Origin of the sequence: Nonomuraea sp. ZG12, from assembly GCF_052068115.1 — a bacterium.
Lineage (GTDB): Bacteria > Actinomycetota > Actinomycetes > Streptosporangiales > Streptosporangiaceae > Nonomuraea.
The window spans coordinates 56,859-111,847 of record NZ_JBQHCW010000008.1 but is presented as its reverse complement, the minus strand read 5'-3'; the positions used below and the strand labels follow the sequence as shown (position 1 = coordinate 111,847).

At 71.3% G+C, this 54,989-nt stretch carries 54 protein-coding genes (2 of these 54 cut by a window edge); 12 read left to right on the top strand and 42 right to left on the bottom strand.

All coding sequences use genetic code 11. The features are described from left to right. From ACTMTF_RS23240 to ACTMTF_RS23220, 5 genes are all read right to left on the bottom strand, one after another. Positions 1-98, bottom strand: the beginning of a protein-coding gene (locus tag ACTMTF_RS23240; RefSeq protein ID WP_441112571.1) for an Atu4866 domain-containing protein. It extends 310 nt beyond the left edge of the window; only the first 98 of its 408 coding nucleotides appear in the window; the start codon lies at positions 96-98; its stop codon lies off the left edge, out of view. A 75-nt stretch (positions 99-173) separates the two neighbouring features. Then, entirely contained in the window at positions 174-917 is a 744-nt protein-coding gene (locus ACTMTF_RS23235; protein ID WP_441112570.1) for a hypothetical protein, read from the bottom strand. A gap of 83 nt (positions 918-1,000) precedes the next feature. After that, entirely contained in the window at positions 1,001-1,822 is an 822-nt protein-coding gene (locus tag ACTMTF_RS23230; protein WP_441112569.1) for an SAM-dependent methyltransferase, read from the bottom strand. 75 nt (positions 1,823-1,897) lie between these two features. Then, positions 1,898-3,007 carry a pyridoxal phosphate-dependent aminotransferase gene (locus ACTMTF_RS23225; RefSeq protein WP_397013311.1) on the bottom strand — a complete coding sequence of 370 codons (1,110 nt, stop codon included), beginning with the start codon at positions 3,005-3,007 and terminating at the stop codon, positions 1,898-1,900. Between the two features lie 102 nt (positions 3,008-3,109). Continuing rightward, the gene (locus ACTMTF_RS23220) at positions 3,110-4,153 is read right to left on the bottom strand and encodes a LacI family DNA-binding transcriptional regulator (protein ID WP_441112568.1); all 1,044 of its coding nucleotides are present in this window, start codon (positions 4,151-4,153) and stop codon (positions 3,110-3,112) included. Positions 4,154-4,250: 97 nt separating this feature from the next. Between ACTMTF_RS23220 and ACTMTF_RS23215 the strand changes: the two genes are divergently transcribed. Next, entirely contained in the window at positions 4,251-5,858 is a 1,608-nt protein-coding gene (locus tag ACTMTF_RS23215) for an OmpA family protein (protein WP_441112567.1), read from the top strand. Here the strand turns inward: ACTMTF_RS23215 and ACTMTF_RS23210 are convergent. The 6 genes from ACTMTF_RS23210 to ACTMTF_RS23185 all read right to left on the bottom strand — a co-directional run bounded on the left by ACTMTF_RS23210 (position 5,851) and on the right by ACTMTF_RS23185 (position 12,066). Beyond that, entirely contained in the window at positions 5,851-6,645 is a 795-nt protein-coding gene (locus ACTMTF_RS23210) for an ABC transporter permease (protein ID WP_397013315.1), read from the bottom strand. The two genes, ACTMTF_RS23215 and ACTMTF_RS23210, sit on opposite strands and share 8 nt — an antisense overlap. After that, on the bottom strand, positions 6,642-7,526 hold the full coding sequence (locus ACTMTF_RS23205) for an ABC transporter ATP-binding protein (RefSeq protein WP_441112566.1): 885 nt from the start codon (positions 7,524-7,526) through the stop codon (positions 6,642-6,644). Before ACTMTF_RS23205 ends, ACTMTF_RS23210 begins: the two co-directional genes overlap by 4 nt. After that, on the bottom strand, positions 7,523-7,879 hold the full coding sequence (locus tag ACTMTF_RS23200; RefSeq protein ID WP_441112565.1) for a hypothetical protein: 357 nt from the start codon (positions 7,877-7,879) through the stop codon (positions 7,523-7,525). Before ACTMTF_RS23200 ends, ACTMTF_RS23205 begins: the two co-directional genes overlap by 4 nt. A 198-nt stretch (positions 7,880-8,077) precedes the next feature. Further along, positions 8,078-8,581: a hypothetical protein gene (locus ACTMTF_RS23195; protein ID WP_441112564.1), complete on the bottom strand. Its 504-nt coding sequence runs from the start codon at positions 8,579-8,581 to the stop codon at positions 8,078-8,080. Between the two features lie 159 nt (positions 8,582-8,740). Beyond that, positions 8,741-10,138, bottom strand: coding sequence for a hypothetical protein (locus ACTMTF_RS23190; protein WP_441112563.1), 1,398 nt, complete (start codon positions 10,136-10,138; stop codon positions 8,741-8,743). An 86-nt stretch (positions 10,139-10,224) separates the two neighbouring features. After that, a complete protein-coding gene (locus ACTMTF_RS23185; protein WP_441112562.1) occupies positions 10,225-12,066 on the bottom strand; it encodes an AMP-dependent synthetase/ligase in 1,842 nt (613 codons plus the stop codon). A gap of 137 nt (positions 12,067-12,203) precedes the next feature. Between ACTMTF_RS23185 and ACTMTF_RS23180 the strand changes: the two genes are divergently transcribed. Together ACTMTF_RS23180 and ACTMTF_RS23175 are read left to right on the top strand one after the other, a co-directional pair. Then, positions 12,204-13,694: a peptide MFS transporter gene (locus tag ACTMTF_RS23180; protein WP_441112561.1), complete on the top strand. Its 1,491-nt coding sequence runs from the start codon at positions 12,204-12,206 to the stop codon at positions 13,692-13,694. Between the two features lie 11 nt (positions 13,695-13,705). Then, positions 13,706-14,314, top strand: coding sequence for a trimeric intracellular cation channel family protein (locus tag ACTMTF_RS23175; RefSeq protein WP_441112560.1), 609 nt, complete (start codon positions 13,706-13,708; stop codon positions 14,312-14,314). Positions 14,315-14,412: 98 nt separating this feature from the next. Here the strand turns inward: ACTMTF_RS23175 and yczR are convergent, their stop codons facing one another. Further along, positions 14,413-15,843: a MocR-like transcription factor YczR gene (gene yczR, locus ACTMTF_RS23170; protein ID WP_441112559.1), complete on the bottom strand. Its 1,431-nt coding sequence runs from the start codon at positions 15,841-15,843 to the stop codon at positions 14,413-14,415. Positions 15,844-15,905: 62 nt separating this feature from the next. Between yczR and ACTMTF_RS23165 the strand changes: the two genes are divergently transcribed. Both ACTMTF_RS23165 and ACTMTF_RS23160 read left to right on the top strand, forming a co-directional pair. Then, the gene (locus ACTMTF_RS23165) at positions 15,906-16,508 is read left to right on the top strand and encodes a membrane protein YczE (RefSeq protein WP_397013330.1); all 603 of its coding nucleotides are present in this window, start codon (positions 15,906-15,908) and stop codon (positions 16,506-16,508) included. A 125-nt stretch (positions 16,509-16,633) separates the two neighbouring features. Continuing rightward, positions 16,634-18,421 carry a glycoside hydrolase family 15 protein gene (locus ACTMTF_RS23160; RefSeq protein WP_441112558.1) on the top strand — a complete coding sequence of 596 codons (1,788 nt, stop codon included), beginning with the start codon at positions 16,634-16,636 and terminating at the stop codon, positions 18,419-18,421. Here ACTMTF_RS23160 and ACTMTF_RS23155 read toward each other — a convergent pair. Next, positions 18,393-19,259, bottom strand: coding sequence for a hypothetical protein (locus ACTMTF_RS23155; protein ID WP_441112557.1), 867 nt, complete (start codon positions 19,257-19,259; stop codon positions 18,393-18,395). The two genes, ACTMTF_RS23160 and ACTMTF_RS23155, sit on opposite strands and share 29 nt — an antisense overlap. 41 nt (positions 19,260-19,300) lie before the next feature. Further along, positions 19,301-20,194: a S66 peptidase family protein gene (locus tag ACTMTF_RS23150; RefSeq protein WP_441112556.1), complete on the bottom strand. Its 894-nt coding sequence runs from the start codon at positions 20,192-20,194 to the stop codon at positions 19,301-19,303. A 154-nt stretch (positions 20,195-20,348) separates the two neighbouring features. Between ACTMTF_RS23150 and ACTMTF_RS23145 the strand changes: the two genes are divergently transcribed. After that, a complete protein-coding gene (locus tag ACTMTF_RS23145) occupies positions 20,349-21,233 on the top strand; it encodes a sulfotransferase (RefSeq protein ID WP_397013335.1) in 885 nt (294 codons plus the stop codon). On the opposite strand, the gene ACTMTF_RS23140 is transcribed toward ACTMTF_RS23145, so the two are convergent. The 6 genes from ACTMTF_RS23140 to ACTMTF_RS23115 form a co-directional block, all read right to left on the bottom strand. Continuing rightward, positions 21,205-23,094, bottom strand: coding sequence for an ABC transporter ATP-binding protein (locus ACTMTF_RS23140; protein WP_441112555.1), 1,890 nt, complete (start codon positions 23,092-23,094; stop codon positions 21,205-21,207). The genes ACTMTF_RS23145 and ACTMTF_RS23140 overlap by 29 nt on opposite strands. A gap of 80 nt (positions 23,095-23,174) precedes the next feature. Beyond that, positions 23,175-24,008, bottom strand: a complete 834-nt coding sequence (locus ACTMTF_RS23135; RefSeq protein ID WP_441112554.1) for an enoyl-CoA hydratase/isomerase family protein — start codon at positions 24,006-24,008, stop codon at positions 23,175-23,177. Positions 24,009-24,125: 117 nt separating this feature from the next. After that, on the bottom strand, positions 24,126-24,341 hold the full coding sequence (locus ACTMTF_RS23130; RefSeq protein ID WP_020547488.1) for a helix-turn-helix domain-containing protein: 216 nt from the start codon (positions 24,339-24,341) through the stop codon (positions 24,126-24,128). 113 nt (positions 24,342-24,454) lie between these two features. Beyond that, the gene (locus ACTMTF_RS23125) at positions 24,455-26,053 is read right to left on the bottom strand and encodes an ABC-F family ATP-binding cassette domain-containing protein (protein ID WP_397013339.1); all 1,599 of its coding nucleotides are present in this window, start codon (positions 26,051-26,053) and stop codon (positions 24,455-24,457) included. Positions 26,054-26,305: 252 nt separating this feature from the next. Continuing rightward, entirely contained in the window at positions 26,306-27,325 is a 1,020-nt protein-coding gene (locus tag ACTMTF_RS23120) for a LacI family DNA-binding transcriptional regulator (protein ID WP_441112553.1), read from the bottom strand. Positions 27,326-27,438: 113 nt separating this feature from the next. Further along, positions 27,439-28,092, bottom strand: coding sequence for an acVLRF1 family peptidyl-tRNA hydrolase (locus tag ACTMTF_RS23115; protein ID WP_441112552.1), 654 nt, complete (start codon positions 28,090-28,092; stop codon positions 27,439-27,441). Between the two features lie 119 nt (positions 28,093-28,211). On the opposite strand from ACTMTF_RS23115, the gene ACTMTF_RS23110 reads away from it, so the two are divergent. Continuing rightward, entirely contained in the window at positions 28,212-29,237 is a 1,026-nt protein-coding gene (locus ACTMTF_RS23110; RefSeq protein WP_441112551.1) for an EAL domain-containing protein, read from the top strand. A 64-nt stretch (positions 29,238-29,301) separates the two neighbouring features. Continuing rightward, a complete protein-coding gene (locus tag ACTMTF_RS23105; protein ID WP_441112550.1) occupies positions 29,302-30,597 on the top strand; it encodes an aminotransferase class V-fold PLP-dependent enzyme in 1,296 nt (431 codons plus the stop codon). A gap of 97 nt (positions 30,598-30,694) precedes the next feature. On the opposite strand, the gene hisG is transcribed toward ACTMTF_RS23105, so the two are convergent. From hisG to ACTMTF_RS23045, 12 genes are all read right to left on the bottom strand, one after another. Beyond that, entirely contained in the window at positions 30,695-31,540 is an 846-nt protein-coding gene (gene hisG, locus ACTMTF_RS23100; RefSeq protein WP_397013347.1) for an ATP phosphoribosyltransferase, read from the bottom strand. Between the two features lie 59 nt (positions 31,541-31,599). Continuing rightward, positions 31,600-31,863, bottom strand: coding sequence for a phosphoribosyl-ATP diphosphatase (locus tag ACTMTF_RS23095; RefSeq protein ID WP_397013349.1), 264 nt, complete (start codon positions 31,861-31,863; stop codon positions 31,600-31,602). 228 nt (positions 31,864-32,091) lie between these two features. Continuing rightward, complete coding sequence (locus tag ACTMTF_RS23090) at positions 32,092-33,729, bottom strand: DEAD/DEAH box helicase (RefSeq protein ID WP_441112549.1); 1,638 nt, start codon at positions 33,727-33,729, stop codon at positions 32,092-32,094. 317 nt (positions 33,730-34,046) lie between these two features. Then, positions 34,047-34,406 carry a metal-sulfur cluster assembly factor gene (locus ACTMTF_RS23085; RefSeq protein ID WP_441112548.1) on the bottom strand — a complete coding sequence of 120 codons (360 nt, stop codon included), beginning with the start codon at positions 34,404-34,406 and terminating at the stop codon, positions 34,047-34,049. Then, positions 34,403-34,843, bottom strand: a complete 441-nt coding sequence (gene sufU / locus ACTMTF_RS23080; RefSeq protein WP_441112547.1) for a Fe-S cluster assembly sulfur transfer protein SufU — start codon at positions 34,841-34,843, stop codon at positions 34,403-34,405. The genes ACTMTF_RS23085 and sufU overlap by 4 nt, the downstream gene beginning before the upstream one ends. A gap of 2 nt (positions 34,844-34,845) precedes the next feature. Next, positions 34,846-36,108, bottom strand: coding sequence for a cysteine desulfurase (locus tag ACTMTF_RS23075; RefSeq protein WP_441112546.1), 1,263 nt, complete (start codon positions 36,106-36,108; stop codon positions 34,846-34,848). Then, entirely contained in the window at positions 36,105-36,851 is a 747-nt protein-coding gene (gene sufC / locus ACTMTF_RS23070; protein WP_441112545.1) for a Fe-S cluster assembly ATPase SufC, read from the bottom strand. Before sufC ends, ACTMTF_RS23075 begins: the two co-directional genes overlap by 4 nt. Positions 36,852-36,856: 5 nt before the next feature. Beyond that, on the bottom strand, positions 36,857-37,177 hold the full coding sequence (locus ACTMTF_RS23065) for a non-heme iron oxygenase ferredoxin subunit (protein ID WP_397013361.1): 321 nt from the start codon (positions 37,175-37,177) through the stop codon (positions 36,857-36,859). Next, positions 37,174-38,298, bottom strand: a complete 1,125-nt coding sequence (sufD, locus tag ACTMTF_RS23060; protein ID WP_441112544.1) for a Fe-S cluster assembly protein SufD — start codon at positions 38,296-38,298, stop codon at positions 37,174-37,176. Before sufD ends, ACTMTF_RS23065 begins: the two co-directional genes overlap by 4 nt. Continuing rightward, the gene (gene sufB / locus ACTMTF_RS23055) at positions 38,298-39,710 is read right to left on the bottom strand and encodes a Fe-S cluster assembly protein SufB (protein WP_441112543.1); all 1,413 of its coding nucleotides are present in this window, start codon (positions 39,708-39,710) and stop codon (positions 38,298-38,300) included. The genes sufD and sufB overlap by 1 nt, the downstream gene beginning before the upstream one ends. Next, on the bottom strand, positions 39,707-40,414 hold the full coding sequence (locus ACTMTF_RS23050; RefSeq protein ID WP_441112542.1) for a helix-turn-helix transcriptional regulator: 708 nt from the start codon (positions 40,412-40,414) through the stop codon (positions 39,707-39,709). The genes sufB and ACTMTF_RS23050 overlap by 4 nt, the downstream gene beginning before the upstream one ends. Positions 40,415-40,594: 180 nt before the next feature. After that, positions 40,595-41,812: a multidrug effflux MFS transporter gene (locus ACTMTF_RS23045; protein ID WP_441112541.1), complete on the bottom strand. Its 1,218-nt coding sequence runs from the start codon at positions 41,810-41,812 to the stop codon at positions 40,595-40,597. A 171-nt stretch (positions 41,813-41,983) separates the two neighbouring features. Here ACTMTF_RS23045 and ACTMTF_RS23040 point away from each other — a divergent pair, with 171 nt between their 5' ends. Together ACTMTF_RS23040 and ACTMTF_RS23035 are read left to right on the top strand one after the other, a co-directional pair. Further along, positions 41,984-42,916 carry an ABC transporter ATP-binding protein gene (locus ACTMTF_RS23040; protein WP_441112540.1) on the top strand — a complete coding sequence of 311 codons (933 nt, stop codon included), beginning with the start codon at positions 41,984-41,986 and terminating at the stop codon, positions 42,914-42,916. Next, complete coding sequence (locus tag ACTMTF_RS23035) at positions 42,913-43,683, top strand: ABC transporter permease (protein WP_441112539.1); 771 nt, start codon at positions 42,913-42,915, stop codon at positions 43,681-43,683. The genes ACTMTF_RS23040 and ACTMTF_RS23035 overlap by 4 nt, the downstream gene beginning before the upstream one ends. Here ACTMTF_RS23035 and ACTMTF_RS23030 read toward each other — a convergent pair. Beyond that, positions 43,645-44,841: an MFS transporter gene (locus ACTMTF_RS23030; protein ID WP_441112538.1), complete on the bottom strand. Its 1,197-nt coding sequence runs from the start codon at positions 44,839-44,841 to the stop codon at positions 43,645-43,647. The two genes, ACTMTF_RS23035 and ACTMTF_RS23030, sit on opposite strands and share 39 nt — an antisense overlap. A 113-nt stretch (positions 44,842-44,954) precedes the next feature. Between ACTMTF_RS23030 and ACTMTF_RS23025 the strand changes: the two genes are divergently transcribed. After that, the gene (locus ACTMTF_RS23025) at positions 44,955-45,875 is read left to right on the top strand and encodes an EamA family transporter (protein WP_441112537.1); all 921 of its coding nucleotides are present in this window, start codon (positions 44,955-44,957) and stop codon (positions 45,873-45,875) included. Positions 45,876-45,882: 7 nt separating this feature from the next. Here the strand turns inward: ACTMTF_RS23025 and ACTMTF_RS23020 are convergent, their stop codons facing one another. Genes ACTMTF_RS23020 through ACTMTF_RS22985 form a run of 8 tightly spaced genes read right to left on the bottom strand, consistent with a single transcriptional unit; the run spans position 45,883 to position 53,271 of the window. Further along, a complete protein-coding gene (locus tag ACTMTF_RS23020) occupies positions 45,883-46,554 on the bottom strand; it encodes a GntR family transcriptional regulator (RefSeq protein ID WP_397013379.1) in 672 nt (223 codons plus the stop codon). Positions 46,555-46,569: 15 nt separating this feature from the next. After that, positions 46,570-47,523 carry an ornithine cyclodeaminase family protein gene (locus ACTMTF_RS23015; RefSeq protein WP_441112536.1) on the bottom strand — a complete coding sequence of 318 codons (954 nt, stop codon included), beginning with the start codon at positions 47,521-47,523 and terminating at the stop codon, positions 46,570-46,572. Continuing rightward, on the bottom strand, positions 47,520-48,494 hold the full coding sequence (locus ACTMTF_RS23010; RefSeq protein WP_441112535.1) for a proline racemase family protein: 975 nt from the start codon (positions 48,492-48,494) through the stop codon (positions 47,520-47,522). The genes ACTMTF_RS23015 and ACTMTF_RS23010 overlap by 4 nt, the downstream gene beginning before the upstream one ends. Further along, positions 48,491-49,492, bottom strand: coding sequence for a proline racemase family protein (locus ACTMTF_RS23005; RefSeq protein ID WP_441112534.1), 1,002 nt, complete (start codon positions 49,490-49,492; stop codon positions 48,491-48,493). The genes ACTMTF_RS23010 and ACTMTF_RS23005 overlap by 4 nt, the downstream gene beginning before the upstream one ends. Further along, complete coding sequence (locus tag ACTMTF_RS23000) at positions 49,489-50,382, bottom strand: dihydrodipicolinate synthase family protein (protein ID WP_397013386.1); 894 nt, start codon at positions 50,380-50,382, stop codon at positions 49,489-49,491. The genes ACTMTF_RS23005 and ACTMTF_RS23000 overlap by 4 nt, the downstream gene beginning before the upstream one ends. After that, entirely contained in the window at positions 50,379-51,875 is a 1,497-nt protein-coding gene (locus tag ACTMTF_RS22995) for an FAD-dependent oxidoreductase (protein ID WP_441112533.1), read from the bottom strand. The genes ACTMTF_RS23000 and ACTMTF_RS22995 overlap by 4 nt, the downstream gene beginning before the upstream one ends. After that, positions 51,872-52,117: a (2Fe-2S)-binding protein gene (locus tag ACTMTF_RS22990; RefSeq protein ID WP_397013389.1), complete on the bottom strand. Its 246-nt coding sequence runs from the start codon at positions 52,115-52,117 to the stop codon at positions 51,872-51,874. Before ACTMTF_RS22990 ends, ACTMTF_RS22995 begins: the two co-directional genes overlap by 4 nt. Further along, positions 52,114-53,271, bottom strand: a complete 1,158-nt coding sequence (locus tag ACTMTF_RS22985; protein ID WP_441112532.1) for an NAD(P)/FAD-dependent oxidoreductase — start codon at positions 53,269-53,271, stop codon at positions 52,114-52,116. The genes ACTMTF_RS22990 and ACTMTF_RS22985 overlap by 4 nt, the downstream gene beginning before the upstream one ends. 90 nt (positions 53,272-53,361) lie before the next feature. Here ACTMTF_RS22985 and ACTMTF_RS22980 point away from each other — a divergent pair, with 90 nt between their 5' ends. Further along, entirely contained in the window at positions 53,362-54,348 is a 987-nt protein-coding gene (locus ACTMTF_RS22980; protein ID WP_441112531.1) for a COX15/CtaA family protein, read from the top strand. 112 nt (positions 54,349-54,460) lie between these two features. Here the strand turns inward: ACTMTF_RS22980 and ACTMTF_RS22975 are convergent, their stop codons facing one another. Beyond that, positions 54,461-54,989: the final stretch of a PrsW family intramembrane metalloprotease gene (locus ACTMTF_RS22975; RefSeq protein WP_441112530.1), read on the bottom strand. It continues 608 nt past the right edge of the window; only the last 529 of its 1,137 coding nucleotides appear in the window; its start codon lies off the right edge, out of view; the stop codon is at positions 54,461-54,463.

Genomic DNA, 54,989 nt, shown 5'->3' with positions numbered 1-54,989 from the left:
GAGGACGGACGATCACAGGCGCTCAGCACGCCCACGGTGACGAAGAGGAGGAGCAGTCTTCTGATCATGGTCAGTGCCTTCCAAGGTGAGCCGGTCATGCCCTCCACCCTGGTGGGACACCGCCGGGAGGACCAGGCCGCCGTTCTCCAGGGTGGGACGCACCCACCCTCGGCTCACTCGACCAGCATGCGCGGCAGCACGCCGGTGATCGCCACGTGTACGACGAGGGTGGCCAGGTTGTAGGCGATGTGCACCGCGATGGCCGCCACCAGTCCGTGCTCGAACATGATCAGGAACAGGAACATGCCCAGGTACCAGGACCAGATCCACCCGAGCAGCCCCTGGTAGGTGTGGCTGTTGCGGAAGCGGCCGTTGCTGGTCAGGATGGCGGCGGCGACCGTCCACGGGGCGGTGGTCAGCACCTCGTGCAGCCGCCCGGCCGTGGCGAAGTCCGCCACCGGGATGAACACCTCGGTGAAGATCCACGGGATCGGGTGCAGGCCGGCGAGGCCCAGCACCACGAAGTCCGCGATGACCGCCCCGGCGATGGCCGCGTAGAACAGCAGCCACCGGAAGAGGATCTCTTCCAGGGTGCTGCGGAAGAGGAGCTGTAACGGGCCGAGCGTGATGATCCGCCCCGGTCGGGCGACGTCGCCCCAGGCGAGTTGCCGCTGGACGTGGCGGTGGCGCGGCAGCCGGATCAGGGTCATCAGCAGCCCGGCGGCCATGGGAGGCCAGGCCAGCAGCAGCGAGTCGGTGAAGGCGGTCCAGAACGGCTGCTCGACGGTCCAGAACGTGCCGAGCTCGAAGGGGATGACGTCAGGGCGCAGCCATTCCAGCAGCAGCACCACGAGGATGGAGAGCCCGAATCCGAACGGCAGGAGGGAGCAGGACACAGCGAAGCCTGAACGGGGCATGCGCGGACCCTTTCGGGGGGTTCAGCCTCCTTCCATCATGCCCATCGCGAGGCCGTGCCGAGCGGGGTGAGCAGCCGGGGCGCTCAGCCGGTCCTGAGGCGGGCCACGGCGCCCTCGACGCGCATGTGCGGCCGTCCCTCCAGCAGCGGGATCGACTCCTCGTCGCCGGGGACCCGCCAGTCCTGAACGGGGACGAGGCCGGGTTCGAGCAGGTCGAAGCCGGCGAAGAGCGCCATCACCTCCGCCCGCGTCCTGAAGGTCGACTGCGCGGGCGTGTTGGCGGTGGCCAGGACGAGCTGGGCGATGGCTTCGGGATCGCTCTCGGCCATGGCGTGGGAGAGCACCACGTGGCTGCCCGGCGCCATCCGCCGCCGGAACGCCGCCACGATCCCCGCCGGGTCCTCCTCGTCCATGACGAAGTGCAGCACCCCGACCAGCAGCACGACGACGGGCTGGTCGAAGTCGATCAGGCCGGTGACGTGCGGGTCGGCGAGGACGTCGGCGGGGCGGCGCAGGTCGGCCTGCACGCTGGCCACCCCAGGGGCGTCGGCCAGCAGCACCTGCGCGTGCATCCGCACGACCGGGTCGTTGTCGACGTAGATCACCCGGCAGGCGGGGCTCACCTCGCGGGCCACCTCGTGCACGCTGGGCGAGGTGGGGATGCCCGCCCCGATGTCGATGAACTGCCGCACGCCCTGCTCCGCCAGGTGGCGTACGGCGCGTACCAAGAAGAGCCGGTTCGCGCGGGCGACCAGGCGCGCGTCGGGCGCGGCCGCGAGCAGCTTCTCCGCGACGGCCCGGTCGATCGCGACATGGTCCTTGCCGCCGAGGAGGTAGTCGTACACCCTGGCGGAGCTGGGAACGCTGGGGTCGACACCAGGCGGGACGCGTTCGAGCTCGGTCACGGGGACATGTCTCCTTGGCCTGACGAGCAGCTTGATCGTCATGCTACCCGTCGCGTCCCGGCCTTGACCCGGCTGTCAGGCGGACAGCGGGTTCACATGCCGGTGGTGCAGGCCGACGACCGGCGTCTCGTGCAGACTGCCGGAGTAGAGGAATTGCGTCATGCCGACCAGCAGCCGCCGCACGTCCTCCTGCGGACGCACCACCAGGCGCAGGAAGCGGCTGGTCGTGCCCAGCTTGTTGCCGCATTCGCGCACGTACACGCCGTGCTCGGTCAGCAGGTGGTCGCGCAGCGGCACCCCGTCGAACCCGGCGGGCAGCTTCACCAGCAGGAAGTTGCCCTGAGAGGCGAAGACGGACAGCTCCGGCATGCAGCTGAGCTGGTGGAACATCGCCCGTCTGTCCTGGGCCAGCCGCCTGAGGCTCTCCTGGTACTCGCCCATGAACTGCTTCATCATGAACACGACGACCTCGGCGAAGGAGTTGAGGTTCCACTTGGGCAGCGCGTCGCGCACCTTGCCCGCCAGCGCCGGGTTGGCCACCATGTAGCCGAAGCGGATGCCGTGCAGGCCGAAGTTCTTGCCCAGGCTGCGCAGCACGATCACGTTCGGCCGCACCGCCGCCTCCGCGGCCACGCCGGGGAACGGCTCGGCGTCGACGAAGTCGCCGAACGACTCGTCCACGATCACCAGGTCGAGGTCGATGAGCTCGTCCAGCAGCCGCAGCACCTCGTGCTTGGGCAGGTAGCCGCCGTCGGGATTGTTCGGGTTGCAGATCACCGCCACCCGGGAGCCGCGCATCCGGATGAAGGAGACGTACTCGTTGACGTCGAGCCCGAAGTTGCGGTTCTCCAGCAGCGGGAACATGTCCACCCGCTTGCCGGTCTCCAGCGGCTGGTCGGTCCAGCGGCCGAAGGTGGGGATGGGCACCGCCAGGCTCTCCCGCACGAGCAGGTGGTCGATCCAGGTGATCAGCTCGGTGGAGCCGTTGCCCATGGCGACCGTCTTGGGGTGCAGGCCGAGCGTGGAGCTGAGCTCCGCGGTGATGGTGTCGGCGTCGCTGGGGTAGAACTTCAGGATCGTCTCCAGGTTCCTGCCCAGGTGCTCGAAGATGTCCGGGGTCGGGAAGTACGGGTTGCACGGGATGCAGAAGTCCACCGGGGCGCTCTGTCCCACCGCACCCCTCATCAGCGAAAAGTACGAGGGGCTGTGCGCCTGGGCGCGCAAAAGGCTGAGCTCCACCACACCTCCATGGGCACACTGTGTCCGATGTGTGTAGATACGCGCTGATCAGGTGACCGGTTCAGCGCGGCGGGGCGGTGGCGCGGTGGAGCGGCGCCGGACCAGCCGGACCGCCAGCTCGGTGTCACGGCTGGTCATGTCGGGCCGCTGGATGCGCTGCACCAGATGCCAGACCGCCTGGGCGCCCAGCAACTCCTTGTCGGCCGCGATCGTGGTCAGCGGCGGCGAGGCGTGCGCGGACATGGCGACGTCGTCGTAGCCGATGACGCTGACGTCGCCCGGGGCGCTCAGCCCGCGGTCGCGCAGCGCGTCCAGCGCGCCGAGGGCCGACTCGTCGTTGGCGCAGAACACGGCGGTCGGCGGCTTCGGCAGCGCGAGCAGGGCCGCCATCTGCTCGTAGCCGAGCTTGGAGCTGAAGTCGCTGCGCCTGACGTAGGACGAGGGCGCGCGCAGCCCGTGCCCGGCCAGCGCCCGCCGGTATCCGGCCAGGCGGCGGGCGGCGGGCACGATCCGGTCGTCGGCCGTGATGATGGCGGGCGGCGGGTCGGTGTGGCCGAGCTCCAGCAGGTGGCGGGTGGCGAGGTAGCCGCCGGTCTCGTCGTCGTGGCGGATGTAGTCGACGGGCAGCTCCTCGACGGCGTGCTCCAGCAGCACGCAGGTGACGCCCGCGTCGAGGATCCGGCGCAGGTAGTCGCGGTCGGGCGCGAAGCTCAGCACCAGCAGCCCGCTGACCTGCTCACGCTCCACGCACAGCGGCAGCCGGTCGCCGCCGGGGTGGACCACCTCGTACGTCATCGACAGCCCGAGCTCCGCGCAGGCCTGCTGCGCCCCGGACAGGACGGGGGCATAGTACGGGTTGGACGGCGAGAACATGTCGCTCACCGAGGAGACGAACCCGATCAGCCCGCTCTCCCTGACCGCCTTGCGCGCCCGCGGCCGATAGCCGAGCTCCTCGGCCGCCAGCCGCACGGCGGAGCCGGTGTCCGGCGAGACCCAGGACTTGCCGGAGAAGACGGCGGACGCGGTGCCGATGGACACACCCGCCCGATCGGCCACCTCCTTGAGCGTGGCCCGCCCAGGCACCCGTCCCATGGACCCCCCCCATCACTGAACTTCACTTCACCGTACTGAAATTTCAGCATTACAGGGAGAAAAGCACGCATCTGGGAAGTGCGACATCATCTGTCCGGTGAACCATCGGATCCCTGTCGCGCTCCGCACGTTCCTCGCCGCGTTCCTCGCCGCAGTGGGAGTGACCGCCTGCGGAGCCATCCCGACCGCCGCCCCGCCTGCGGATCCTCCCTCCCCCAACGCTCCGGCGGCGACCGCCGCCTCCACCGGCCCGACCGCCGGCCCCACCGGCGCGGACGGCCCTGACAGCCTGGACGGCCTGGATGGGCGGCCCGCGCTGGCCGAGACGCGCAGCACCCTCACTCCGGACCTCAAGGTCGAGGTCGTCGGGCTCGACCGGGTCAAGGGCAGGCACCTGATCGCCCAGCTCAGGCTCAGCAACACGGGCACCGGCGAGCACATCCCCTGGACCGGCGAGATGGGCGACAACACGCGCCCACTGGGAGAGATCCGGTGGGCGTCGGGCATCGGGGTGCTCGATTCGCGCGCCCGCGCCTGGATCCTGCCGTACCAGCCTGCCGGCTCTCCCTGCCTGTGCAGCGACCAGCGGCGCGACGGCCTCGGCTACTTCATCGACGCCGGGCAGTCGATCACCGTGTACGCGGTCCTGCCGTCCCCCTCCGGCGACCCGGCCACCACCACGGTCGTCACCCCCGTCGGCCCGCCCATGCTCGACGTGCCGATCAGCGACGAGCCGCCCGTCATCCCGGCCGGCATGAACGTCCCCGACCCCGACGCCGAGCCCGTCACCACCGTCACGCGCCGCGTCGTGACCCCCTCGCAGTCCCTCGACAGATCCGAGGAGACCGCCGACGACGGCGAGGACCTGCGGGTCAGCCTCTCCTCCGACGTGCTGTTCGCGGTGAACGAGGCCACCCTCACCGCGCGCGCCCGGACGATCCTGGCGCGCACCGCCAAGCTGGTCGACTCCTCGCCCGGCCCCTCCGTACGGGTAGAGGGCCACGCCGACTCCTCCGGCACCGACGCCGTCAACGACCCGCTGTCGCGGCGCCGCGCCCAGGCCGTGCGCAAGGCACTGTCCCCGCTGGTGACCCGCCCCGGCGTCACGTTCCAGGCCAAGGGGTACGGCTCCCGCAGCCCGCTCTACGGCAACGACACCGAGGAGGGCAAGCGGCGCAACCGCCGGGTCACGGTCACCTTCGCCAAGCCCCGGCCCGCCGAGCCGGAGCCGGCGGCCACCCTCCCGCCCGCCGGGACTCCGGACGCGACCGGCCTGACGGGCACCACCAGGGCGGACGGCCGGCCGATCTCCATGACGGTGGACGGCCTGCGCCGGCTGCCCGGCGGCCTGGGCCTGCTGACCTACACCGTCACGAACGAGGGCGACGGCGAGGCCTGGTTCAACGAGTTGCATCGGGCCAAGGACTGGATGTCGTTCAAGTATCAGGCCGCGAGCAACGTCACGCTCACCGACGAGGCCGCCGGGCGCCGGTATCTGCCTGGCAGGCTCCAGGTTCCCACCGACGACGGCGGCGTCGACTCCTACTGCGCCTGCACCGGCGTGGCGGGCGTGCGCCTGGCCACCGAGAAGTTCGCCCCTGGCCAGTCCAGGCAGTTCTGGGACCTGTTCGAGCTGCCCGCGGACGCCACCGCCCGCACGGTGCGGATCGCGGGCTTCCGGGAGCTTCGGGTGCCCGTCAGGTGATGTCGCGCCGCAGCGGCACCATGACGGCGATCGCCGAGGCGACCAGCGCGTAGCCGAGCAGCAGCAGGCCGCCCGCCGGAGCGGACAGCAGGCCGACGGCGGCGCTGCCGGTCTGCTCGGCGATCGCGTCGGCCAGCTGGGTGAACCCGGTCAGCGCCGAGGTGGCGCCGCCCGGCAGGAAGGGGTAGAGGGAGCGGACGCCCGGAACGAGCATCAGCAGGCTTTCGACCAGGTAGAGGTACGCGCCGACCACGGCGAGCGCGGTCACCTGATTGCGCAGCAGGGCGCCCGTCGCCACGCCGAGCAGGGTGTAGACGGCCATGGTCACGGCGATGCGGGCCAGCAGCGCCAGCACCGCGCCGGCGGGCAGGCCGAGTTCGACGCCCTTGAGGGCCGCCGCGCCGAACAGGCCCGCCGCCGCCACCGCCGTGGCCACGAGGCCGTAGGCGAGCCCGCCCCCGGTGTAGGCCGCGAGTTTGGCGACCAGCCAGGTCCAGCGCCTGGGCGCGAACAGCGCGGTCGTGGAGACGGTGCCGTGCCGGTATTCACCGGCCACGGCGGCCGTACCGAGCAGGGCGGGGACGAACGCGGTGAATCCGAGCAGGCCGAGCAGCGCCGTGGCGCCCTCGGCGGTGTGCAGGCCCGGCATCGGCGGGGTGAAGTTCTCCGGGCCGACGAGCGCGAGCAGGCCGGTCAGCCCGCCGCTGGCGAGCGCGGCCAGCAGCCCCCACAGCCAGAGCCTGGTGGTGGTCAGCCGCTGCCACTCCGCAGAGATGAGCGCGATCATCGGGACTCCTTCGTGAGGTGCAGGAACGCCTTCTCCAGCGTGGGGCGCTCGGGGGTGATCTCGTGCAGGGGCACGCCGTGGGCCGCGGCGGCGGTGGCCACCTGTTCGGCGGTCAGGCCGTGGACGCGCAGGGCGTCCGATCCGGCCTCTTCCACCTCGCCGCCCTCGGCCGGCAGACAGGCCCGGAGCAGGTCCGTCCGTGGTGACCGCACCAGCACGCTCCGCGCGCCGGACAGCTCGGCGGTGGAGGCGGTGGCGACCAGCCGCCCGTCGCGGATCACCACGACCCGGTCGGCCACCTGCTCGACCTCGGCGAGCTGGTGGCTGGAGACCAGCACCGCGCAGCCCTGCTCGGCCCGCTCGCGCAGGAATCCGCGCAGCCAGGCGATGCCCTCGGGGTCGAGGCCGTTGCCCGGCTCGTCGAGCACCAGCACCCGGGGGTCGCCGAGCAGGGCGGTGGCGAGGTTGAGCCGCTGCCGCATGCCGGTGGACAGGCCGCGCGTGCTGCGCCGGGCGAACTCCGACACCCCGGTCCGCTCTGCCACCCGCTCGACGCGGCGGGCGTCGTACCCGCCCATCCGGGCGTAGAGCCGCAGGTGGTCCAGGGCGGTGTGGGAGGGATGGAAGCCCGAGCCGTCCAGCAGCGCGCCGACGGTGGCCGTGGGCCTGGGCAGGTCGGCGTAGCGCCTGCCGCCGATCGTGGCGGTGCCGGAGGTCGGGGTGACCAGGCCGAGCAGCATCCGCATGGTGGTGGTCTTGCCCGCACCGTTGGGCCCGAGGAAGCCGGTGACCGTCCCCGGCGCGACGTCGAAGCTGAGGTCGGTGACGGCCGCGACGGATCCGAACCGCTTGGTCAGGCCGCGCACCTGGATGCCGGTCACGCGGCCACCGAGGCCAGGGCCCGGCGGATGCCCTCGGCGTCGCGGACGCTGAGGATGAGCTCGTCGTAGCCCGATCGCCTGTCCCGCATGACGATCCGGAGGCCGGGCTCGCCGCCGCGGGCGGCGACCAGCCGCCTGACGCCGCCGAAGGAGGTCCAGACGCCGACCTTCATGACCCCGCTGACGAGCAGGCCGGCACGCCGGCCGGTGGCCGCCGCGAGCGGCCGGTCGAGGTGGTGCGTCTCGCGGATGCCGTCGACCGGCACGCTGACCGCGGCCGCCCTGCTGAACAGCCTGGCCCATGGAGCGAAGTGCACCGTCAGCGTCCCTTGCTGGATCGTCACCTGGATCATGTGTCCTCCTCAGGACGTTGGCCCCATGTTCTATCTGTTCTACTAGTTGTATATCAGCTAGGCTTGGGCCGTGCAATTCATCCCGATCCGTGAACCGGTGCGGCGATCGTGGCCCGACAACGCCGAACGCCCGGCCCCCCGTCGTGCGGGGCCGGGCGTTCGAGCTCACTTCCACGGGCGGTGGCCGCCCGGTGGAGGCTAGTGGTGGTGCCTGTCGCGGTGGTGACGCTGGCCGATGACCTTCACCCAGTCGGTGGCCGTGGAGGACTCCAGGTAACGGGAGCCCTCGAAGACCGCGCGCCAGGTGCCGGACTGGTAGGCCCGGACCCTGGTCTGGAAGTAGCCGTCGCGCCCGGTCTTCACCGACTCGACGTGGTGCCACTGGCCACTGCCGGCCGGCTGGAAGAGGATGGCGACCCGCTTCCAGCCGAGGCGGTGCCAGCTCCCCTCGTTCTCGCAGTGGTTCGCGTGGTGCACCACGACGAAACCGCTGATGTAGTCCTCGTCACAGCGAACCGACAGCTTGCCCGAGACCGTCACCGGCTGACCGCGCCAGGCGGGCTCGGGGTTGACGTCGAACGACAGGCTGGTGTGACCGCCGTCGTTGCCGGGACTGGCTGCCATGGCCGGCGCTGCGGCCCCCGCGAGCACGGTGGCGCCCAAGGCGGCCGCCGCCGCGCCGGCGGCGAGACGTCGCATCATGAAGGTGACTTCCTTCCCCGTGTGGAACGCACACCGAACGGTGTGCGTCAACGCGAATGACGCGTTCGGGTAAACAAAAGTTGCAGAAAGTCGGATCACGGTTTAACAACGACATTCATGGCGTACAGCTTTTGTCGCCTTTAGGTTGTCTTTATGGCGCTATTGGGTGATTTGTCGAATTCTTGAGGCATCTGCGGCGTAGTGTCCGGTTCCTAGGTAGCGGACACGCCACTCGCCGCCGGCCCGGCCGGAGACGGTGCGTCGGAACGCGCCGTTGGCCGTGGTGGTGGCCTCGGCGACCCGCTGCCACGTCCCCGACGAGTCCTGCCGCCAGAGGATCTCCACCCGCTGCCGGGCGAACGGCGAGAAGCCGGCGGCGCCGCGCGGGTCCAGCCTGGTGAGCGAGCCGCTCAGCCGCACGCCCTGGGCGTCACCGGCCCTGGCCACCCGTACGGATCCCAGCTTGCTCTCCCGCTTGAGCTGGAACGACGCGTACGACGTCACGCTCGTCCCGTTCGGGCCCTTGGCGGTCGCGGTGATGGTCCAGGTGCCGGCGGGGTAGTACCGGTTCAGCGCCTTGTCGGGCAGGAACCGCCACGTCTGCCACCCGTCGCTCATCCGCATCGGGCTGGGTACGGCCCGCCAGACCGGCCGCGCGGACGCCGCCTGCTCCGAGGCCGGCACCTCCTGCGTGGCCTGACCGGCTCCTGCCTTGACCGGCTCGGACGGCGCCGCCTGCTCCTCCGTGGGATCGGCGGGCGAGCCCTCCGCTGCCCCGGGCGGCGAGACCCCCTCGGCCGAAGAGTCGTCCCCGGACCCGGAGGGCGGGGCTTCCTCACCTGAAGAGTCCTCCCCGGCCCCGGAGGGCGAACGCCCCTCCGCCGACGCCTCTCCCTCAGACCCCGAAGGCGAGCGCCCTTCCGCCGACGGCTCTCCCTCAGACCCGGAGGGTGAGACTTCCTTCTCCGCGGGGTCGTCCGAGGAGCCGGCGCGCGGGGCCTTCTTCTTGGGTTCCTTGGCGGAACGGTCGCCGGTCGGCGACTCGGCGTCCGGCCGGGTCTTCGCCCCAGTGGGTGGTTTCGCGGGCTGCTCGGCAGACGGCTCTCCGCGCGACTCGTCGCGCGTGTCGGTGGACGAGTCGCCCGATTCGGACCAGTCCTCCCAGTTCTCCGAGTACGGCTCGTCCTGGTTGGACCACTCGTCCCAGGTTTCCGAGGACGACTCGTTACCCGAGTCGCCCGTGTCGCCCGTGTCGCCGGAGTCGTCCGAGGGCGGCGGCGAGGACGGCCGTGGAGACGGGGACGGCTCCCCGGTGGGGCTGATGTCCGGGCCGGGCGGCGCCCCCGGTTCGACCTTGACGCTCACCCCGTCACGCCTGCTCACCCCCTTGGCGACCACGTCGATCACCAGGCGGACGGAGTTCCCGGCTCCGACCACGGGGGCGGCGGGCCGTACATTGATCTGACGGATGGCGAGCTCGGTCGCAGCGGAGGACGCAGGCATGGGAACCGTGAGCGCCCCCGCCGCGAGCGAGACGAGAAGAAGGCTTCTGGTCATGATCAAGACGGTAGGAACCATCCGGTAATGACCAGGACCACGACACACGCCCCGGATGGCAAAAACCGCCGCCGGGAACCTTCGGGTCAGCCGGCGTAGAGCCGTTCGATGAGCTCGGCGTACTTGGCGTGCACGACGCGCCGCTTCAGCTTCAGGCTGGGGGTGAGTTCCTCGGTCTCGATCGTCCACTCGGTGCCGAGCAGCGCCCACTTCTTGACCTGCTGGACCCTGGCGAGCTTGGTGTTGGCCGCCTCGACGGCCGCCTCCACCTCCTTGAGCACCTCCGGATGCTCGGCCAGGTCGGTGAGGTCGGTGAAGGTGATGCCGCGCGCCTGCGCCCAGCCGGGCGCGATCTCGCCGTCGAGGGTGAGCACGGCCACCGGGTGGGGCCGGTTGTCACCGTAGGCGAGGGCCTGGCCGATGAGCTGGTGCTCCTTGAGGTGGTTCTCGATCTCGGCCGGGGAGATGTTCTCGCCGCCGGCGGTGATGATCAGCTCCTTCTTACGGTCCACGACCCGGTAGAAGCCGTCGTCGTCCACGGTGCCGATGTCGCCGGTGTGCAGCCAGCCGTCGGCGTCGACGAGCTCGGCGCTGGCCTCGGGGCGGTTGAGGTAGCCGCCGGTGTTGAGCGGGCTACGGGTGAGGATCTCGCCGTCGTCGGCGATGCGCACCTCGACCCCCGGCTCGGCCCTGCCGACGGTGCCCAGGCGGTAGCAGGCGGGACTGTTGCCGGTGAACGCGCCCGTCGTCTCCGTCATCCCGTACACGTCGATGACCTTCAGCCCGAGCCCGGCGTAGAAGCGCTGCACCTCGTCGGAGAGCGGCGCGGCGCCGGTGGCGGTCCACTGGGCCCGGTCGAAGCCGATCATGCCGCGGATGATCGACAGGAGCGCGCCGTCGGCCTGGTCGTAGGCGGCCTGGATCTCGGGGGTGACGGTGCCGCCCCACTGCCCGGCCTCGACATAGGCGACCCCCGCCGCCATGGCCTGGCGCGCGGCCTCCTGCTGCTCGGCGGGCTGGGTGGAGAGCACGGCGTTCAGGCGGGCCATCATCTTCTCCCACACGCGCGGCACGCCGAAGAACATCATCGGCCTGACCTGGCCGAGCGTGGCGCCGAGATTGGCCAGGTCGGTGCAGAAGTACACGTGGGAGACCTTCACCAGCGGCAGGTAGAGGCTGAGCACCCGCTCGGCGATGTGCGCGTAGGTGAGATAGGAGATCTGGGTGCCCTGGACGGGCAGCGCGGTCATCCTGTCGGTGGACTCGACCTCGTAGAAGACGTTGGTGTGGCTGAGCGGGACGCCCTTGGGCATGCCGGTGGTGCCCGAGGTGTACAGGACGGTGACGACGTCGTCGGCCGCGACCGCCCGCCACCTGGCCTCGACACCGGCGGGGTCCTCGGCGAGCCGGGCGCGGCCCAGGTCGAGGAAGTCCTGCCAGGCCATGAACCGGTCGTCGTCGCCGGGTGCGCCCTCCAGCATGATGATCTTGCGGAGGTCGGGCAGCCGGTCGAGGACGGGCGCCCAGCGGGCGAGTTCGGCGGGCCCGCCGAGCACGGCGATCCTGGCGCCCACGTCTGCGGCGACGAAGGCGATCTGGTCGGGCGCGAATGTGGAGTAGACGGTGCAGCCCAGGCCGCCCGCGTGCACCGCGCCGAGGTCGGCCAGGACGTGCTCGCTCCTGTTGACCATCATCATCGCCACCGACTCACCCGGCTCCAGCCCGAGCGCGGCTAACCCGGCGGCGATCTCCAGCACCCGACCGCGCGCCTCGGCGTAGGTCAGGGTGTCCCAGCCGCCGCCCTCCACCGGGTCGGAGTAGGCGGGTGCGTCCGGGTGACTCTCCGCCACCTGCCTGAGCTGTTCGCAGACGGTGCGACCGGCTATCCGCCGCTCGATCTCCGCCCGGACTCCGAGGACATCGGCCATGGCACCCGCCTCCAGTCAGTAACCACTTGCACGGTTGGGATGCATCGCACCACACCGCGCGGGTAGCGGCAAGGGTCTGATCCACTCGTCACGTACAGTGATGAACCGCACGCATTTCGCATCCTTGGGGGGCTGGGATGACCAACGGCGGCAGGACGTTCTTCGGCCATCCGTGGGGCCTGGCGACGCTGTTCGGCACCGAGATGTGGGAGCGGTTCAGCTGGTACGGCCTGCGCGCCATCCTGGCCACGTTCCTGGTCGCCTCCCCCGTCCAGCAGGGGCTGGGGATGACGGAGGAGACGGCGCAGGCGGTCGTCGGCGTCTACGGCGCGCTGATCTATCTGGTGGCGCTGCCCGGCGGGTGGATCGCCGACCGGATCCTCGGCCCGCGCAGGTCGGTGTTCTGGGGCGGGTTCGTCATCATGTGCGGCCACATCAGCATGGCCGTGCCGGTGCCGACGCCGTTCTTCGTCTGGCTGGGCCTGCTGCTCATCATCGCCGGCACCGGCCTGCTCAAGCCGAACATCTCCGTCATGGTGGGCAAGCTCTACCCGGAGGACGACGACGCCCGCAGGGACGCCGGGTTCTCCCTGTTCTACCTGGGCATCAACCTCGGCGCCTTCTTCGCGCCGATCGTGGTGGGCCGGCTGGCGGCCGGGGACCGGTGGCACCTGGGCTTCGGCGCGGCGGCGGTCGGCATGGCGCTGGGCCTGGCGCAGTACGCGTGGGGCGGCCGCGGAAGCCTGCGGGGCGTCGGCGAGCGGCCCAACGTGCCGCTCACGCCGCAGGAGACGCGGCGTTTCGCCCTGGTGGTCTCGGCCGCCGTGGCCGTGACGGCGATCGCGCTGGGCGCCTGGGCGGCGAGCGGCACCTTCACGCTCAGCCGGTTCACGCTGGTGATGACGGTCCTGATCCTGGCGGTGCCGGTCCTCTACTTCGGCTACATCATGTTCGGCAGCCACAACCTCACCGAGGACGAACGGTCGAGGATGAAGGCGTACATCTGGCTGTTCGTCGCGGCCTCGATCTTCTGGATGATCTACGATCTGGCGCCGAGCAAGCTGCTGTTCTTCGCCCAGAACCACACCGACCTGTCGCTGTTCGGCATCCCCATCCAGGCGGCGACCACGCAGTCGTTCAACCCGCTGTTCATCATGATCTTCGTGCCGGTGTTCGCGGCGCTCTGGGTCAAGGTCGGCACGCGGGTGAGCACGCCGCAGAAGTTCGCCTTCGCGCTGGTCATGGTGGGCCTGAGCTTCGTGGTCATGGCGCTGGCCGCCGCCCTGGCACAGGGCGGCAGGGTGTCGGTCTGGTGGCTGGTGCTGGTCTACCTCGTCCAGGTCTTCGGTGAGCTGTCACTCAGCCCCGTCGGGCTGTCGGTCACCACCAAGCTGGCGCCGCTGGCGTTCAAGGGGCAGATGCTCGGCATCTGGTTCATCGCCGTGTCGGTCGGCGACGCGGTCGGCGGGCAGACCGGGCGGCTCGGCGACGTGCTGTCCGACCCCGCCTACTACCTTCTGCTGGCCGCGATGGCGATCGTCGCCGGGCTGGCGCTGTTCATGTTCACCCGCAGGCTGCGGGCGATGATGTCCGAGCACCACGTTCCCGCGACGCCGCCGATCCGGTAGACATTGCCACCGTGGCTGAACTTCTCGATCTCGTGGGCATCTTCGTCTTCGCCCTGTCGGGCGCGCTCATGGGCGTGCGCAAGCGGCTCGACGTGGTCGGGATGGCGGTGCTGGCCGAGATCACCGCGCTGGGCGGCGGCATCGTCCGCGACCTGGTCCTCAACGTGCGCCCCACCGCGTTCCAGAGCGTCGGCTACGTCGTGGTGCCGCTGGTGGCGACGGTCGTGGTCTTCTTCTTCCATCCGCACGTGGCCCGGGTGATGCCCGCCATCCTGGTGTTCGACGCCGCCGGTCTCGGGCTGTTCTGCGCGGTCGGCACGGCCAAGGCGCTGGAGTACGGCCTGAGCCCGCTGCACGCGACGCTGCTCGGCGTCACCACGGCGGTGGGCGGAGGCATGCTGCGGGACATGCTGGCGGGCGAGATCCCCACCTTGCTGTACGACCGGCAGCTCTACGCCCTGCCCGCCCTGCTGGGCTCGGCCACGCTGGCCGGCCTCTCGGTCGCCGGCGTGTACGGCTGGCCCGCCACCCTGGCCGCCGCCCTGCTCGCCTTCGGCCTCCGCTTCGCCGCCATGCGCCTCAACTGGCGCGCCCCCCTCGCCAGAGGCCTCGGCGAGTAAGACCCGCGATGATCGTCGACGCCTCCGCCCGCGTGCACGTCCTCCAGGTGTCGAACCCCGGGGAAAGCTCCCGCCGCGCCGAGCCGACACGGCGCCGCTCAGACCATCGGGCTGAGTGAGTCCGGCAGGGGGACGGAGCCGACCCGGCCGCGGTGGCAGGCCTCGGCGATGCGGGTCACCGCCTCGCGCAGCACCTGGGGCGGCTGTGTGTACGGCAGGCGCAGGTAGCCCTCCAGCGTGCCTTCGAGGCCGAACCAGGGGCCGGGCGCGAGTCGTACGCCGTGGCAGGCGGCGGCTTCGGCGAGGGTGACGGCGGAGCCGGTGCCGAGCCGGATCCAGAGCGTGCCGCCGCCGCGCGGCACCGCGAACTCCCACGCGGGCAGCTGCTCGTGCAGCGCCGCCACGAGCGCGTCGCGTGAGGCGCGCAGGGTGCGGCGGCGTTCGGCCCTGGTCTCGTCGAGCCGGTCGAACAGCCGGGCCACGACGAGCTGGTCCAGCACGGGGCTGGCGATGTCCTTGGACGCCCGGTGCAGGGCCATCCGGCGGGCCAGCGCGGCGGTGGTGCGGATCCAGCCGATGCGCAGCCCGCCCCACCAGAGCTTGGACGCCGACCCGATGGTGACCACCCGGCCGTCGTGGCCGAAGGCGGCCATCGGGGCCGTGCCCGGCACCTCGTCCAGGGCGAGCTCCGCCCAGGCCTCGTCGATGAGCAGGAGGGTGTCGGCCCGCCTGGCCGCCTCGGTGACGGCGGCGCGGGCGGCGTCGTCCATGAGGGCGCCGGTGGGGTTCTGGAAGTCGGGCATCAGGTAGGCCAGCCGGGCCGAGGACTGCCGCATGGCGCCGGACACCAGGTCGGTCCGCCAGCCCTCGGAGGAGACGCCGACGGGCACCAGTCTGGCGCCGCGCAGGCGGGCCGCGTCGATGGCGTGCGGGTAGGTGGGCGACTCGACGACCACCGCGTCGCCGGCGCCGATGAGCACGCCGAGCACGAGGTTGATGGCGTTCTGGGAGCCGGTGGTGACCAGGATCTGCTCCGGCCGGGTGGCCACCCCGCGCGCGGTGTAGTAGGCGGCGATCCGCTCGCGCAGGAGGGGCAGGCCCAGCGGGTGGTAGCCGTTGCCCATCCCGTACCGGGGCATGTCGTCGACGGCCTCCAGCATCGCCTCGCGCAGGGCGCGGGGTGCGGCGGGGGCGGCGGCGTGCAGCTGGATCAGGCCGTCGTCGTAGGCGGCGAGCCAGGGGTTGTCGGAGCTGACGGCCGGGTCGGGCAGCGCGGTCCAGCTTCCCGAGCCCTGCCTGCTCTCCAGGAAGCCGCGCTCGCGCAGCAGGTCGTACGCCGCGGTCACGGTGTTGCGGCTGACCCGGAGGGTCTCGGCGAGGTGGCGCTCGGCGGGCATGCGCACCCGCACCGGGATCTGCCCGTTCATGACCAGGGTGCGCACGGCGTCGGCGAGCGCGCGGTAGTAGGGCCGGGCCTCGCGGCTGACGTCGACGAGCCGGGCCACCTGACCGGCGGACAAATGCCTCACAGGGCCACTTTCGATGATTGGCCCTGTTTTGGCAAGTTCTGCCATGTCACGCTGGGGTCATTATGAGCGAAGCGACAATTCCGGCCGTCAGCGGCCTGCCCGGCCGGCTGGCCCGCCTCTACGGAGGTCTGGCCCTCTACGGCGCCGGCATCGGCCTCCAGGTCGGGTCCGGGCTCGGCAACGGCCCCTGGGACGTCTTCCACCAGGGCGTCGGCCTGCGGGCGGGCCTGTCGATCGGGACCGTCATCATCGTGGTCGGCGCCCTGGTCATGCTGGCCTGGATCCCCCTGCGGCAGCGGCCGGGCTTCGGCACGGTCAGCAACGTCATCTTCGTCGGCCTGTTCGCCGACGCCGCCATCCTGCTGCTGCCACCCTCCGGTCACCCCGTGCTGAGCTGGCTCTACGTGGCGCTCGGTGTGGCATCGGTCGCGCTGGCCACCGTGCTCTACATCAGCGCGGGCATGGGCGCGGGACCTCGCGACGGGATCATGACCGGCCTGGTCCGGCTGGGCCTGTCGGTCCGGCTGAGCCGCTTCCTCATCGAGGTCACGGTGCTGGCGGCCGGCTGGCTGCTCGGCGGCACGGTCGGCCTGGGCACGCTGGTGTTCGCGCTGGCCGTGGGCCCGCTGACCCAGCTGTTCGCCCGCTGGTTCCCACTGAGGTGAGCACCTGAGGTGAATGTCCGCCCCGCACGGGCAGGACCCAGATCTGATCACGTGGCCGGACCGGCATGACGCGACATGCCCGGACTCGGCCGCGTGATCACCCTTCCTCCGAGTAGCGTCGGGGCATGCGGATCGAGGACTACGCGCTCATCGGGGACATGCAGTCGGCGGCACTGGTGGCCAGGGACGGCTCCATCGACTGGCTCTGCCTGCCCAGGTTCGACTCACCGGCCTGTTTCGCCGCGTTGCTCGGCGGTGATCGCAACGGTCACTGGTGGCTCGGCCCCGAGGGCCGCCGGCCCGCCACCCGGCGCCGCTACCGGACCGACACCCTCATCCTGGAGAGCGAGTGGGACACCCCCACGGGCACCGTCCGGGTGATCGACTTCATGCCGCCGCGCGACGTCAACCCGGACGTGGTCCGCATCGTGGAGGGCGTCTCCGGCACCGTGCGGATGTCCACCCAGCTGCGGGTCCGCTTCGACTACGGCCGGATCGTGCCCTGGATCCGCCGCTTCGAGGGCCACCTGCAGGCGGTCGGCGGCCCGGACTCGGTCTGGCTGCACTCCCCCATCCCGCTCAAGGGCGGCGACTACGCGCACGTGGCCGATTTCGAGGTGAAGGAGGGGCAACGGCTGTCGTTCGTCTTCACCTGGCATCCGTCGCACGAGCCGATGCCCCGGCAGATCCATGGCGAGACCCAGCTGGCCGAGACCGAGGAGATGTGGAAGGACTGGGTCAGCACATGCACCCACCAGGGCCCGTGGCGCGAGGCCGTGATCCGCTCGCTGATCACGCTCAAGGCCCTCACCTACTCCCCCACCGGCGGCATCGTCGCCGCGCCCACCACCTCGCTGCCGGAGGACCTGGGCGGGGTGCGCAATTGGGACTACCGCTTCTGCTGGCTGCGCGACGCCACGATGACGCTCGACGCGCTGATCGGCAACGGCTATCTGGAAGAGGCCGGCGCCTGGCGGTCGTGGCTGCTGCGGGCGATCGCCGGCAGACCGCAGGACCTGCAGATCATGTACGGCGTCGCGGGCGAACGCCGCCTGCCCGAGCTGGAGCTCGACTGGCTTGACGGCTACGAACGCTCCCGCCCGGTCAGGATCGGCAACCAGGCGGTCAACCAGCTCCAGCTCGACGTCTACGGCGAGGTGATGGCCTGCCTGTTCCTGTCGCGCACCTCCGGCCTGGCGCCCGACGACCGCGCCTGGGCCATCCAGCGGGAGCTGATCAACTATGTGGAGGAGCACTGGGACGAGCCCGACGAGGGCCTGTGGGAGGTGCGCGGCCCGCGCCGGCACTTCGTGCACTCCAAGATGATGTGCTGGGTGGCGCTCGACCGGGCGGTCCAGTACGTCGAGCGGTTCGACCGGAAGGGGCCCGTCGAGCGTTGGAAGGCGCTGCGCGAGGCCGTGCACGCCGAGATCTGCGCGAAGGGCTTCGACCCCGAGCGCAACACCTTCACCCAGTCCTACGGCTCGCACGAGCTGGACGCGGCTCTGCTGCTGATGCCGATGGTGGGCTTCCTGCCGGTGGACGACCCGCGCGTGACCGGCACCGTGGCGGCGATCGAGAAGGAGCTGATGGCGGAGGGGTTCGTGCTGCGCTATCCGGTGGCGGCCGACAACGACGTCGACGGCCTGCCGGGCGGCGAGGGCGCGTTCCTGGCGTGCAGCTTCTGGCTGGTGGAGGTGATGGCCATGCAGGGGCGCAAGGACGAGGCCGAGGAGCTGTTCGGGCGGCTGCTGGCGCTGCGCAACGATGTCGGGCTGCTCGCGGAGGAGTACGATCCGCGCTACGACAGGCTGGTGGGCAACTTCCCGCAGGCCTTCTCGCACGTCCCGCTGATCCACGCCGCGCGGGCGCTGTCGAAGGACGTCACGCGGCCAAGCGGGCCAACACTTTAGCGAACTCCGGCGGCGGGGCCACGACCAGGCGCGTCTGGCCCCGCTGCAGCACGAGGTCGGCCCGGATGAGCGTCAGCCGCCCGTCGTGCCACCAGTAGACCTGGGCGCTGAGCCCGCCGGTGCGGGCGGCGTGCACGCGCAGCCGCTCGATGGCGCGCACCACGCCGATCCCGTCCACGGGGTGCACGAGCAGGGTGTACGGGTCCGGCAGCACGACCAGGGCGCCGTCGGCGGGGATCGGCAGATAGTCCTCCAGCCAGCGCAGATGCGTGGCGGCGGACGGAGTATGCCCGGTGAGCCGGGTGACCGGGGTGCCGGACAGCTCGATGGACTCCACCGAGAGCTTGTCCGCCCCTCTGACGTTGGCGACGGCCAGGTCGATCGCCTGCGCGGTCGGCAGCGGCCAGCAGCCGGCCTCCTCGGGACGGACCGGCCGGGACCCTACGGAGAGCAGCTCCACCAGGTCGCCGTTGAGGTGACGGCCCACCACCCTGGTCAGGTCGGCCACCTCGTCCACGGCCTCGACCCGGGTCGACAGCAACGTCCTGACCTGCTCCAGGTCGCACACGTCGAGCAGCTCGTCGGCGGCGGCGACGGCGTGCGCCAGGTGCTCGGAGACCAGGATCGGCCAGTCCTCCCTGGGCCGGCGGCCCACCTCGCGGCGCAGCCCGGTCAGCCGGACGAGGATCTCCCGGCCGCCGCCGAGGGTCAGCGATCCGCCGTCGGCGGCGAACGTACAGGTGTAGCCGTGCGAGTCCGCGACGAGCGCGAGCAGCGAGTCGAGGTCGACGTCCTCGGTACGGCGCGGGGACTCCCGGTCACGTTTGAATAGATTCACGCGCCGTGTCCCTCTCTGTCGGTTTCGTCCGCATGTGCGTTCTACCTTGCCTGCTCCTCGTTCCAGAACGGACCAGACAGCGAGCACGATTCGGTATCGATAACCCCAAGAGCCCCAAGCCACACACTCATTTGTGGAGACCCATGGCCGATGGGAAGCCCTGCCAGGATGGGCACCCCGAGCGGCAGCAGCCGGTCGCGCAGCACCGGGAGGGGGTCGCCGCAGTCGACCCAGGAGCCGAGCGCGATCCCCCGCACGCCGGCGAACGCCCCCGACTGCAGGAGCTGGGTGAGCAGGCGATCCACCCGGTAGGGCTGCTCGCCGATGTCCTCCAGCAGGGCGATCTTGCCGGCGAACGACGGCTGGTAGGCGGTACCGCACAGGGAGGCCAGCAGTGACAGGTTGCCGCCGTGGAGCACCCCGGCGGCGCGGCCCGGCGCGAGCACCAGGTCACCGGCGACCGGCGCCGGCGCGTCGAACAGGGCCGCCCGCAGGTGCTCCCACGTCGCGGGCTCCGGCCCCTGCTCACCGCCCATGAGCAGGCCGCCGGGCATCGGGCCGTGCAGCGTGGGCACCCCCAGCTCGGCGGCGAACGCGTGGTGCAGCGCGGTGATGTCGCTGGAGCCGATGAGGGTCTTCGGCCCGGCCGCCCGCATGGCGTCCCAGTCGAGCAGGCCGAGCAGCCTGGCCGCGCCGTAGCCGCCCCTTGCGCAGAAGACCGCGCCGACCGCCGGATCGCACCACGCCGACTGCAGGTCGGCGGCGCGCGCGGCGTCCGCACCGGCCAGATAGCCCAGGTCCTGACGGTCGAACACGTGCGGGCCGACGACGACCTTCAGCCCGAGCCCCTCCAGCCGCTCGACGCCGCGGCCGAGCAGGAGGGCGTCCACCGGACCTGACGGGGCGACGACGGCGACGGTGTCACCTGACTGCATCGATCAACTCCATGACGAGCGGGGGCGGTGCCGCCGACCGGCCCAGCTGCGCGGCCGACCGGCGAAGGCATCGTACGGTCTGCGCGGGCGCCGCTCACGACCGGCCCGGCGCTGGCTCGCCCACCTGCCAAACGGTGCCACACTTACCTGTCGTATGCGACTTCCGCCCCACATCCTCGTGGTCAACGGCATCAAGGTCCGCAGGCCGGTCTTCCTGCTCGGTGCTCCGCATTCCGGCGCGGACCTGCTCGCCCGTGCCCTGAAACGCGCGCCAGGCTGTCACGTGACCATGGGCCGCGCCTGCGTGGCCCACGTGGTCTACGCCTTCGCCCGCAAGCCGTCGATCGGCCGCACCTCCGGCGCCGTCCGGGTGCTGCGCGACGCGCTCGCCGAGTCGTGGCAGGTGCTGGGCGGCTCGTGCGGCCTGTGCTCCGAGCCGTGCCGGGAGGCCGGGGGCGTCACCACCACCGGGCCGTGCGTGTCGACGGACGAGGTGACCAGGTTCGGCGACGCCAGCCCCGACCTGATCTACAGCGCCCCGGTGCTGCTGCGGGCCTTCCCCGACGCCCGGTTCGTGCAGCTCATCCGCGACGGCCGTGACGTGACCGCCGACATGCTCGACGATCCGGCCAGCCTCGCCTGGTTCAAGCCGGTGATGCTGCCGGAGGACACCGAGTTCCCCAACGCCTTCCTCGGCGTCAACCGCGACGAGCACCGCGACCGGTGGAAGACCATGCCCGTGGCGGGCAAGAGCGCGCTGCGCTGGCGCAGCGCGGTGCGGCTGAGCGCCACGCTGCGCAAGGAGCTGCCCGAGGACCAGCTCCTCACCCTCCGCTACGAGGACCTGGTGCAGCAGCCCGCCCGGTCGGTGGCCACCCTGTCGGAGTTTCTGGAGACGCGGGTGTCCAAGATCGCCCTCTACGGCCCCCGCGTCCCCGAGGTGGGCTCCTGGCGGACCCGGCTCCGCCCCGCGGACCTGGAGCTGGTGGAGAAGGTGGCCAAGCAGGAGCTCACCCGACTGGGCTATCTGAAGAGCTGAACTGGGTGCGGTAGAGCTCGGCGTACAAACCGCCGCGCGCCAGCAGCTCCTCGTGGCGGCCCCGCTCGGCGATGCGCCCGTCGTGCACGACGAGGATCTCGTCGGCCTCCCTGATCGTCGACAGCCGGTGCGCGATCACCAGCGAGGTGCGGCCGCGCAGCGCGGTCTTGAGCGCCTTCTGCACCGCCGCCTCCGACTCCGAGTCAAGGTGCGCGGTGGCCTCGTCGAGCACGACCACGCGCGGCGCCTTCAGCAGCAGCCGGGCCAGCGCCAGGCGCTGCTTCTCGCCACCGGACAGCCGGTAGCCGCGGTCGCCGACGACCGTTTCCAGCTGGTCGGGCAGCGCCTCGACCAGCTCGCCGATCTGCGCGGCGCGCAGCGCCGCCCACATCTCCTCCTCGCTCGCCTCCGGGCGGGCGTAGCGGAGGTTGGCGCCGATGGTGTCGTGGAAGAGGTGCGGGTCCTGCATGACCACGCCCACGGTGTCGCGCAGCGAGGCGAGCGTGGCCTCCCGCACGTCCATCCCGTTGATCCGGACCGCGCCCTCGTTGACGTCGTAGAGCCGGGAGACCAGCGAGGTGATCGTGGTCTTGCCCGCGCCGGAGTGGCCGACCAGGGCGATGAGCGAGCCCGGCGCGGCCGTGAACGACACGCCGCCCAGCACCGGCTGGGACGGGCCGCCCGTCTCCGCCCTGGCGACCGACTCCAGTGAGGCCAGCGACACCTCCTCGGCCGACGGGTAGCCGAAACGCACGTCGTCGAACTCGATCGTGACGGGCCCGCCGGGCAGCGGCCGGGCGTCCGGCTTGTCCGCGACCATCGGCCGGAGGTCGAGGATCTCGAAGACCCGGTCGAAGCTCACCAGGGCGGTCATCACGTCCACGTGCACGTTGGACAGCGAGGTCAGCGGCCCGTACAGGCGCATCAGCAGGGCAGCCAGCGCCACCAGCGTGCCGAGCTCGAAGACGTCGCCGACGGCCATCACCCCGCCGATGCCGTAGACGAGCGCGGTGGCCAGCGCCGCGACCAGGCCGAGCGCGACCCGGAAGATGGTGGCGTACATGCCGACGGTGACGCCCACGTCGCGGACCCTGGCGGCCCGGTCGCTGAACATCCGCGCGTCGTCCTCTGGCCTGCCGTAGAGCTTGGCCACCATCGCGCCCGCCACATTGAAGCGCTCGGTCGTGACCGAGCTCATCTCGGCGTCGAGCTGCATCTGCTCGCGGGTCAGCGCCGACATGCGCCGGCCGACCCATTTGGCCGGCACGATGAAGATCGGCAGCAGGATCAGCGCGACCAGCGTGACCTGCCACGACAGCACCAGCATGGCGCCGAGCACCAGGACGAGGCTGACCACGTTGGACACCACCGACGACAGCGTGCTGGTCAGCGCGCGCTGGGCGCCGATGACGTCGGTGTTGAGCCGGGAGACCAGCGCGCCGGTCTGCGCGCGCATGAAGAACGCCACCGGCATCCGCTGGACGTGGTCGAACACCTCGGTGCGCAGGTCGAAGATCAGCCCCTCGCCGATGCGGGAGGAGAACCAGCGCTGCACCAGGGTCAGGCCGGCGTCGACCAGCGCGAGCGCCGCGATCGCCACGGCCAGGCCGATCACGACCTCGCTGCGCTCGGCCAGGATGCCGTCGTCGATGATCGCCTTCATCAGCAGCGGGTTGGCGACCACGATCACCGCTCCCGCCACCACCAGCAGCAGGAAGGCGACGATCTGCTTGGTGTAGGGCCTGGCATAGCCGGCGATGCGCCTGACCGTGCCAGGCGAGAGCCGTTGTTTGGTCACCGAGCCGTCGCGCCGCAGCGAGGCCCACACCGACGGACCGAAACCGCCGCCCATCATCGCCATATAGGGAGTCCCTCCTCCCTCAGCAGAGCGTCACCGTGCCGTCCGGCGATTCCCACATCAGCTCAAGGCGAAAACGGGCCTCACGAGCCGCCCGCGAACAGGGCCCTCAGGCGCTCGGCCTGCTCGGCGCCCTCCGCGGCGCGCTGCTCCTCCAGGGTGCGCCCCTGCGCCCCCTGGAGGAGTCGCTTGGTCGCCGCCGCCGCGTCCCGGTTGGTCGACAGCAGCTGCGCGGCCTTCTCCTGTACGGCCTTCGCCAGGTCCCCCCCGGCGACCACCCGCTCGGCCAGGCCGATGCGGAAGGCCTCGTCCGCCTCCACCACCCTGGCCGTCAGGCAGATGTCGATCGCCTTGGCCAGGCCTACCAGGTCCACCAGCGGCTTGGTGCCGGTCAGATCGGGCACCAGCCCCAGTGCGGGCTCTTTCATGCAGAACTTGACATCGTCGGCCACGATACGCAGGTCACAGGCGAGCGCGAGCTGAAATCCCGCGCCGATCGCGTGACCCCGCACGGCCGCGATGGAAACGATCTCTGGGCGGCGTAGCCACAGGAATCCCTGCTGGGCCTGCTCGAGCAGTTCCTCGAACGATGCGCTGTCGAGCCGCGCCGCCGAGCTGAACGAGCCCTGGCCGGGCACCCCCTCAGGGGTGAACATGCGCAGGTCGATCCCCGCCGAGAAGGACGGTCCCTCACCGTTCACCACGACCACGCGAACCCGTTCCGGCAGATTGTCACCGATGCGAGCCAGGGCCGACCAGGTAGCGAACGTCTGAGCGTTCCGCTTGTCCGGCCGGTCCAGTGTGATCGTCGCGATCTCACCGTCCACCTCGAAGCGCAGTCCGATCTCCGCCAGTCTTTCGGCGGAAACGTCCTCCGTATACCCCCCGCGCTGTTGTGGCGCCTTCGCTTCCGACATCGCCCGCTCCCTCGTCCACTGTCCGTCGCGCCCGAGCTTACAGAATATGATTCTGGCTCGGGCGCGACGTCGGCGGCTAGGGACGAGCGGCTGCGGTCGCACGTTCCGAGGCGGCCGTCAGCGCTTGGACTTACCTCGGGTCGCCCCGCCGCGCCCGCGCAGAGTCACTCCGGACTCGCTCAGGATGCGATGGATGAACCCGTAGGACCGGCCGGTAGAAGCGGCCAGGGCGCGGATGCTCTCACCCGCGGCATAGCGCTTCTTTAGATCTCCGGCCAGCTTCTCACGATCGGCCCCGGTGACCCGGGTGCCCTTCTTCAGTGTCTCGGCCACGAGTACCTCCTGTAGTGCCGGACTTCCGCAGCGTTACTCCGCCATGATCAGTCATTTCAGCGGGATCGGCTACCTACTCCACGGGAAAAGATCCGTACCCACCCAAATTAAGATCAGGCAAGTGCCACAAGATCGGAAAATTCCTCGCTCCACGCGTCTTCAGTTCCGTCTGGCAGCAAGATCACCCTATCCGGTGAAAGGGCATCGACGGCACCCTCGTCATGGGTAACCAGGACGATCGATCCTGAATACGACCTCAGAGCGGTGAGAACCTGCTCCCGGCTGACCGGATCGAGGTTGTTGGTGGGCTCGTCGAGCAGCAGCACGTTGGCGCTGGAGAGCACCAGCATGGCCAGCGCCAGGCGGGTTTTCTCGCCGCCGGACAGGACTCCGGCGGGCTTGTCGACGTCGTCGCCGGTGAACAGGAAGGAGCCGAGGACCTTGCGCAGCTCGGTGTCAGTGAACGTTCCGCCTGCCGAACGCATGTTCTCCAGGAGGGTTCTGTCGCTGTCGAGCGTCTCGTGCTCCTGGGCGTAATAGCCGACCTTCAGGCCGTGGCCGGGCTTGATCGCGCCGGTGTCGGGGCGCTCGATCCCGCCGAGCAGCCGCAGCAGCGTGGTCTTGCCGGCGCCGTTGAGCCCGAGGATGACAACCCTGTGACCTCGATCGATGGCCACGTCGACGTCGGTGAAGACCTCAAGGGACCCGTAGGACTTCGACAGGCCCTCCGCCATCAGCGGGGTGCGCCCGCACGGCTGGGGGTCGGGGAAGCGCAGCTTGGCGACCTTGTCGCCCTGGCGCACCTCCTCGGTGCCGGACAGCAGCCGGTTGGCGCGGCGCATCATGTCCTGGGCCGCCTTGGCCTTGGTGGCCTTGGCACGCATCTTGTCGGCCTGGGCGAGCAGCGCGCCCGCCTGCTTCTCGGCGTTGGCCCGCTCGCGCTTGCGGCGCTTCTCGTCGGTCTCCCGCTGCGCCAGATAGGTCTTCCAGCCGACGTTGTAGTGATCGACCGAGGACCGGTTGGCGTCGAGGTGGAGGACCTTGTTGACCGTGGCTTCAAGAAGCTGGACGTCGTGGCTGATGATCACCAAGCCGCCCTGATGAGAGCGCAAAAAATCACGAAGCCACCCGATTGAGTCCGCATCTAGGTGGTTTGTCGGCTCATCCAGAAGGAGAGTTTCCGCTCCGCTGAAAAGAATTCTCGCCAATTCGACGCGTCTGCGCTGGCCCCCGGAAAGCGTCTTCAACGGCTGTCCCAGGACCCGGTCCGCGAGTCCCAGGCTGGAGGAGATGGAGGCGGCCTCCGACTCCGCGGAGTAGCCGCCCAGGACGTGCATCTGGTCCTCGAGGCGGCCGTACTGCCGCACGGCCTTCTCCTGGGTGCGCTGGTCGGCCGAGGACATGCCGGCCTCGGCCTCGCGCAGCCTGCGCAGCACCTCGTCGAGGCCGCGGGCCGACAGGATGCGGTCGCGGGCGAGCACCTCCAGGTCGCCGGTGCGCGGGTCCTGGGGCAGGTAGCCGACGTTGCCGGTGGTGGTCACGGTGCCGGCGGCGGGCAGCGCCTCGCCCGCGAGCACCTTGGTCAGGGTCGTCTTGCCCGCGCCGTTACGGCCGACAAGGCCTATCTTGTCTCCGGGGTTGACGCGGAAGGAGGCGCTCTCGATGAGCAACCGCGAGCCCGCACGCAGTTCGATGTCAGTAGCAATGATCATGGCGAAGGAAACACTCCCGAGGTAGGAAACGAGGGATTGGGCGCGCGGCGCCGGTCAATCGGGAGTGTGCATACCGATCAGTGTAGGCCCCTGATCGGGAGCCCCACCTCTGCTTTGTGTGTCCCCCGAGGCCCGGCGAAGATCACCGGACCTCGCTGGTCAGGCCCCTGACAGCGCCTCACGTACAACGTCCGGAGACGGCTTCTGATTTCCCGGAGTGCCCGCCGGTTTGAACCGATTCACCCCACGGCCTCAGCCGATCCTGCGCGCCCGGCTCGACTCGCGTACGACCAGGTCCGGCTGGAAGATGACCTGCCGGTGCCGGTGCCGCTCCGGGGCGGTCACCTCCTCCAGCAGAAGGTCGATGGCGGTGCGGCCGAGCAGCTCGCGCGGCTGGCGCACCGACGACAGCGGGATCGCCGCGGCGGCGGCGAAATCGATGTCGTCGTAGCCGACGATGGCCATGTCCTCGGGCACCCGCAGCCCGCACGCCGCCATGGCCTGCAGGAACCCCAGGGCCAGCACGTCGTTGGCGCACAGGGCGGCGGTGGGCCGCTCGCCGTCCGGCAGCGCCGCCAGGCGCTCACCGGCGGCCCGCCCGGCCGCGACGCTCAGCGTGGGCGTGAGGCGGTCGATCAGCTCGACGCCGTCACCGGCCGCGTGGACGGCGTCGCGGACGCCCGCGCGGCGGTCGGCCATCTGCTTGATCGACAGCGGCCCGCCGACGAACGCGATCCGCCGGTGCCCCCGCTCGACCAGGTGCGCCCCGGCCGCGTGGCCGCCGAGCCGGTCGTCGACCGCCACCGAGCACTGCGGGCCGGGAGCGGGGCTGTCGACGAGCACCACGGGCGTGCCTCGGGCGGCGAGCTCGGCCAGGTGGGGGCCGGCGGCGTCGACCGGGGTGATCAGGATGCCGAGGACCCGCTGCTGTTCGAGCTGGTCGAGGTGGCGGCGCTCGCGGGCCGGGTCGGCGGCGCTGTTGCAGAGCACCAGCATCGTGTCGTGCTCGTCGGCGAGCGCCTCGGCGCCCCGCGCGACGTCGGTGAAGAACGGGTTGGACACGTCGAGGACGACCAGCCCGACCGTGCGGCTGCGCCCGGCCCGCAGGTGGCGGGCCACCTCGTTACGGACGAAGCCCAGCTCGCGGATCGCCGTGAGGACCCGTTCACGCGTGGCGGGCGAGACGACCTCGGGGCGGTTGAGCACGTTGCTGACCGTGCCGACCGAGACGCGCGCCAGCCGCGCGACCTCCTTGATGCTCGTGGTCGCCATTGATCCCCATGAGCCGTGCCACTGTGAACGCGCTCATCATAGCCGCGTTGAATCGTCTCAAACGGATGGTCTCAAGCGGTTCGTCCCAACCTGTTCGTCTCAACCGGTTCGTCTCAGGCCGGGTCCACCACCCGGATCCTGACCGCGCGGAACAGCTGCGGGGTGTCACGCAGGATCGCCAGCCTCGGGTCCGGCACGACGAGGAACGGCTCGGCCTCCATCGCCAGCAGCGGCGCCAGCCTGCGGTCCGAGCGCAGGGAGTCGACCGCCTTGCGGTCGCCGCCGAGCACCACCGCGTCGAGCTCCTCCAGATGGGGTGACAGCACGCGCAGCGCCGTGTCGGCCGCCACCTCGAAGACCTTGCTCGCCTGGTTGTCCCGGCGCCTGGCGAAGCGCTGCTGCGACCAGCCGCCCGCCGCCGTCCGCCCCTGGACCAGGCGTGCGCCCACCTTGGACGCCACCAGCGAGCCGCCGTGGAAGACCCCTGCCGCGTAGCCGCCGAGCCGCACCAGCACCACGCCCACCCGCCGCTCGGCCCGCGCGTGCTCGACCAGCCTGGTGACGTGCGGCGGCCCGGGCCTCATCGGCGGGAAGGGCACATGCAGCTCCGCCACGCCGCCGTCGGCGGCCACCAGCCGCACCGTCCGCTCGTCACCGGACGCCTCGAACGGTCCGTGCCGCCCGGCGAACCCGTCGATCCATGGGTGCACCCGCTCCGGCGGCACCGAGACCCACCGGCCGCCGCCCTTCGCCGGTCGCGCGCCCATGCCGGAAGGCTAGCCCATGCCGAATCCCAGCCGACGAAGTATGGAATACACGGAAAATGTCGGTAAATTTCATTTCACCAGGGTGTCGCCGTAGCCCACGCAGCCACCATCATCACTACGTGTCCTCCCTGCTCACCGGCCCCATCGTGGATCTCGACACCGGGGCCGTCATCGCTTACCCAGCGGCGCTGGACGCCTCAGGTCACCTCCGGGCGGCCCCCTTGCCCATGATGCTGGACCTCCCCATGCGCGTCGCCCTGGCCGGGGCCGGCGCGATGGCGCCTCTGCACGACGCGCTGCACCGCGCCGGACGCCATCCCCGCGAGGCCATCCTGCTGTTGCACGGCCCGTGCGCCGAGAGCGACCGGCCGGTGCTCCGGGTCGTGCTCGAAGCCCTGCGCAACCACGGCTACCTGGTGGGCTTCGGCGGCGCCGGCGGCCAGAGCGCGCCCCTCGACCTGATCGCGGACGCCGCGCCGTACCTGGTGGGGCTGGCGCCCGACGTGGTCGCGCGGGCGCCGCGCGACCACCGGGCGACGGCGGTGATGCGGGCGGTGGCGTCCCTGGCGCGGGGCGTCGGCGCGCACGTGCTGGCGCCGGGCGTCACGACCGAGGCGGAGCTCGCGGCGGCCCGCACGCAGGGGGCACGGCTGGCGCACGGCCCGCTGCTGGCGCCGGGGCCGGACGGGCGGATCCGGGTGCCGTTGCCGCCCCCCGTCGAGTCGTCCGCCACGGTCACGCTCGGCCCACGGGTGCAGGAGCTGCTGCTGCCCGCGGTGACGCTGCCCGTCGCGGCGAAGGCGGAGGATGCGGTGGAGGCGTTCGGGCACGAGCCGACGATCACCAGCGTGATCCTGGTGGACGAGTACCAGCGGCCCGAGGGCAGCCTGGACCGCAGCCGGTTCCTGCTGTCGATCGCCTCCCGGTACGGGCACGCGCTGCACGGCTCGAAGCCGGCCCGGCGGCTGGCCGACACGCCGCGCACGGTGCCGAAGAGCACTCCGGCGGTCGCGGCGATGCAGGTGGCGGGCCGGGACGGGCTGCGCGTCTACGACGACCTGGTGGTCACCGACGAGCTCAATCGCTGCCTGGGGATCGTCCGGGTGTCGGATCTGATCCGGCAGGTGGCGACGGCGCATGTCTGACGGCGCGTAACGACTGTGCGCGCCCCCTGGGCACGGGGACCCGGGCCAGGGTAGGAAAGGAGTCGTGACTCGGCAGCTGAACAGACGGGCCCTGCTCGGCGCGGGAATGCTGGCCGGTGTGGCCGCGTGCACCGCCACGCCGTCCCCCACCCCCGAGGGATCGCCCTCCTTCGCCCCGGACGACTGGGCGTCGGTCCGGGCGCAGTTCACGCTCGATCCGGCGTACGGGCAGTTCGCGGCGTTCGTCCTAGCGCCCGCGCCCGCCACCGTGCGGGAGGCGATCAGGCGGCATCGTGACGGCCTCGACGCCGACCCGCACTACCTGCCCGGAGGCAACGCCTCGCCGGACGACTCCGTCCTGGAGACCGCCGCGCGCTTCATCGGCGCCGACTCCCGCGACATCGCCCTGACCGACAGCACCACGATGGGCCTCGGCCTGCTCTACTCCGGCCTGAGGCTGCGCCCCGGCCAGGACGTGCTCACCACCGAGCACGACTTCCTCGCCACCCACGAGGGCGTGCGGCTGCTCGCCGACCGGACGGGCGCGAAGGTGCGCCGGATCAGGCTGTACGACGATCCCGCGCGCGCGTCGGCTGACCGGATCGTGAGCGCGATCAAGGAAGGCCTGCGGCCGCGCACCCGGGTGGTGGCGGTCACCTGGGTGCACTCCAGCACCGGGGTGCGACTGCCGATCCGGGCCATCGCCGACATGCTGGCCGAGGCCAACAAGGGCCGCGACGAGCAGGACCGGGCGCTGCTGTGCGTGGACGGGGTGCACGGGTTCGGCGCGATGGCCGACGAGGTCGGGGACCTGGGCTGCGACTTCCTGGCGACCGGCACGCACAAGTGGCTGTTCGGGCCGCGCGGCACCGGCTTCCTGTGGGGGCGTGCGTGGGACGCGCTCGCGCCGGTCATCCCGGGGTTCGGGCGGGCCTCGTTCGTGGCCTGGCAGCGGCGTGAGGGGCCGCTCGACACCACGGCGCAGCTGGCGACCCCGGGCGGCTACAAGGCGTTCGAGCACCGGTGGGCGATGACGCAGGCGTTCAACTTCCAGCAGGCGATCGGCAAGGACCGCATCCAGCGGCGCACCCAGGAGCTGGCGACCCGGCTGAAGGCGGGCCTGCGCGACATTCCGCACGTCCGGCTGGTCACCCCCGAATCCCCCGACCTGTCGGCGGGCCTGGTGTGCTGCACGATCGACGGCCTCCAGCCCGAGGAGGCGGTGAACCGGCTGCACGACCAGAAGGTGATCACCAGCACCACGCCGTACTTCCCGCCGCTGCTGCGCTTCGGCACCAGCATCGTCACGGACCCCGACAAGGTGGACCTGGCCATCGCGGCGGTGAAAGGACTCACCTGAGCCGGGCTCGCCCCGCTCTGGAGCGAGGCGGGCGGCATGACACCGGGCACGCCGATCCCGGACGGTGAGCTCCGTCCGGGATCGGCGGTGACCTTCGTCAGATGCGGCAGGCGTAGATGTCGGTGACCAGGATGGCCCGCGCGCCGAGGTCCCAGAGCTGGTCCATGACCTGCTGGTGGCCCTTGCGGCGGACCATCGCGCGCACGGCCACCCAGCCCTCGCGGTGCAGCGGCGAGACCGTCGGCCCCTCCATGCCGGGAGTGAGCGCGATGGCCTCCTCGATCCGCTCGGCGCGGATGTCGTAGTCCATCATGACGAAGTCGCGGGCGTGCACGACCCCCTGGAAGCGGCGGACGAGCTGCTCGGCCGCCGGCGTCTCGGGCGAGCTCTGGCGCTTGATGAGCACGGCCTCCGAGCGCATGATCGGCTCGCCGAACACCTCGAGGCCGACGTTGCGCAGGGTGGTGCCGGTCTCCACGACGTCGGCCACCGCGTCGGCGACGCCGAGCCTGATCGCGGTCTCCACGGCGCCGTCCAGCTTGATGACGCGGGCGTCGACGCCCTCCTCGGAGAGGTACTTGTCGAGCAGGCCGGCGTAGGAGGTGGCCACGCGCAGTCCCTGCAGGTCCTTGACGGAGGTCATCGTGCCGGCGTTGCAGGCCAGGCGGAAGGTCGATCCGCCGAAGCCGAGCGGCATGATCTCCTCGACCGGCGCGCCGGAGTCGATGAGCATGTCCCGGCCGGTGATGCCGACGTCGAGGGTGCCCTCGCCGACGTAGACGGCGATGTCGCGGGGGCGCAGGAAGAACAGCTCGCAGCCGTTGTCCTCGTCGACGACGACGAGCTCCTTGCTGTCTCTGCGAGACCGGTAGCCGGCCTCCTTGAGCATGATCTGGGCGGCCTCACTGAGCGCGCCCTTGTTCGGTACGGCCAGACGTAGCATGTCTGTTCCTCGGTGTTGTCCATGTTCGCGGGTGTGGGCGGAGGCGGGCGCGGGGCGCCCTAGAGATGCTTGTACACCTCGTCCAGCCCGATCCCTTTCGCGATCATGAGCACCTGCACGTGGTAGAGAAGCTGCGAGATCTCCTCGGCGGCCCGGTCATGGGACTCGTGCTCGGCCGCCATCCAGCTCTCGGCGGCCTCCTCCACGACCTTCTTGCCGATGGCATGGACGCCGGCGTCGAGCGCGGCCACAGTGCCCGAACCAGCGGGCCGGGTCTGCGCCTTCTCGGACAGCTCGGCGAACAGCTCTTCGAAGGTCTTCATGATCTCTCTCGTCGGTCGGCTGACGTGCGAGTCAAGCCTAGTCTGCGCGGGCACCTGGCGATGCCGCGCGTCCGCCAGGCGAGACCAGGCACACTCATGCGCCGCTCTTGGCGCAGCCCATACCGACATGACGAACGGCGCCGCCCGCCGCACCCCGCTAAGGGGTAGGGCGGGCGACGCCGCAGATCAACACGAGCCGATCAACACAGCTAGGCGCCCATCAGCCGGTCAGCGCTCGAAGCGGCGGCCACCCGAGGCGCGGCGGTCGTCGGAGCGGAAGCCGCCCCTGGCGCCACGGTCGTCCGGACGGGAGCCGCCGGAGCGGTAGCCGTCACGCGGGCGGTCGTCGGAGCGGAAACCGCCACTGGCGCCACGGTCGTCGGAGCGGAAACCGCCACGCTGGCCGCGGTCGCCGGCCGGCCTGCGGTCACGGTCCTCGATGGGAGCGGCCGTGGCCGTGGCCGGACGGTCGCCGTTCTCGTGACGTCGAGGGCGCCGGTCGTCAGCCGACGCGCCCACGAAAGGGCGCTCACCACCGTCATGGCGACGGGGGCGACGCTCGCCACCGTCGAACTCGCGGCGGGGACGGCGGTTGCGACGGTCGGAGGAGCCGCTGTGACCGCCCTCGCGGCGAGCGCGCAGCGGCTTGCGGACGTCGGGCTCCCAGACGGGGATGGCCTCACCGCTGGGCGTGCGCGCCCCGGCGACCTCGGCCAGGCGCGGGTGCCCGGGAGCGGCCTTGAGCCGGAACGGCTGGATGCCGGCCCGCTTGGTCAGCGCGTCGGTGGAGCGGCGCTCGTTCGGCAGCACCAGGGTGACGACGGTGCCCTTCTCGCCGGCGCGCGCCGTACGGCCACCGCGGTGCAGGTAGCTCTTGCTGTCCTGCGGCGGGTCGACGTGCAGCACGAGGCTGATGTTGTCGACGTGGATGCCGCGGGCGGCGACGTCGGTGCAGACGAGCACGTTGACGGAGCCCTCGCGGAACTCGGCCAGGATGCGGGTGCGCTGGTTCTGGCGCTTGCCGCCGTGCAGTCCACCGGCCTTGACGCCGACCCTGGCGAGCTGCTTGCACAGACGGTCGACGCCGTGCTGGGTCTTGACGAAGATGATCGTACGACCCTCGCGGTTGGCGATCTCGGCCGTGACGTCGAACTTGTCATCCCGGCTGACCTGCACGACGTGGTGCTCCATCGTGTCGACCGGGGAGGTCGCGGGGGCGACGGAGTGCGTGATCGGGTTTCTGAGGAAACGCCGCACGAGCTTGTCCACGTCGCCGTCGAGCGTCGCGGAGAACAGCAGCCGCTGCCCGTCGGTCGGGGTCTGCGCGAGCAGCTCGGTGACGACGGGGAAGAAGCCGAGGTCGCACATGTGGTCGGCCTCGTCGAGGATGCTGATCCGCACCTCGGCCAGCGAGCACTCACCCTGGCGGATGAGATCGCCGAGACGGCCCGGCGTGGCGATGACGATGTCGACGCCGCGGCGCAGCGCCTCGATCTGCTTGCCCATGGACATGCCGCCGACGATGACCTTCATGCGCAGGCCGAGTCCGCGGCCGAGCGGCTCAAGGGCGTCGTGCACCTGGAGCGCGAGCTCGCGGGTCGGCACCAGGATCATCGCGCGGGGACGGCCGGGGGTCGGCCGGACGCCTGCCAGCCGTGCCATGGTGGGCAGGCCGAAGGCGAGGGTCTTGCCGGAGCCGGTCTGGCCGCGGCCGAGGACGTCGGCGCCGGTGAGCACGTCGGGGATCGTCGCGCTCTGAATGGGGAACGGGCTGTCGATGCCCTGCTTGGCCAGGCCGGTCACGAGGGGCTTGGGCAGGCCGAGCTCCTCGAAGCCGGGGACCTGCTCGGGGGTCGTTTCGGGCATGACAGCGTCAAGCATGGTCACGAAATTCGTGCCTTTCAGTCGAAGTGGCACGTCACTTCTGCGAAAGGACGAGCCAGGGTCGTACGGCGATCATGCCGTACACATTGCAGTGCGCCCGCCGTGGGGCGGAGCGAGGGGGAAGGCGCACCTGGGGCGCCGGCCGCAGGCGGCGCGGGACGCGCGATGAGGCGTCAGGTGTCCTAAGGTGCCAACACGGGGCGGATCAAGACTATTCCCCATGCGGAGCTCGGAAATCCCGAACCCCTCGACACGCTGAAGCGGCTGACGCGGGGCGCCAGCCGTACAGCCTGAAATGATCAGACGTTGAATCCTAGCATACGAAGCTGCTCGCGCCCCTCATCGGTGATCTTGTCCGGGCCCCATGGCGGCAGCCAGACCCAGTTGATCTTCACGTCGGAGACCATGCCCTCGAGGGCGGAGTGGGCCTGGTCCTCGATCACGTCGGTGAGCGGGCAGGCGGCACTGGTCAGCGTCATGTCGATGGTGGCGACGGGCTTGACGCCGTCGGCGGGATCGAGGTTGAGGCCGTAGATGAGCCCCAGGTCCACGACGTTGATGCCGAGCTCGGGGTCCACGACGTCCTTGAGCGCCTCCATCACCTCCTCGACGGTGGCGTCACCATCGAGGTCGATCGGGGTCTCGACCGGTTTGCTCATCCTGCAGCACTCCTCACAACAGCGTCCTTGTAGGCCATCCAGGAAAGCAGCGCGCACTTCACGCGCGCCGGGAACTTGGCCACCCCGGCGAACGCGACCGCGTCGCCGAGCACGTCCTCGTCGGCCTCCACCTGTCCCCTGCCCTGCATCAGGCGGGTGAACTCGTCGACCACGGAGAGCGACTCCTTGACCGTCGAGCCGGTGGTGAGCTCGTACAGCACCGAGGCCGCGGCCTGGCTGATCGAACAACCCTGCCCGTCGTAGGAGACGTCCTCGATCTTGCCCGCGTCGCCCATCTTGACGCGCAGGGTGATCTCGTCGCCGCAGGTCGGGTTCACGTGGTGAACCTCGGCGTCGTACGGCTCGCGGAGCCCCCGCCCCTGCGGGTGCTTGTAGTGCTCCAGGATGAGTTCCTGGTACATCGACTCGCCGATCATGGCTATGCGAACACCTTCTGTACGTGGTGGAGGCCGCGCACCAGGGCGTCGATCTCCGCCGTGGTGTTGTACAGGTAGAAAGACGCCCGCGTGGTCGCTGGTATTCCGAACCGCAGGTGCAGCGGGCGCGCGCAGTGGTGCCCGACGCGCACCGCGATGCCGAACCGGTCATCGAGGATCTGGCCCACGTCGTGCGGGTGGATGCCCTCCAGCGTGAACGACAGCGTGCCGCCCCGCAGGTCGAGCGAGTCGGGACCGATCAGGCGCAGGGTGGGCACTTCGCGCAGGGCCTCCAGCGCGTAGGCCGTCAGCTCCCGCTCGTGCGCCTCCACGGCGTCCATGCCGAGCCCGGTGAGGTAGTCGACCGCGGCGCCGAGGCCGATCGCCTCGACGATGGGCGGCGTGCCCGCCTCGAACTTGTGCGGCACCGGCGCGTAGGTCGAGCGGTCCATCCAGACCGCCTCGATCATCTCGCCGCCGCCGAGGAACGGAGGCATCGCCTCCAGCAGCTCACCGCGGCCCCACAGCACGCCGATGCCCGAGGGGCCGACCATCTTGTGGCCGGTGAAGGCGACGAAGTCGACGCCCAGCTCGGTGACGTTCACGGGGTGGTGCGGCACCGACTGGGAGGCGTCGAGCATCACCAGCGCGCCGACCTCGCGAGCCCGCCCGAGCACCTCGGCGACCGGGTTGACGGTGCCGAGCACGTTCGACTGGTGGGCGATCGAGACGATCTTCGTCCGCTCGGTGACCAGCTCCGCCAGACCGGACAGGTCGAGGCGGCCCTCGTCGGTGACGCCGAACCACTTGAGCGTCGCGCCGGTGCGCTGCACGAGCATCTGCCACGGCACGATGTTGGAGTGGTGCTCCATCTCCGAGATGACGATCTCGTCACCGGGGCCCAGCGTGAAGCGGGGATCGGTGTTGGACCGGTTGCCGAAGGAGTAGGCGACCAGGTTGAGGGCCTCGGAGGCGTTCTTGGTGAAGATCACCTCGTCGCGTGACGAGGAGCCGACGAACGCGGCGATCTTGTCGCGCGCGTTCTCGTACGCCTCGGTCGACTCCGAGCCCAGCACGTGCATGGCGCGCCCGACGTTGCTGTAGTGCATCGCCAGGTGCTCACGCATGGTCTCGATGACCTGGGTGGGCTTCTGTGAGGAGTTGCCCGAGTCGAGGTAGACGAGCGGACGCCCGCCGGGCAGCTCGCGGGAGAGAACCGGGAAGTCCTTCCTGATCCTCTCCACGTCCAAGCTGGTGGAAGTCATGCAGACGCCCTCGTGTACTGCTCGTAGCCCTCGGCCTCGAGCTTGTCGGCCAGCTCCGGCCCACCCTCCTCGACGACCTTGCCGGCGGCGAAGACGTGCACGAAGTCGGGCTTCACGTAGCGCAGGATGCGGGTGTAGTGGGTGATCAGCAGCACGCCCGTCTCGCCGGACTCGCGGAAACGGTTCACGCCCTCGGACACCACGCGCAGCGCGTCGACGTCGAGGCCGGAGTCGGTCTCGTCGAGGATCGCGATCTTCGGCTTGAGCAGCTCGAGCTGGAGGATCTCGTGGCGCTTCTTCTCGCCGCCGGAGAAGCCCTCGTTCAGGTTGCGCTGGGCGAAGGCGGCGTCGATGTGCAGGGCGTCCATGCCGGCCTTGAGGTCCTTGGCGAACTGGCGCAGCTTGGGCGCCTCGCCGTGGACGGCGGTGACGGCCGAGCGCAGGAAGTTGGACACCGACACGCCGGGCACCTCGACCGGGTACTGCATGGCGAGGAACAGGCCGGCGCGGGCGCGCTCGTCGACCGACAGCTCCAGCATGTCGACGCCGTCGAGCAGCACCTGGCCGCCGGTGATCGTGTACTTGGGGTGGCCCGCGATGGCGTAGGCGAGGGTGGACTTGCCGGAGCCGTTGGGGCCCATGATGGCGTGGGTCTCGCCCGACTTCACGGTCAGGTTGACGCCGTTCAGGATCTGCTTGTCCCCGACGGCGACCTGGAGGTCACGGATCTCAAGGGTGGACATGTGTTTTATGACTCCTTCGAGAGCGAGACGAGCACGTCATCGCCGTCGATCTTCACTGTGTAGACGTTCACGGGCTTAGTCGCGGGCGGGCCGGTGGGCTTGCCCGAGTGGATGTCGAAACACGAGCCGTGCAGCCAGCACTCCAGCGTGCCGTCGTAGACGTCGCCCTCGCTGAGCTTCACCTCGGCGTGTGAGCAGACGTCGTGCAGGGCGAACACCTCGTCGCCCTTGCGCACCAGCGCCACGGGGGTCTCCCCCACCTCGACGCCGATCACCCCCTCGTCGGGGATGTCGCTCACCTTGCACACCTTCTCGAATTCACTCATCGTGCGAGCTCCGCCTCCACGGCGCTCATCACGCGGTCGCGGATCTCCTCGATCTGGATCTTCTCGATGAGCTGGCCGAGGAAGCCCCGGATGACCAGGCGGCGAGCCTCGTCGAAGGGGATGCCGCGGGCCTGGAGGTAGAAGATGTGCTCGTCGTCGAGCCGGCCCGACGTGGAGGCGTGGCCCGCGCCGGCGACCTCGCCGGTGAGGATCTCCAGGTTGGGGACCGAGTCGGCGCGGGCGCCGTCGGTGAGGATCAGGTTGCGGTTGAGCTCGTAGGTGTCGGTGCCCTCGGCCTCGACCCTGATGATCACGTCGCCGATCCAGACGGCGTGCGCCCCCTCGCCCTGCAGCGCGCCGCGGTAGTCGACGTTGCTCTTGCAGTTGGGCGTGGAGTGGTCGACCAGGAGGCGGTGCTCCAGGTGCTGGCCCGCGTCGACGAAGTAGACGCCGGCCAGGTCGGCGTCGCCGCCGGGGCCGGTGTAGGACACGCTCGGCGACAGTCGCACCAGGTCGCCGCCCAGGGTCACCACGAAGCTGCGGAAGGTGGCGTCCTTGGCGAGCTGGGCGTGGTGGTGGGAGACGTGCACGGCGTCGTCCTGCCAGTCCTGCAGGCTGACGACCCGCAGCGTGGCGCCGTCGCCGACGAGGAACTCGACGTTGCTGGCGTAGACGGCGCTGCCCTGGTGCTCAAGGACGACGATGGCCTCGGCCAGCGGCTCGACCACGACCACGATGTGGCCGTAGGACGCGCCGTCGATGCCACCGCCCCGCACCTCGACGCGGACGGGCTCGGTGAGCACGGCCTCCTTGGGCACGGTCACCACCAGCGCCTTCTCGAAGGCGTTGTAGGCCTGCGCGCTGACCCGGTCGGCCGGCACGTAGGCGCGGCCGATCCGGGAGTCCTCGCGGCCCACCCACTCGGCGCTGACGCCGGCCGGGGTGTAGGCCTGGGTGAGCACCTGGCCGGTGACCTCGGCCTTGCCGTCGTGCAGGCCGCGCAGGCGTGACAGCGGCGTGAAGCGCCACGCCTCCTCACGCCCCACCGGCACCTCGAAGTCGTCCAGGTCGTAGGACGCCTTCTCGTGCAGGGTCGACAGGGGCTTCTCGTTCAGGCCCATCAGCCGACGGCTCCTTCCATCTGCAGCTCGATCAGCCGGTTGAGCTCGAGCGCGTACTCCATGGGCAGCTCACGCGCGATCGGCTCGACGAAGCCGCGCACGATCATCGCCATCGCCTCGTCCTCCTCGAGCCCGCGGCTCATGAGGTAGAACAGCTGGTCCTCGCTGACCTTGGAGACCGTGGCCTCGTGCCCCATCGAGACGTCGTCCTCGCGGACGTCGACGTAGGGGTAGGTGTCGGAGCGGCTGATCTGGTCGACCAGCAGCGCGTCGCACTTGACGGTGCTGGCGCTGCCGTACGCGCCCTCCTCGATCTGCACGAGACCGCGGTAGGAGGTGCGGCCGCCGCCGCGCGCCACCGACTTGGAGATGACGCTGGAGCTGGTGTGCGGCGCCAGGTGCACCATCTTGGAGCCGGCGTCCTGGTGCTGGCCCTCGCCGGCGAACGCGACGCTCAGCGTCTCGCCCTTGGCGTACTCGCCCATCAGGTAGACGGCCGGGTACTTCATCGTGACCTTGGAGCCGATGTTGCCGTCGATCCACTCCATGGTCGCGCCCTCGTAGGCGACGGCGCGCTTGGTGACCAGGTTGTAGACGTTGTTCGACCAGTTCTGGATGGTCGTGTAACGGCAGCGGGCGTTCTTCTTCACGACGATCTCGACGACCGCGGAGTGCAGCGAGTCGGAGGAGTAGATCGGCGCGGTGCAGCCCTCGACGTAGTGGACGTAGCTGTTCTCGTCCACGATGATCAGGGTCCGCTCGAACTGGCCCATGTTCTCGGTGTTGATCCGGAAGTACGCCTGCAGCGGGATCTCGACCTCGACGTTCGGCGGCACGTAGATGAACGAGCCACCGGACCACACCGAGGTGTTGAGCGCGGCGAACTTGTTGTCGCCCACCGGGATGATGGTGCCGAAGTACTCCTTGAAGAGCTCCTCGTGCTCCTTCAGGCCCGTGTCGGTGTCGACGAAGATGACGCCCTTCTCCTCGAGGTCCTCACGGATCTTGTGATAGACGACCTCGGATTCGTACTGGGCGGCGACGCCGGCGACGAGGCGCTGCTTCTCCGCCTCGGGGATGCCGAGCTTGTCGTAGGTGTTCTTGATGTCGGCGGGCAGCTCTTCCCAGGAAGCGGCCTGCTTCTCGGTCGAGCGCACGAAGTACTTGATGTTGTCGAAGTCGATGGTCGTGAGGTCGGAACCCCAGGTCGGCAGCGGCTTCTTGTGGAACAGGCGGAGGCCCTTCAGGCGAAGGTCGAGCATCCACTCCGGCTCGTTCTTCAGCGCGGAGATGTTGCGGACGACCTCCTCGGACAGGCCGCGCTTGGCCGTCGCTCCGGCGACATCCGAGTCGGACCAGCCGAACTTGTAATTCCCGAGGCCTTCAAGCTCCGGGCGGTCGGTGACAGTCACCTTCCGGTCTCCTTGCTCTTGTCTCTATGTGCGGTATCGCCCAGCGATTGCGGGCTCACGTGCGTGGTGCAGACCCCGTCGCCGTGCGCGATGGTGGCCAGGCGCTGCACCGGTGTGCCGAGCAGTTGCGCGAACGCCTCCGTCTCGGCCTCACACAGCTGCGGGAACTCCGCCGCCACGTGGGCCACCGGGCAGTGGTGCTGACAGAGTTGGTCGCCACCCGACTTGGCCTTGCTGGCCGAAGCGGCGTAGCCCTCCGCCGACAGCGCCTGCGCCAGCACTTGCACACGCTGGTCGGCCGGCACTGTCCGCATGACCGGCTCCAGCCGCGTCAGCAGGCCGGACACCTGCGAGCGGGCGAAGTCGGTCACAGCTCGCTCGCCCACGCGCTCGGCCAGGAAGCGCAGCGCGCTCCCGGCGAGGTCGTCATAGGCGTGCTCGAAAGCACTGCGCCCCGCGTCGGTGATGGCGAACAGCTTGGCCGGTCGCCCTCGCCCGCGCTCACCGCGCGGACGCACCGTACGAGGTTCTATCATTCCGTCGGTGAGCAGCGCGTCGAGGTGCCGGCGGACGGCGGCGGGCGTGAGCCCGAGCCGCTCGCCCAGCGCCACGGCGGCGATGGGCCCGTGCTCCAGGATGAGCCGGGCGACGCGCGCACGGGTGCTGCGCTCGCTGCCTGGCTCGATGGTCGGCACGGGCTTCATCGGTCGCTCACCACTCCTGGTTCGTTTCGCGGGGAGCTTGCCAGTCGGCGTCACCCGTTCGACTCAGCGGATCGGGCTCGCTTCCTGTTTTGACAACATCAGTGTGCCGTAATTCCTTCCCCGTTCTCAAACGGATCCGGTCACCGGCTTAATGCAATTTCTCACGCAGGGTAGCCTTACCTAACTTTTCCTCCGCCGTCCCAGCACCATGAAACTCAGGATCGAGCAGGCGATGAGGACGAGCATGAAGGCGGCCATCGGCAGCGCCGAGTCCGACCCCACGACGCCGACCAGCGGGGCCGCGCCGGCGCCCAGCGCGAACTGCATCACGCCGAGCAGCGCCGAGGCCGAGCCGGCGATCTGCGGGGGCTGCTCCGCCAGGGACAGCGCCCCGGTGCCCGGCAGGACCAGGCCCTGGCCGCACATGATGACGAACAGCCCCGCGATGATCGCGGGCAGCCCGAGCCCCGTCGCGGCGCCGGCCACCATCAGCCCACCACCGGCCAGCGAGACGAACAGCCCGATGACGACCAGCCTGACCGGCGGGACCCGGCCCGACAGCCGGCCGCCGACCTGGGCCATCACGGTCAGGCCGAGGGCGTTGACCCCGAAGATGAGCGAGAACTGCTGGGGCGTGGCCTCGTACACCTCCTGCAGCACGAACGGCGAGCCGGAGATGTAGGCGAACATCGCGGCGAAGGACAGCCCGGCGGTGACCGCGTACCCCATGAAGGAGCGGTCGCGCAGCAGGTGCCAGAACGTGCGCAGGGTCTGCCCGAGCCCGCCGCCCGCCCGCTCGCTCGCGGGCAGCGTCTCGCGGACGCCGAAGAGCACGGCCAGCAGCAGGACCAGGCCCATCAGGCTGAGGGCGACGAACACGCCGCGCCAGGAGGTGAACGCCAGCAGCTGGGCCCCGGCGATCGGGGCCAGGATCGGCGCCAGACCGCTGACCAGCATGAGAGTGGCGAAGATACGGGCGATGGCGGCGCCGTCGTACAGGTCGCGGACCACGGCGCGGACGATGACCAGCGCCGCGCCGCCCAGCACGCCCTGCAGCAGGCGCAGCACGATGAGCACGGGCACCGAGGGCGCGAACGCGCACAGCAGCGAGGAGACGGTGAAGCCCGCCACGCCCACGATGAGCGGCATCCTCCTGCCGCGCACGTCGCTCACCGGCCCGGCGACCACCTGGCCGACGGAGACGCCGATGAGACAGGCGGTGAGGGTGAGCTGGACCTGGGCGGGTCCGCTGAGCATCTCGCCGCTGATGGCGGGCAGCGCGGGCAGGTACATGTCGATGGACAGCGGCCCGATCGCCGACAGCGCTCCTAAGATGAGGAGCAGAAGACCTCGGCGGTCCTCCTTGACGACCGGTTGCGTGGCTTCTGCCACGGACATGCGGTACCCCTCTCCCTCATAGGCGTGTGTGACCCATGAGGGCCGAGGGAACAAACCAGCATTCAGTGCACCAAATTCCCACTTAGACCACCAAATCCTACTTACCGGGATATTTCTTTCCGCGCTGACCTGCGGCCCGGACCGGCGCGGCCTGTCCCTAGACTCGTGGCCATGGAATCCCCAGCCGTCGAGCCGGCGGTCGAGCCAGCGGTTGAGATCGTCGAGCTGGTCAAGCGCTACGGAAGCGCCACCGCGATCGACGGCCTCACCCTGCGCGCCGGACGAGGCGCGGTCACGGCCGTCCTCGGCCCCAACGGCGCGGGCAAGACGTCCACGGTGGAGATCTGCGAGGGGTTCCGCAGGGCCGACGCCGGCACCGTGCGGGTGCTGGGGCTGCCCCCCGACGCCCCCGCGCTGCGTCCCCGGGTGGGCGTCATGCTGCAGTCCGGCGGCGTGCCGCCCGCGATGCGCTGCGGCGAGTGGCTGCGCCTCGTCGCCCGCTTCTACGCCCACCCGCTGGACGCGGACGCGCTGCTGACGCGGCTCGGGCTCGCCGATCACGTACGGACTCCGTACCGCAGGCTGTCGGGCGGCCAGCAGCAGCGCCTCTCGCTGGCCGCGGCCGTGGTCGGCAGGCCTGAGCTGGTCTTTCTCGACGAGCCGACGGCGGGCCTGGACCCGCAGGCCAGGCACGCCTGCTGGGAGCTCGTCGGCGAGCTGAGGAGCGCCGGCGTCTCGGTGGTGCTGACCACCCACCACATGGACGAGGCCGAGCGGCTGGCCGACCAGGTGGTGATCATCGATCGCGGCCGGGTGGTCGCCGAGGGCAGCCCCGCCTCGCTGACCGGGGCCGAGCGGCAGCTCCGCTTCCGCGCCCGGCCGGGGCTGGCGCTGGAAGAGCTGCTCAACGCGCTGCCCGCCGGGAGCGCGGCCAAGGAGTCACCCGCCGGCCACTACATCATCGAGGGCCAGGTGGGGCCCGAGCTGCTGGCCACCGCGACGGCGTGGTGCGCGGCCGAGGGCGTCACGGCCGACGACCTGAGCATCGAGCGCCGCACACTCGAAGACGTGTTCCTGGAGCTGACGGGCAGGGAGCTGCGATGACCTCCGCGCTGGACTTCACCCCCGCCCCGGGCGCGGCGCCGCTGTCCCGGATGGTGCTGGCGCAGACGGGCGCCGAGGTCCGGGCCATGATGCGCAACGGCGAGCAGCTGCTGCTCACGCTGATCATCCCGGTGCTGTTGCTGGTCGGCTTCTCGGTGGCGCCGCTGATCGACGTCGGCGGCGGCAGCAGGGTCGGCTTCCTGACCCCCGGCGTGCTGGCGCTGGCCGTCATGTCGACCGCCTTCACCGGGCAGGCCATCGCGACGGGCTTCGAGCGGCGTTACGGCGTGCTCAAGCGGCTCGGCGCGACCCCGCTGTCCAGGGCCGGGCTGATGCTGGCCAAGACCCTCGCCGTCATCGCGGTGGAGGCCGTCCAGGTGGCGGTGCTCGTCCTGGTGGCGCTGGCGCTCGGCTGGCGGCCGCAGGGCTCGGCGGCGGCCGCGGTGCTGCTCATCCTGCTCGGCACGGCGGCATTCAGCGGGCTGGGCCTGCTCATGGCCGGGCTGCTGCGGGCCGAGGCGACGCTGGCCGCCGCCAACCTCGTCTATCTGCTGCTGCTGGCGGCCGGCGGGGTGGTCTTCCCGCTGTCGAAGTTCCCGGACTCGGTGCGGCCGGTCCTGGAGCTGCTGCCCATCTCGGCGCTGACCGGGGGCCTGCGCGCGGTGCTCACCGGCGGCGCGGCGCTGCCGCTGGGCGCGGTCGCGGTGCTGGCCGTGTGGGCGGTGGTGTCACTGGGGCTGGCCGCTCGCACCTTCCGCTGGGAGTAAGCCGTAGCGGCGCCTGCTGAGCGCCGCCACCACGGTCAGCGGGACGGCGACCGCCGCCGCCAGTCCGAACAGCAGCGGGTACGACCCGTCCTCGGCCAGCGGTCCGGCCGCCCACGACGAGGCGGCGCCGCCCACGAAGAGCGAGGCGGCGAAGAAGGCCACCGTCGTCCCCCTGGCCTGCGGGACGACCGAGGTGGCCCAGGTCTGCAGCGAGGAGTGCATGAACGACCAGCCGCCGCCGAGCACCAGCGCGCTGATCGTCACCGTGGCCACGCTCACCTGGGCCGCGACGATGGCGTAGCCGGCGCACATCTGCGCGCCGCCGGCGGTGATCAGCAGCCAGACCGGCCAGCCCCGCGACAGCCGCATGACCAGCCGGGAGAACAGCCACACGCCGATCCCGTAGGTGGCGGTGCCGAGGCCCGCCACGGCGGTGGAGATCCCCTGGTGCTGCAGCGCGGTGGCCAGGAACGCCATCGTGCCGAGCAGCACGGCCCCCTCGACGAAGGCCAGCGCGAACACCAGCAGCGCCCACGGCCTGCGCAGCACCGTGCCGACGTGCCTGCCCAGGCCGCCGATCCGGGCGCGCGGTGGCTCAGGCACGCCGCGCAGCGCCAAGGCGCACACCAGCGCGCAGAGGGCGGGCACGGTGAAGACCACCCGCCAGCCCGTCAGGTCGCCGAGCAGGCCGCCGATCCCGGTGGCCGTGGCGGTGGCCAGCGCCATCACGCCCATCAGGTCGGACAGGGCACGCTGGCGGACCGAGACCTCGACCGTGTCGCCGACGTAGGTGAGCGAGGTGGGGATCACCGCCCCGAAGCAGGCGCCGGCCACGATCCTGGCCACGACCAGCGTGCCGAGCTCCGGCATCAGGGCCGAGGCCAGGCCGGTCAGCGCCGCGCCCACCAGGGCCGTCCGCATCACCCGCAGCCGTCCGAACCGGTCCGACAGCACGCCCCACAGGGGTTGCGACAGGCCGTAGGCGAGGAAGTAGCCGCTCGCCACGGCGACCGCGGTGGCGAACGGGACGTTCAGGTCCACCGCGATGAGCACCAGCATGGGAGTCACGGCGAAGCGGTCGAAGCTGCTGACGAAACAGGCTGCGGAGAGCGCGATGGGCGGCTTGGCGAGAGTGATCGGCGAGGCGGAGGGGGTCATGGGTCCAATGCCAGATTGTCGGGTGATCCGCTCATTATCACCATCCCTCCCTGCGGGAATGTCGGAGGGGGTCGGTACGCTCACGTGGCGAACCTGATGCAAAAGGAGACCTCGTGACCGCCTTCGCCCTCGACGACCCGTTGGAGCGCGGACCCGGCCTTCCCCGGCCCGGCCACCTGCTGCGCACGGCCGCCGACTCCATCCCGCCGTCCGGGCTGGTGCTGCTGGCGATCGTCTCGGTGCAGCTGGGCGCGGGCTTCGCCAAGGAGCTGTTCGCGGCGCTGCCGCCGAGCGCGGTGGTGTTCCTGCGCATCGTCATGGGCGCGGTCATCATGGGGGCGGTGGCCAGGCCCCGGCTGCGCGGCCTGTCGCGGCGCGACTGGGCGGTCGGGCTCGGCTTCGGCGTGACGCTCGCGCTGATGAACCTGACCTTCTACGAGGCGCTGGCGCGGCTGCCGCTGGGCATCGCGGTGGCCATCGAGTTCCTGGGCCCGCTCGGCGTGGCCGTGGCGGCCTCGCGGCGCAGGCTGGACCTGCTGTGGGTGGGGCTGGCCGGCGCCGGCGTGCTGCTGCTCGCGCCGTGGGGAGACTCCCAGACGGTCAGCTGGGTCGGCATCGGCTTCGCGATGGTGGCCGGAGCCTGCTGGGCGGCCTACATCCTGCTCTCGGCGGCGGCCGGCGGCCGTTTTCCCGGCACCACCGGGCTGTCGTTCGCGATGATCGTGTCGGCCGTGGTGGTCGCGCCCGTGGGCGTCACCACCGGCGGCGCCGACCTGCTGCAGCCGGAGCTGCTGCTGATCGGCCTGGGCGTGGGGCTGCTGTCCTCGGTGATCCCCTACACCCTGGAGCTGCAGGCACTGCGCCGGATGCCCAAGCACGTGTTCGGCATCCTGATGAGCATGGAGCCCGCGGTGGCCGCGCTGATCGGCGTGCTGGTGCTGAGCGAGATGCTGCACGCGCAGCAGTGGGCGGCCATCATCTGCATCGTGGCCGCCAGCCTCGGCTCCACCCGGATGCGCGGGAGCCAGAAGTAGGGGGAGGCTAGGAGTCGCTCGCCCAGATGCCCCGGACATGCTCGATGTGCCCGCCCATGATGAGCCCGGCCGCGCCTTCGTCGCCGCCCTTGAGCGCGTCGAGCAGCGCCAGGTGCTCCCTGGCCGAGTCGGCCAGCATGCCGCGCTGCGACAGCTGCGACAGGCCGTAGAGCCGTGCCCTGGTGCGCAGGTCCCTGACGACCTCCACCAGGTGGGCGTTGCCCGACAGACTGAGCAGCTCCAGGTGGAAGCGCAGGTCGGCGGCCACGTAGGCGAGCAGGTCACCGGCCTCGGCGGCGGCGACGATCTCCTCGGCGACGGGCCTGAGCCGCTCGAAGTCGGCCGCGCGGCCGGCGTCGGCGAGACGGGCCACGGTGGGCACCTCGATGAGCCTGCGGATCTCGGTGAGCTCGTCCAGGTCGCGGTCGGACAACTCGGTCACCCGGAAGCCCTTGTTCCGCACGGCCTCGACCAGGCCCTCCTTGGCCAGGTCGAGCATGGCCTCGCGCACCGGCGTGGCCGAGACGCCGAACTGCGCGGCCAGCACGGGCGCCGAATACACCACTCCCGAGCGCATCTCCCCGGTGATCAGCGCGGCCCTGAGCGCGTGCGCGACCTGTTCGCGCAGGCTCTGCCGCTCCCCCACCATCGGCAGGTCGAGCCGGTATTCGGCAGCCATCCACCCATCCCTTCCCTATGTCGTCCGTGACCACGCTTCGTACGCGGCGGCCGCGACCACCAGGTCCTCCCACGCCATGCCGGTCCCCTTGAACACCCGCGGACCGGCGCCGACCGTCACCCGGCCCGCGACGAGATCCGCGAGGTTTCCGGCGAGATGGTGAGTGGTGATCGTACCGTGACGGATCGGCTGGATCACGTCCCCCGCCTCGGCCAGGGCCGCCGCCCGGGCCTCGACGACCAGGGTGGCGCGGGCCACGAGGCCGCCGTCGAGCTCCCTCGCCTCGGGTTCGTGTGAGCCGACCGCGACGACGGTGACGCCGTCACGGACCAGCTCACCGGGGAACAGCGGCTGCCTGGCGGTGGTGCAGCAGGCGATGAGATCGGCCGTGGCCACCGCCTCGGCGACCTCCTGCCCGTGCTCGCCGTACAGGGCCCTGGTTCGCAGGCCCGGCGCGCGGCAGCGGGCGGCGAGTGCCTCGGCGCGGGCGCGGTCGCGTCCGACGATCGTGACGCCGGTCAGCGGCCGGACCTCGCGCAGGGCGAGGACGTGCCCCCACGCCTGCGGGCCTGACCCGAACACCACCAGCTCGCGGGCGTCCGGCCCGGCCAGGTGGCGGACGGCGAGGGCGGAGACGGCGGGAGTGCGCAGGGACGTCAGCGCGATGCCGTCCATGACGGCGAGCGGGGTGAGGGTGTCGCCGTCGAGCAGCAGGTAGGTGCCCTGGATGCGGGGCAGCCCGCGTCCGGGGTTGGCGGGCGCGACGGTGGCCGCCTTCACCCCGGCGTAGCGTCCGGCCGCGGCGGGCATGAGCAGGAGCTGCCCCGCGGGCAGCTCGACCACCGGCCGCTGCGGCGTCCGCTCGGGATCGAGCCCGGCCTTCAGCGCGTCCTCCAGGATCTGTACGGCGTCCGCCACGGGAACGAGCCGGGCGACGGTGCCGGCGTCGAGGTAGGGCAGCCCGGTCATCGCAGGGTGAACCCGGTGCTGATCGGGTCGTCCGGATCGAGCTCGAAGGCGTGCCTGCCGGTGCGGTAGGCCATGCCCTCGATCTCCGGCACGACCCCGCCCTCGACGACACCCGTGACGCGGGCGCGGAACTCCGTGCCGACGATGCTCTCGTGCACGAGCGTGCCGCGCAGTCCCTCGTCGTGCAGCAGGGCGAGCCTGGCGGCGGTGCCGGAGCCGCACGGCGAGCGGTCCACCTCGCCGTCGGCGAACACCGTGACGTTGCGCTGGCGGGCGTGGCCGGGTCCGCCGTCGAGCTCGTCGTAGAAGATGACGCCGTAGACGCCGGACAGCCGGTCGTCCGTGGGGTGCCGGGAGGCGGGATGGCCCGCCAGGGCGGCCTTGATCCGGCGGCCGTGGGCGATGAGCTCACCCAGCCGCGCCGGCTCGACCGCCAGGCCGAGCGCCTTGGCGGGCACGCAGGCGTAGATGGCTCCGCCGTAGGCGACGTCGACCGTCACCCCGGCCGCCGGGACGTCGCGCGCGATGACGTACGAGGGAACGTTGACGAAGGTCACGGCCGTGACGCGGCCACCCTCGCTGCGGACGCGGGCGGTGACGCGGCCGGACGGCACGTCCACGACCACGTCGGTCTCCCCGTCGGGGTCGGCCCTGACCAGCCCCTCCCGGACGGCGTGCACGCCGAGCGCGATCGTGCCGTGGCCGCAGGCGGTGGAGTAGCCGTCCTTGTGCCAGAACAGCACGCCGAGGTGGGCGCCGGGGTCGTCGGGCGGGACGAGGAAGCAGCCGTACATGTCGGCGTGGCCGCGCGGCTCGTGGCACAGCAGCCGCCGCACGTGTTCGGCGCCGTCCGTCCGCGCGGCGTTGACGCGGCGGTCGAGCACGGTGGCGCCGGGGATCTCGGGGACGCCGCCGGTCACGATCCTGAACGGCTCGCCGGCGGTGTGGTAGTCGACGGTGGTGACGGTCACAGCTCGAACCCTTCGGGGAACGGGTCGCGGGGGTCCAGGAAGTACTGGGCGGTGCCGGTGACCCAGGCACGGCCGGTGATCGAGGGCACCACCGCCCGCCTGTCCCCCACGGCCGTCTCCTCCAGGAGCCTGCCGACGAAACGGGTGCCGATGAAGGACTCGTTGACGAAGTCACGGCCCAGCGGCAGCTCGCCCCTGGCGTGCAGCTGCGCCATCCGGGCGCTGGTGCCGGTGCCGCACGGCGAGCGGTCGAACCAGCCCGGGTGGATGGCCATCGCGTGCCGCGAGTGGTGGGCGTCGTAGCCGGGGGCGGCGAAGTAGACATGGTGACAGCCGTGGATGCGGTCGTCCTCCGGGTGCACCGGCTCGTCGGCGGCGTTGATCGCCCGCATGGTGGCCAGGCCCGCGGCGAGGATCTCGTTCTTGGCCTTGCGGTCGAACGGCAGCCCGTAGGCGTCCAGGTCGACGATGGCGTAGAAGTTGCCGCCGTAGGCCAGGTCGTAGCCGATCTCCCCGTAGCCCGGCACGGTGACGCGGGCGTCCAGCCGGTCGGCGTAGGAGGGCACGTTGCGCAGCGTCACCGAAATGGCCATGCCGTCCTGTACGGCCACGTCCACGACCACCAGCCCGGCCGGCACCTCCAGCCGCACGGTGGTGACCGGCTCGACCACCTCCACCATGCCCGTCTCCACCAGCACGGTGGCCACGCCGATGGTGCCGTGGCCGCACATCGGCAGCAGGCCCGACACCTCGATGAACAGCACCCCCCAGTCGGCGTCCGGCCTGGTGGGCGGCTGGAGGATGGCGCCGCTCATGGCGGCGTGGCCGCGCGGCTCGTTCATCAGCAGCCTGCGGATGTGGTCCAGGTGGTCGCGGAAGTGCACGCGGCGCTCGGCCATGCTCGCCCCGGGGATCACGCCCACGCCGCCGGTGATGACGCGCGTGGGCATGCCCTCGGTGTGCGAGTCGACGGCGTGGAAGACGCGCTTGGTCCTCATCGCAGCCCTTCCGCGAGCGCCTTCTCCGTGGCGGACCTGACCACCGCCGCCTGCTCGTCCGTCAGCGGCTGCCGCGGCTGCCTGCACGGCCCGCCGTGGCGGCCGGCCAGGTCCATGGACAGCTTGATGGCCTGGACGAACTCCGTCTTGGAGTCCCAGCGCAGCAGCGGATGCAGCGCCCGGTACAGGGGCAGCGCGGTGTCGAGGTCCCCGGCGAGCGCCGCCCGATAGAGGGCGACGCTCGCGACGGGCAGCGCGTTCGGGTATCCCGCGACCCAGCCCACCGCCCCGGCCAGCGCCAGCTCCAGCAGCACGTCGTCGGAGCCGATCAGCAGGTCGAGGTCCGGGGCCAGCTCGGCGAGCTCGTAGGCGCGGCGGGGATCGCCGGTGAACTCCTTGACCGCCACGATCAGGCCCTCCTCGTGCAGCCTGGCCAGCAGGGCCGGGACGAGGTCCACCTTGGTGTCGTACGGGTTGTTGTAGGCGACCACCGGGACGCCCGCCTCGGCCACCTCGCGGTAGTGGCCGAACACCGCGCGCTCGTCGGCCCGGAAGGTGTTCGGCGGCAGCAGCAGCACCGAGCCGCAGCCCGCCTCTGCCGCCTGCTCGGCCCAGCGCCGCGACTCGGCCGCGCCGTAGGCTCCCGCGCCCGCCATCACCCGGTCCCCGCCCACCGCCTCGACGGCGGTCCGGATCACCCGGGCCCGCTCGTCGGCGGTGAGCGTCTGGTACTCGCCCAGCGAGCCGTTGGGCACCACGCCGTCACACCCGTTGTCCACCAGCCAGCGGCAGTGGTCGGCGTAGCCGTCGTAGTCCACCGTCAGATCGTCGCGCAGGGGCAGCGCGGTGGCGACCATGACTCCGTGCCAGGGCTTGCTGCGATCGGTCATGCCGAGTCCTCCATCGTGTCTGATTCCATTCGAGCACCGTCCTCGTCGAGCGCGGCGAGGGCGGCCAAGGAGATGGGCTGGGCCACGGGCCTTCTGGGCGGCGCCGGCGGCTCGCCCGCCAGGCAGGCGACGGCGTAACCGCAGACGCGGCCCTGACACCAGCCCATGCCGGCCCTGGCCAGCAGCTTGATCGAGCGCGCATCGGTGGCGCCGAGCTCCTGTGCCTCCCGTACGCGAGCCAGCGGCACCTCCTCACACCTGCACACCAGCGTGTCGTCACGCAGCCACCCCTGCCAGCCGGCCCTGACCGGATAGGCCTCCAGCAGCGCCACGGCGAAGCCCCGCGACCGCCGTCTCCGCCTGAGCAGCCCGCCGAGGGCCGCTCCGCCCGGCCCGGAAGCCCCGGCGGGGACCGGCGGGTGGCCACCGACGCCAGAAGGGGCGGTGGCGTCGGCGGCGATGGCGAGGCCGGCGATGCGGCCTTCGATCTCTGCCAGGTGCCGGCCGCCCACGCCGGTGGGCTCGCCCGCCGCCCAGACGCCCCGGACGCTGGTGCGCTGGCCGTGGTCCACCGCCAGGATCGGGCTGCCGTCGGCGTCGTGGCGGGTGTCGCAGCCGAGCTGGACGCCGAGCTCGATCTGCGGGATGAACCCGTAGCCGGTGGCCAGGGTGTCGCAGGCGACCCGGCGGGTGCCGAGCACGCGCCAGTCCCGGTCGAGGCGGGCCACGGTGACGGCCTCCAGCTCGTGCTCGCCGTGCGCGGCGATCACCGCCCGTCTCGTCCGGTACGGCACTCGGTGCCTGGCCAGGCCGAGCCCGTAACCGGCCGCCTCACCCACCTTGGCCAGCGCCTGCAGAGGATGCCCGGCCAGCCCCAGGCCTCCGCCCGCCTCGTAGACGCCCGTCACCCGCGCCCCGGCGTCGGCCAGGCCCACGGCGACGGGCAGCAGGAACGGCCCGGTCCCGGCGACGACGACCCGCCGACCGGCCACGACGCCGTGCTCCTTGAGCAGCGCCTGCGCGCCGCCTGCGGTGAGCACGCCGGGCAGGTCCCAGCCGGGGAACGGCAGCGGCCTGTCATGCGCGCCGGTGGCGATCAGCAACCGGCGACACCTGATGGACACCGGACGCTCCCGGCCGGCGTCGTCCCGCGTCACGCAGTGGACGGTGAACCGACCGTCCGCTCGCCTGGTCACACTCCACACCTGATGCTCGTTCAGCACGTGGGCCCGCGCCTCCAGAGCGCGAACCTGCCGCAGGAAACGGCCGAAACCCTGGGTGGAGGAGTGCGGCGGCGCGGCGCGATGGCGGAAATACTGGCCGCCGAGCCGCATCCCGGAGTCGACCAACGCGACCCGCAGCCCACGAAGAGCCGCCGTCAAGGCCCCCGCCACCCCCGCGGGCCCACCACCGATCACCACCAGGTCCCAGGCCTGGCTCCACCCTGGGGTCAGGAGGTCACCGGCCACGGACGGAGGCCGGGTGGGGGTCATGTCGTCACCTCGTCCCCTGGGCGGGCCGCCAGGAGGCAGGCGCGTTCGGGGGGCCGGCCGTTCACCGTGATGAGGCAGTCGAAGCAGACGCCGATGCCGCAGAACAGCCCGCGCGGGCGGCCGCCGAACCGGGTCGTGCGCCAGGAGCGGCGGCCCGCCGCGTGCAGGGCGGCGCCGATCGTCTGGCCGGGGGTCACGGGGACCGGGCGGCCGTCGATCGTGATCTCGAAGGGTTCGGTCAACGGGACTCCTCGGCCTGGAAGCGGTCGGGGCGGAACGGGTGCGGGTCCAGGTCCGGCCGGTGGCCCTGGACGAGCTGGGCGAGCAGGTGGCCGGTGGCGGGCGCCAGGCCGATGCCCGCGCCTTCGTGCCCGCACGCGTGGTAGAGGCCGGGCGCGCGGGGGTCGGGGCCGATCACCGGCAGGTGGTCGGGGCAGTACGGGCGGAACCCGCAGTAGGACCTGATGACGCGTACGCCGCGCAGGGCCGGGAAGAGTGCCACGGCCTGCGCCGCCAGCCGGGCGAGCACCGGCGGCGAGGTGGTGCGGTCGAAGCCGACGCGTTCGCGGCTGGCGCCGATCAGCACGGTGCCCGCCGGGGTGCCCTCGATCACGGCCGAGGTCTCCAGGTCGGCCGAGTCGCTGGCGACGTTGGTGACGTAGGCGGCGGTGTAGACCTTGTGCCGGATCAGCGGCTCGCCGAGCGGTTCGGTGACCAGGATGAAGCCGCGCCTGGGCTGGACGGGCAGGTCCACCCCGGCGAGCGCGGCGATCCGCCCGCCCCAGGTGCCGGCGGCGTTGACGACCGCGCCGCCGTGGAGGTCGCCGTGGTCGGTGCGGACGCCGACGACACGCTCGCCGGAGCGGACGAAGCCGGTGACGGTGACACCGAGACGCAGGTGAAGCGCGCCCCCTTCCCGGACGCTGTGCTTTCCGGCGCCGTTCTGGAGGAGACGGGCGGCGGCCAGCATGGGCTGTACCTGGGCGTCCTGGGGGTAGAGGACGCCGCCGGCCAGGTCGTCGGCCAGGTGCGGCTCAAGGTCGCGCAGGGCGTGCGCGGGCACGGTCTCGTGCTGGACGTCCTGCTCGGCGGCCAGCTCGGTGAGCCGCCGCCGGACGTCGTCCGTCTCGGCGACGACGAGCCCGCCCTTGGCCTCGAACTCGAAGCCGCCGACCGACCGGTCGAGGTCGCGCCACAGCCGGTTGGACAGCAGGGCCAGGTCGAGCTCGGGGCCCGGTTCCTTGTCGGAGACGAGCACGTTGCCCTCTCCCGCGCCGGTCGTACCGCCTGCCACGGGACCTCGGTCCACGACCGTCACGTCGAGTCCCGCGCGGGCGCAGTAGTAGGCGCAGGCCGCGCCGACCACTCCGGCGCCGACGACGATCACGTCGGACATCGACCACCTCCCAGGAGTAACATGTCACATATCGACCTACAGGAAAAGGCGGTGACGGGACCGGCCCACCCGGCCTCTACCATCGATGACGTGAAGCTACCCACGGACCATCACCACCCTCTGGTGCGCCGGCTGTTGTCCTTCTGGCTGCCGACCACGAGGACGATGCGAGGCTGGGCGCTGGCCTCCGTGGTGGTCAACGCCGGCATCACGGTCAGCGGCGCGGTGGTGCGCGTCACCGAGTCCGGGCTCGGCTGCCCCACCTGGCCCAACTGCACCCCCGACAGCCTGCTGCCGGTCGCGCATCCGGAGATCTCGCCGATCAACATGGCCATCGAGTTCGGCAACCGGATGGTCACCTTCCTGGTGCTCGTGGTGGGCATCGCCTGCGTGCTGTCGGCGATGCGGATGACTCCCCGGCGCGCGTCGCTGGTGCGGCTCGCCTGGCTGCAGCCCGTGGGCATCGCCGCCCAGGCGCTGTGGGGCGGTCTGGTGGTCAACACGATGCTCAACCCGTTCACGGTGAGCATGCACTTCCTGATCTCCATCGGCCTGATCGCCGCCTGCTGGGCCCTGTACGCCCGCGCCGGCGAGGGTGACGCGCCCGTGCGCCGGGTGGTCCACCCCGCCACCTGGCGGCTCGGCCAGGTGCTGCTGGCGGCGGTGTTCGCCCTGCTGGTCGCCGGGGTGGTGGTGACCGGCACCGGCCCGCATTCGGGCGACGTGATGGCCTCGCGCTACGACTTCGACATCGAGACCGTGGCCCGGCTGCACGCCGACCTCGCCTACGTGGTCGTCGGGCTGACCTTCGCGCTGCTGTTCGCCCTGCACGTCACCGACTCGCCCCGGCCGGCCCGGCGGGCGGCGCTGGCGCTGCTGGTGATCGAGCTCGCGCAGGGCGTCATCGGCTACACGCAGTACTTCCTGGGCGTGCCCGCCTTCCTGGTGGGGCTGCACGTGGTCGGCTCCACCCTGGTCTGGATCGGCGCCCTGCGGGCTGTCACCGCGCTGCGCACGCGGGGCCCGCTGAGCGAGGCCGCCGCCCACTCCCCCGCCGGGGCGACCGCCGGAGCCTGAGGCCAAACGCGACAGTATGGGCTGAAAAGTCGGCCACTCCCCCACCGCTGAGCGGCGCCCTTTTGCCGGCAATTGTCCGCCCCTCTCGGGGGCCGGCCGGGGCGGGTCCGGCTCAGCCGGGGGCGTAGGGCGGCGGCTTGCCCGCCGGCGACGAGGGAAAGTCGGCCCGGGCGGTGCTCATGCACTCCAGCAGCGCCCGCTGCTCCTCGTGGAAGGTCTGCTCGTCCACCATGCGCCGCGCCGCGCGTTCGTGCAGCAGGCCCAGCTCGGTCGCGGCGAGCTGGTAGTCGTTCATCGCGCGCAGCCCCCGCCGGCCGCCGTACATCTTCGCCCACTGCCGGGCCCGCCTGCGCCGGGGCAGCGCCGACAGCATGGTGATGTCGTCCTTGCCGACCAGCTTGGTCGGCTCGTACGGCGGCAGGTAGCGCTGGATGAGCGCGACGATGCGGCGCCGGTCCCGGAACACCACCGTGATCAGCACCACGAGCACCACCATGAGCACCACGTAGGCGATCACCAGGCCGGTGAAGCCGCCGTAGGAGACCAGGCCGTTCCACAGGCCGTGCAGGATCATGGCGCCGGACCAGCCGGCCAGGATGGAGAAGACCCGCTCGGGCCCCGGACGCTGGGCGGCGAAGGCC

What these genes read in the sequence shown, in the direction of transcription:
- sufU (WP_441112547.1), bottom strand. Translation starts at nt 34,843, where the DNA reads ATGATCGGCGAGTCGATGTACCAGGAACTCATCCTGGAGCACTACAAG.
- sufC (WP_441112545.1), bottom strand. Translation starts at nt 36,851, where the DNA reads ATGTCCACCCTTGAGATCCGTGACCTCCAGGTCGCCGTCGGGGACAAG.
- ACTMTF_RS23095 (WP_397013349.1), bottom strand. Translation starts at nt 31,863, where the DNA reads ATGAAGACCTTCGAAGAGCTGTTCGCCGAGCTGTCCGAGAAGGCGCAG.
- ACTMTF_RS23150 (WP_441112556.1), bottom strand. Translation starts at nt 20,194, where the DNA reads ATGCAGTCAGGTGACACCGTCGCCGTCGTCGCCCCGTCAGGTCCGGTG.
- ACTMTF_RS23005 (WP_441112534.1), bottom strand. Translation starts at nt 49,492, where the DNA reads ATGAGGACCAAGCGCGTCTTCCACGCCGTCGACTCGCACACCGAGGGC.
- ACTMTF_RS23135 (WP_441112554.1), bottom strand. Translation starts at nt 24,008, where the DNA reads ATGTCGGAAGCGAAGGCGCCACAACAGCGCGGGGGGTATACGGAGGAC.
- ACTMTF_RS23235 (WP_441112570.1), bottom strand. Translation starts at nt 917, where the DNA reads ATGCCCCGTTCAGGCTTCGCTGTGTCCTGCTCCCTCCTGCCGTTCGGA.
- ACTMTF_RS23220 (WP_441112568.1), bottom strand. Translation starts at nt 4,153, where the DNA reads ATGGGACGGGTGCCTGGGCGGGCCACGCTCAAGGAGGTGGCCGATCGG.
- ACTMTF_RS23140 (WP_441112555.1), bottom strand. Translation starts at nt 23,094, where the DNA reads ATGGCGATGATGGGCGGCGGTTTCGGTCCGTCGGTGTGGGCCTCGCTG.
- ACTMTF_RS23125 (WP_397013339.1), bottom strand. Translation starts at nt 26,053, where the DNA reads ATGATCATTGCTACTGACATCGAACTGCGTGCGGGCTCGCGGTTGCTC.
- ACTMTF_RS23020 (WP_397013379.1), bottom strand. Translation starts at nt 46,554, where the DNA reads ATGGCTGCCGAATACCGGCTCGACCTGCCGATGGTGGGGGAGCGGCAG.
- ACTMTF_RS23065 (WP_397013361.1), bottom strand. Translation starts at nt 37,177, where the DNA reads ATGAGTGAATTCGAGAAGGTGTGCAAGGTGAGCGACATCCCCGACGAG.
- ACTMTF_RS23040 (WP_441112540.1), top strand. Translation starts at nt 41,984, where the DNA reads ATGGAATCCCCAGCCGTCGAGCCGGCGGTCGAGCCAGCGGTTGAGATC.
- ACTMTF_RS22985 (WP_441112532.1), bottom strand. Translation starts at nt 53,271, where the DNA reads ATGTCCGACGTGATCGTCGTCGGCGCCGGAGTGGTCGGCGCGGCCTGC.
- ACTMTF_RS23045 (WP_441112541.1), bottom strand. Translation starts at nt 41,812, where the DNA reads ATGTCCGTGGCAGAAGCCACGCAACCGGTCGTCAAGGAGGACCGCCGA.
- ACTMTF_RS23180 (WP_441112561.1), top strand. Translation starts at nt 12,204, where the DNA reads ATGACCAACGGCGGCAGGACGTTCTTCGGCCATCCGTGGGGCCTGGCG.
- sufD (WP_441112544.1), bottom strand. Translation starts at nt 38,298, where the DNA reads ATGGGCCTGAACGAGAAGCCCCTGTCGACCCTGCACGAGAAGGCGTCC.
- hisG (WP_397013347.1), bottom strand. Translation starts at nt 31,540, where the DNA reads ATGCTACGTCTGGCCGTACCGAACAAGGGCGCGCTCAGTGAGGCCGCC.
- ACTMTF_RS23195 (WP_441112564.1), bottom strand. Translation starts at nt 8,581, where the DNA reads ATGATGCGACGTCTCGCCGCCGGCGCGGCGGCGGCCGCCTTGGGCGCC.
- ACTMTF_RS23050 (WP_441112542.1), bottom strand. Translation starts at nt 40,414, where the DNA reads ATGAAGCCCGTGCCGACCATCGAGCCAGGCAGCGAGCGCAGCACCCGT.
- ACTMTF_RS23210 (WP_397013315.1), bottom strand. Translation starts at nt 6,645, where the DNA reads ATGATCGCGCTCATCTCTGCGGAGTGGCAGCGGCTGACCACCACCAGG.
- ACTMTF_RS23000 (WP_397013386.1), bottom strand. Translation starts at nt 50,382, where the DNA reads ATGACCGATCGCAGCAAGCCCTGGCACGGAGTCATGGTCGCCACCGCG.
- ACTMTF_RS23015 (WP_441112536.1), bottom strand. Translation starts at nt 47,523, where the DNA reads ATGACCGGGCTGCCCTACCTCGACGCCGGCACCGTCGCCCGGCTCGTT.
- ACTMTF_RS23165 (WP_397013330.1), top strand. Translation starts at nt 15,906, where the DNA reads ATGAGCGAAGCGACAATTCCGGCCGTCAGCGGCCTGCCCGGCCGGCTG.
- ACTMTF_RS23200 (WP_441112565.1), bottom strand. Translation starts at nt 7,879, where the DNA reads ATGATCCAGGTGACGATCCAGCAAGGGACGCTGACGGTGCACTTCGCT.
- ACTMTF_RS22995 (WP_441112533.1), bottom strand. Translation starts at nt 51,875, where the DNA reads ATGACCCCCACCCGGCCTCCGTCCGTGGCCGGTGACCTCCTGACCCCA.
- ACTMTF_RS23225 (WP_397013311.1), bottom strand. Translation starts at nt 3,007, where the DNA reads ATGAGGGGTGCGGTGGGACAGAGCGCCCCGGTGGACTTCTGCATCCCG.
- ACTMTF_RS23145 (WP_397013335.1), top strand. Translation starts at nt 20,349, where the DNA reads ATGCGACTTCCGCCCCACATCCTCGTGGTCAACGGCATCAAGGTCCGC.
- ACTMTF_RS23160 (WP_441112558.1), top strand. Translation starts at nt 16,634, where the DNA reads ATGCGGATCGAGGACTACGCGCTCATCGGGGACATGCAGTCGGCGGCA.
- ACTMTF_RS23085 (WP_441112548.1), bottom strand. Translation starts at nt 34,406, where the DNA reads ATGAGCAAACCGGTCGAGACCCCGATCGACCTCGATGGTGACGCCACC.
- ACTMTF_RS23190 (WP_441112563.1), bottom strand. Translation starts at nt 10,138, where the DNA reads ATGACCAGAAGCCTTCTTCTCGTCTCGCTCGCGGCGGGGGCGCTCACG.
- ACTMTF_RS23075 (WP_441112546.1), bottom strand. Translation starts at nt 36,108, where the DNA reads ATGACTTCCACCAGCTTGGACGTGGAGAGGATCAGGAAGGACTTCCCG.
- ACTMTF_RS23035 (WP_441112539.1), top strand. Translation starts at nt 42,913, where the DNA reads ATGACCTCCGCGCTGGACTTCACCCCCGCCCCGGGCGCGGCGCCGCTG.
- ACTMTF_RS23115 (WP_441112552.1), bottom strand. Translation starts at nt 28,092, where the DNA reads ATGGGCGCGCGACCGGCGAAGGGCGGCGGCCGGTGGGTCTCGGTGCCG.
- ACTMTF_RS23185 (WP_441112562.1), bottom strand. Translation starts at nt 12,066, where the DNA reads ATGGCCGATGTCCTCGGAGTCCGGGCGGAGATCGAGCGGCGGATAGCC.
- ACTMTF_RS23090 (WP_441112549.1), bottom strand. Translation starts at nt 33,729, where the DNA reads ATGCCCGAAACGACCCCCGAGCAGGTCCCCGGCTTCGAGGAGCTCGGC.
- ACTMTF_RS23030 (WP_441112538.1), bottom strand. Translation starts at nt 44,841, where the DNA reads ATGACCCCCTCCGCCTCGCCGATCACTCTCGCCAAGCCGCCCATCGCG.
- ACTMTF_RS23120 (WP_441112553.1), bottom strand. Translation starts at nt 27,325, where the DNA reads ATGGCGACCACGAGCATCAAGGAGGTCGCGCGGCTGGCGCGCGTCTCG.